Consider the following 51,205-nt stretch of genomic DNA (forward strand, 5'->3'; position numbering starts at 1 on the left):
GAGCTGCCCACACTAGAGATGGATGGCTTTGTGGCGCTCACCGAGCAGTATGAAAAGACAGTTACCTGGTACTAAGATGTCTGACACGAAAATATACCGTTATCTTGATTCGCAAAAAAAATATCCGCTAGACCCGGAAGGGTATCTCGTTAACCAGTCAGAGTGGGACGAATCTGTCGCTCATTTAATGGCTGAAGAAGAGGGTTTAACACTTACCGCTGAACACTGGGAAGTTATCAAAGTCGTGCGAGCATTTTATCAGCGTTACGAAATGGCTCCGGCGATGCGACCGCTTGTGAAAGCAACCAAAAACGCACTGGGTGAAGAGAAAGGGCGTTCTATTTACCTGATGCAGCTTTTCCCCGGCAGCCCGGCAAAGCGAATTGCCCGCCTGGCCGGTTTGCCGAAGCCTACCAACTGCCTATAATCCGTGTGAATGGCTCGCTGGTTTGCGAATAGCTTAGGCCACATCACCGCGCGTACAGACCGACAAAACAACGGCATCGTCTGGACTAGTGGATACCAGTGCATGGCCCATATCACTATCAAAATAGATGCTGTCGCCCTCAGCTAGCACTAATGGGGCGTAAAATTCGGTGTAGAGCATAATATCGCCATGCAGCACCATCAAAAACTCTTCGCCATCATGACGTACCCACTGGTGATACTCGTCAAAGCTGCGTGCCCGTACGATGGTTTTGAAGGGAATCATACGTTTTTGGGCGAGCTGATGGCCCAATAATTCGTGCTCGTACGTGGGCGTGGGGTGCAGTTGCCCTTTGCCTTTACGGGTTAGATCGCGCCTCCCCATGGTATAACGTTCCCGCTTGGGGGGCGTGAGCAATTGAGGCAAGTCGATGTTGAGCCCAGTAGTGAGTTTTTGCACCACGCTAAAGGTGGGGGAGACTTGGTCGTTCTCAATTTTAGACAGCGTTGAGCGGGCAAGCCCGGTGCGCTGGCTAACCTCTTCCAACGTCCACTGATTAGCGAGACGAATTTGTTTGAGCCGCTCGCCTAAACGCAACGGCTCAACAAAGGGTTTGCTTCCCGATGCAATACGCAGCGCGGCATGCTCTTCAGTCGTAGCGGTCATAGGTTGTCACATTGGCTGCGTTGTCTAACGGTGCGTGTCTATAGGCGCGCGTAAACAAGCATGATATCACAGCAAAGAAGTGGCTAAGAACGGCCGGCAGAAGCAAGAGTGCTGATGCATATCTAGGGTGCTTCAGCAAACGGCAGCCCTAAAAGCGCTTTTAGATGCGCCTCAACGCCACTCGCCAGCGACTTCGGGTTATAGCCGCCTTCAAGCACCGATACAATGCGATTATCGGCATACAGGGTGGCGATCTCCATGGCTAGATGGGTAATCCAGTAGAAGTCTTCATCCTCTAAACAGATATCCCCCATGGGGTCATCACGGTGAGCGTCGAAACCCGCGGAGAGCATCACCAAGTCAGGTTTAAAGGCGTGCAGGGCAGGTAGCCAGTGGTTTTCGATGATGCGCCGGAACTCTGGGCCATCGGTGCCCACTTCAAGCGGGGTATTCACAACGTTTTGCCACTCGCTGCGCAAATAACGCCAGGGGTAAAACGGATACTGGAAGCTGGTGCAGATCAGTATCTCAGGATCATTTTTAAAGATATCGATGGTGCCATTGCACTGATGAACATCAAAATCCAGTATAGCGATACGCTTGGCACCATATTTGGCTCGCGCATGGGCCGCCCCCACGGCGATATTATTGTAAAAACAGAATCCCATCGCGTCGCTGGCTTCCGCATGGTGGCCTGGTGGTCTAACCGCACAAAAGACGTTATCCGCCTGACGCTTAAATACCTGATCTACCCCACGAATAACCGCTCCCGCTGCAACCCGTGCGGCTTGTAAGCTGTCAGGATTCATCATGGTATCGCTATCTAGCGTAACGAGGCCTTCGGTGGGCAAGCACTTCTCTAGGGAGCGCAAATGGCGCAAGGGGTGTACTCTGGCAAGAGACTCCTCGCAGGCTGCCTTGGCATCGGCCTGCATGGTTTGCTGTAATAACCCAACAAGCGATAGGCGAGCGCGAATAGCCTCCAGACGCTGAGGGCTTTCAGGATGCTCCGGCCCCATGTGGTGCAATGAGCAGTCTGGGTGGGTAAGGTAGGCGGTAATCATTCCAACGCTCCATTATCATTGATGCCACCTTAATCGCCTTCAGGGCCTGGGCGACAGTGTCAATAAGTCGTACAGCCGCGATTCATGTCAGGGGAGACGCATTTTGAGTACGCGCTTTTTACACCATTTTTTCGAACCTCGCACACTAGCGGTGTTTGGCGCCTCTGAAAAACCCGCGTCGTTGGGCGGTCTAGTGCTGAGAAATATTCAGGAGGGTGGTTTTAAAGGGCCGCTCTGGGCAGTCAATCTAAAAGGCTACTCCCAAGTCTTCGGTGTGCCGTGCGTCAGCCGCGTAAGCGAGCTACCCGAAGTGCCCGACTTAGCCGTGGTCTGCTCGCCGATTGAAGGTGTGCCCAGCCTGATTAAAAAGCTTGGGCAATACGGTGTCAAAGCGGCCCTGGTGCTCTCGGGCGGCGCTTACCTGGATCGAGATAAAGGCAATCAGGGTTCCATTCGCGAACGAATGTTGAGTGCGGCACGCGTCTCGGGTATTCGTGTACTCGGCCCCGAGTGCATGGGGCTAATTGTACCGGGCAAAAAGCTTAACGCCTCTTACGCCAGTCAGCCGGTGAAAGCGGGCCGCGTCGCTTACCTGGGCCAGTCCGGCATGCTGGCCAATGCGATGATTGATTGGGCCGCCGGGCGTGATGTGGGCTTTTCGCACTTGATAACCGTTGGCGACAGTGTCGATGTGCTATTGCCAGACCTGATCGATTACGTTAATCAATTCTCGCCCGCTCAGGCCATTATGCTGCACCTTGAGCGAATCAGCGACGCCCAGCACTTTATGACCGCCGTGCGTGATGCATCACGTAATCGTCTGGTACTGGCAATAAAAAGCGGCCGCACCCCAGAATCGGATATATCCGGCATGTCACCCACGCCTGGGATTGCTAACCGTGACGTGGTGTTTGATGCCGCTTTTGCTCGGGCAGGGGTGGTGCGGGTAAATGATTCCGATGAGCTGCTTGATGCGCTGGAAACCCTGTCGCGCATGAAACCCCTGAAGGGCGATCGTCTGGCCATTGTCTCTAACGGTTTAGGGCCCGCCATGCTGGCGATCGATAAGCTGATTAGCGCGGGCGGTAAATTGGCTGAATTTAGCGACGAAACCCAGGCAGCGCTGCACCGTAGCGAGGTCGATATGAGCAAGCCGGGCGAGAACCCGGTGGATCTGGGCGGCAACGCCTCGCCCGAGCGGTTTGTCCAAGCGCTGGAGATTGTCGCTGCTGACGCCAACGTGGATGCTGTATTGGTGGTGCATGCACCCACCCGGATGGCGCCATCGCTGGTGACTGCCCAGGCGCTGATCGATAACCGCAAGAAATTTCGCCGCAACCTCCTCACCAGTTGGATGGGCTTAAAAGAGGCGCTTAATGCGCGCCATATCTGTAATTTAGCCGGGATTCCAACCTATATTTCACCCGAAAAGGCCGTTAAGGCGTTTATGCATATGGTGATTTATCAGCGCGTTCAAGCGCTGTTGCAAGAGATCCCCCCCAGCCTGCCATTTTCCACCAGTCCAGAAATACGCGCCCAGTGCCGTACACTGATTAAGCAGGCAAAAGAGCAGGGCAGGCAAACCTTGACCCACTCTGAAACCGCCCAAGTGCTCGAGGCCTACGGTATCCCCACGGCACCCAGCGTGTATTTGGCCAACCCCGATGAGGCGCTTGCTCGCGCTGCAGAGATACCTGGCACCAAGGCGCTGAAAGTGGTTCATGAAGGCAATTGTCGTCCTTATCGCTACCGCAAGCACCCGCATAAAATTTCAGCAGGCTTGCTACAGGACTTGGACACACCCGAACAGGTAGCGGAAGGCGTTCGCCAGCTAGGTGAAAAAGTCGCTGAAAAATTTCCCGAGTATGCGATCCGCGAGTACTGTTTACAGCCCATGCAGCGTGGCAAGCACTCGATGCAGATTTGCGCGGGCATTACCCGTGATCCGGTGTTCGGCCCACTTATCGTCTTTGGCATCGGTGGTTATAAGGTCAACGTGCTGGCTGACCGCCAGGTCGCGCTGCCGCCGCTCAATATGAGCCTGGCTGCCGATGTAGTAGGGAGAACCCACGCCGCCTCATTAATTCGTGAACACTCCGCCGACCCAGAGCGTGACATTCAGCATTTATGCCAAATGCTGGTCAAACTATCGCAAATGGCATCCGATCTGAGCGATCTACGGGGTCTGGAAGTAAATCCTCTGCTGCTGAATCGTGACGGTATGGTCGCCGTCGATTTCGCCCTGGATCTTGGTTCGCCATCGCGCTTTGCGATCATGCCGTACCCTGAAGAGCTGCGTGAATGGGTGACGCTGAAAAACGGCTGGCAGGTCGAGGTAAGGCCTATTCGTGCCGAAGATGCCCATTTGATTACCACCTTCCATCGCCAGCTCTCGGAAGAGAGCATCCGTTTCCGCTATTTCCATAATAAGTCCAATTTAACCCAGCGCGACCTGTCGATTCTGTCGCATATCAATTACGACCGTCAGATGGCGTTTATCGCGGAATATTTAGGCGATGAGGGCAGCAAAGAAATGCTTGGGGTGGTGCGGGTATGGAATGACCCGGACAATATTCGTACCGAGTTCTCGGTCATTATTCGTGATGACCTTCAAGGGCTGGGCATTGGCAGCCTGCTAATGAAGAAGATGATCGATTACTGCACGAACATCGGCACTCTGGAAATGGTCGGCAAAATTATGGTCGATAACCATCCAATGCGGGCGCTAATGAAACACTTAGGCTTTAAATGCCGCTATAACATGGAAGAGCAGGTGATTGATGCGGTGTTACGCCTCAACGAACCCGAAAGTGAATGGCAGCGGCACCGCCTTGAGAGCCTACCAGATTAGGCATTTGAAAAGCTTTAAAAACGATAAGACCTGCGTATAAAACGCAGGCCTAAATTGTGAACTTGTTGCTGACGTTATGGCGCCATGCGGAAACGGCCCCATTCACCGCCGTCACGACGCTCAAAGCGTAGGCGGTCATGGAGGCGGCTAGGCTGACCCTGCCAAAACTCGATCATTTCCGGCGTGACACGATAGCCACCCCAGTGGATCGGGCGGGGAATATCCTGGCCATCATAGGCTTGCTCAAAGCGCTTTTGGCGCTCTTCGATCCAGTTGCGGTCGGGAATCACCACACTTTGAGTCGCAATCCATGCGCCCAATTGGCTACCCCGTGGTCGGCTGGCAAAGTACTCATCAGACTCATCGGCTGAAACCTGCTCAACAGGCCCTTCAATACGTACCTGTCGTGAAAGCGAAGGCCACCAGAAGGTCATGGCCGCGAAGGGCACATTGCTCAGCTCGCTCCCCTTATGACTATGGTAATTGGTGTAAAAAACCATGCCGCGCTCATCAAATCCCTTTAACAGGACCACCCTAGCGTGAGGGCGGCCTTGGCTATCTACGGTGGCTAGTGTCATGGCGTTGCCATCTTTGCCCTCTTTTTCCAGGGCAAGGCTAAACCACTCATCGAATAGCACGAATGGATCGTCGGGTGTCTGGGACTCATCAAGCCTGCCGCCTTCATAATCACGCCTGATATCGGCTATGTTACGTGTCATCGAATACTTCTCCCTGGAGTTTCATCCATGTTCGCCGGTCTGTCTTTAAAGCTCAAGTGACCGACATCAATGGATGTTTAATGCGTTGACTCACTGCTTATATTTTCGGCGGTGTTGCGACTAACCGTTACGACTGACGATTGCGGCTAACTGTCTCGCATTCTATGAGAAAGACTCAATTAATGCGAAGCTATCTCACCACTGGGGGCTCATCACTGCTGAGAGAGGACATGTTATGCGCGACAAGGTAGCGATTGAGGTATGGGATGGCTGGCTTCGCCTGTTTCACTGGGGGTTAGTGGCGGCGGTGTTGATTTCATTTTATACCACCAAGACTAGCGGAGCGCCTTTCCTATTTCCAATTGAAGTGCATGCCCAAGCGGGCTACCTCATAATCGGATTACTCGTTTTCCGATGGCTGTGGGGCCTACTGGGGAGCGTGTATGCGAGATTTAAAACGTTTTTATATCCACCCGTTGAAACAGTTGCTTATTCCCAATTGCTGCTAAAGCGTCGGCCCGGCGCTTATGCCAGCCATAATCCGCTAGGCGGGTGGATGGTACTGCTGATGCTGCTTTCGCTTAGTTTCCAAGCAGTGAGCGGCCTGTTTTTAAGTGACGATATCTTTTTTCAGGCGCCGCTCTATGGCGTATTTGGCGATGGGGTAGGTGGCCAGCTTAGAACCCTGCATCAACTCAATAGTGATCTACTCATCATTCTAATCGGTCTGCACCTGGCTGGCTTGATCGCACATCGGCTGCTGGGTGAACCGCTAGTAGCAGCAATGCTGGTAGGTACCAAGCGCTTTCGCCAGCAGCCAGTCGATGCGCGTAACGAACCGTATAATGTTGCCACGCTGCGTTTACGTGCCATCGGCATTTTATTTATTGCTGCTGGCGTCGTCCTATGGCTGTGGTTTTAAAGCACTTGTTTTTATTGCCTCGTTTTCTGTTGACGCAACTGTCGACTGCGAAAGCGTGCATAGCCCATGCAGCCAGCAAAAAGCACCAGCGCGACAACCGCCTCTAGGATTCCGCGCAGACCTTGCCCAGGCAGGGTTATTAACATCACGCCTTGGGTGAAGTAAAGCAGGCTGACAAAAGCGAGCCATGCGTGCCCGCGTGCGCGTTTACCAATGATGGAGGGTAAAAACAGCACCAGGGGAAGCACGAACGCGACCACAGGTCGCCAATTAAATTCGTCGCCTTGAAGTACAAGTCCACGGTAAACAACCAGTAGCAGCAGTATGGCAAAGCTGGCTAATACCACCTGTCGGCTTCGAAGGGTCAGTTTATCAAGCCCATGTTGTGCCTCTACCTTCTCCAGCCACTGCCTCATAATGCCTCCTGACGCATGGCGTGCAGCGCTAGAGCGAGTCGTGCCAGTCGTTTGCCCTGAGCAACACACAGCGCGCGTTCGTGCTCATCGACAGAACGGTCACTACGCGTTCCTGCTAAGTGGCTTGCACCATAGGGCGTGCCACCTGTACGCGTTTCCAGCAAGGTGGTTTCACTATAAGGAACCCCTGCGTAGACCATGCCATGATGCAGTAGCGGTACCAGCATAGTGAGCAGGGTGCTCTCTTGCCCACCGTGGAGGCTGGAGGTCGAAGTGAAGGCACTGGCGGGTTTGTCGATCAAGGCACCGTTCATCCACAGGCTGCTGGTGGAGTCGATAAAATACTTAAGCGGAGCGGCCATGTTGCCAAACCGGGTGGGGCTACCCAGTGCTAACCCGCTGCAGTTGCGCAGGTCGTCTAGCTCAACATAAACAGCGCCCTCTGCAGGAATTTCTGGTTCAATGGCTTCACAGGTCGTTGAAACCGGCGCCACTGTGCGTAAACGCGCTTGAATACCCGGCACGCTTTCTACACCAGCCGCAACCTGCTGCGCCATGGTGGCGGTCGCGCCAGAGCGCGAGTAGTACAGAACCAAAACGTACGGTGTCATTTCACTCATCACTATTCCTGAATGGGTTCATAAAAGCTGTCCTGGCAATAGGGCTTTGCATGAGGGTTTTGCAAAATAGGGCACAGCATGGTGTCTATGGTATCAGAGCGAACGGGAAGTCCGCGTGCTGTACAAACGTATTTTGTTGCTCAGGTAAACGCAGGTAGACCCAGGCCCGGGTGCCATCGTCGAGGGTTATTGTCCTGCGCTCGTAACGAATCCCCAGTCGTTCGTAGCGATCAAGACGAGACAGCTCGTCGGCATCTACTCGTAACAGTAGCCCCTCAACGTTGCTCCCTGGCTGGGGTGAAAGGTCAAGGCCGTTACGTTGATAACCCTCTAAAACCGCATCTTTAGGTGCACCAAAACTTCCCATGACCACTAAGCGAACGGGGGCATAGCGTAGCGTGCCATAAACAAAGACCTGATGGGTGCGCTGTTCGATAGTAGGAAGGTCGTCAGGTCGGTCATAAAACCACGGGCTCAGCATGGTTAACCAGAGCCACCCGGCTAAGCTAAGGAGCCCCACACCGCTTAAAATCAAAAGGCGTTTTAGCCAAACCATTTTAATCACACCAGGGCGCCTCGCAATGTAGGATGAGAATATGAATGGGGCGATAAAAAAACGGACGCTTAGCTTGTCGCTACAGGCAGAGGATGACAAGTTCTATGTTATCGACTGTATGAATCTGCTTAAGCAAACTACCCAGGTTTGCTAGGCTATGTTGGTAAAGTCTGCATGTGAATAGGTGCTCATTAGAACCTGCCGTAGGAGCCTGCAATGAATCAGCCGCTTCGTGATGATCTGGATTTTCGTGCTCTCGTAGGTGATGTGAAACCGCTGCCGCCGAGAAACCGTGCTGACCCAGGCGCTAATCGCAAAAGCCCCTCAGAATCCCAGTTGGCGCGGCGGGAGTGGGCAGAGGAAGAAAGGGTGGCACGCAATTTTCTGTCCGACGACTTTGTCGATCTGCTGCCCCCCTTTGATCCCATGGAGTATCGCCGAGAGGGCATTCAGCAGGGCGTAGTCGATAAATTAAAGCACGGGGGCTATAGCGTTCAGTCGCAGCTCCACTTGCTTCGGCGTCCATTAACAGAGTGCCGCCGTATGCTGTTTCCTTTTATTCAAGAAGCCTACGCCCACGATTTACGCTCCGTTATGATCGTACATGGCCGCGGGCGAGAGATCGATAGCCCCGCCAACGTACTGCGTTCATACCTGGCCAAGTGGCTCTGCCAGTTTGAGGAAGTGCAGGCATACGTCTCCGCACAGCCTTCGGAAGGAGGGTTGGGCGCGACCTGGGTAATGCTACGTAAAAGCGATCGCGCCAAAGCCAATAACCGTGAGCGCCAGCAGAAACGGCGGGGGTGACGGTTTAATAATAGAGCCAGTCACAAATAAAAAGGGCAGCCGAAGCTGCCCTTTTGGGTTTATAACATTCACGCTCTGCGTCTACTTATTATCGGCTAAACGGCGCTCAAACAGCGCCTGTCGCTCTTCAACATCGGGTTGGTAGCGAACGCTGATAAAACTTAGCGCGCGCAGGGCATCCTCGGGATGCTGGTCATCGCGCAGCGCCATGGCAGTAAAACCACAACGGCGCATATACTCCAGCTGATCGACCAGGACATCACCCACCGCGCGCACTTCGCCGCTATAGCCGTAGCGCTCGCGCAGCAGGCGGGCGATGCTGTAGCCACGGCCATCGGTGAAGGCAGGGAAGTCAATAGCGATGGCTACGGCATTACCAAGCTGTTTGCCTAATTCGGCCGTCAGCTCGGTATCGCTGGTGAGTAGTGGTGCCAGCTCAGCGTCTTCCTGATTGGCCTGCCACAACGCCAGCGGCACAAACGCTGGGCGCTGTTCGGGCAGGGTGTCTGCATCGTAGGAAACACACCAAGCGTTTTCCGCCGCAAGCTCGCCATTGAAAATCAAGTGATCGACATGAACCGGTGTCTGTTCAACCGCTTCAGCTTGCGTCTCAGCTGTTTTATTAGGCATAGACACGCTCCTTAAAGGGTTTTAGGCCAATACGGCGGTAAGTATCCAAGAAGCGTTCGTCCTCATGGCGCTGCGACACATAGACTTCCAATACTTTTTCGACCACATCCGGCACGTCTGAGCGGAAAAAGGACGGGCCTAAAATCTTACCAAGCGAGGCATCGTCGGTGGAGTTGCCGCCAATCGATATCTGATAGAACTCTTCGCCTTTTTTATCCACGCCCAGGATGCCGATATGACCCACGTGGTGGTGGCCACAAGCATTCATGCAGCCGGAGATATTCAGATCCAGCGGGCCAAGGTCATACAAGAAGTCGAGGTCTTCAAAACGTTCCTGCAGCGCCTGGGCAATGGGAATGGAGACCGCATTAGCTAAGCTGCAGTAGTCGCCTCCAGGGCAGCAGATAATGTCGTTGAGCGTGCCCACGGTGGGGTTCGCCATACCCAACGCTTCAAGCTCTTCCCACAGCGCTTCCAGTTCATCGACCGGTACGTCAGAAAGCACCAGGTTCTGTTCGTGGGTAACACGCACTTCACCAAAGCTGTAGCGATCGGCTAAATCTGCGACCGCTTCCATTTGGTCAGCGGTGACATCCCCAGGCGCGTGCTCGCGGCGTTTCAGTGACAGCGTTACGGCCTTATAGCCGGGCACTTTGTGGTCGGTCACGTTGTTGGTGACAAAGCGCGCGAAGCTGCGGTTTTCAGCGCGCAAGCGGTCAAAATCTTCGTTAGCGCTCTCTGCAACCGGGCGACGATCAGGCTCGGGAAAGTGAACTTTGGCTGCATCGACGGCTGCTTGGTTAAGCGTTTGCGGGCCGTCTTTCAAATGCACCCACTCTTCCTCGACCCGGCGACGGAATTCCTCAATGCCCAGGGCTTTTACCAGGATTTTAATCCGCGCCTTGAACTTGTTATCCCGGCGACCAAACTGGTTGTATACCCGTACACAGGCTTCCAGGTAGGTGAGCAGATGCTGCCAGGGCAGATCTTCACGTACCACGTCTGCAATCATTGGAGTACGGCCAAGGCCGCCACCGGCTAGCACTTTAACACGCAGCTCGCCGTCGGCGTTGTGCCATAGGCGCAGGCCAATATCGTGTACTTGAATCGCCGCACGGTCTTGAGCAGCACCGCTGACCGCGATTTTAAACTTACGCGGCAGATAGGCGAATTCCGGGTGCAGAGTCGACCACTGGCGGATTAATTCGCACCAGGGGCGTGGATCTTCCACTTCATCGTTAGCGATGCCGGCAAACTGGTCGCTGGTGGTGTTACGAATGCAGTTACCACTGGTTTGAATCGCGTGCATTTGTACTTTGGCGAGATCTGCCAAAATATCCGGCACGTCTTCAAGGGCAGGCCAGTTGAGCTGTAAATTTTGCCGGGTGGTAAAGTGGCCGTAGCCGCGGTCATAGCGGCGGGTGATCTCAGCCAGGGCACGCAGCTGGCTACCCGCCAGCATGCCGTAAGGAATCGCAATACGCAGCATAGGCGCATGGCGTTGAATATAGAGGCCGTTCTGCAACCGTAAAGGGCGAAACTCCTCTTCTCCCAAACGCCCGGCGCGGTAGCGTTCCATTTGGTCGCGGAACTGAGCGACACGCTCGTCAACCAGGGTTTGGTCGTGAATATCATAACGGTACATGTGGCACGATCCTGCTAAAAAGCGAAATGGTCACGTTGAGACGGACGTTAATGTAGCGCCACCTTAACGCGGGCGTCATATTCTTCAAAAGAATATATAATTATCTTTTTATCTCTAAAAGCTATTTAGAACACCAATTACGGGTCAGGCAGACGGTTAGAAAGCAGGGGCCAGCCAGCGGCGTCGTTGCCATACCCATAAAAAGCCGACTGAGTTTATCAACCGGTAGAGCAGTTGCATAAGCCAGATACCTAATAAGCCCTGGTCTAAACCAATCCCGACCCACCAGGCCAGGGGTAAAAAAAGTAGCCACTGCATCCCCAGGGTCAACATCATCACCGTGCGTTGAGCGCCCGCGCCCATTAAGGCCTGGGCGAGCACTAAAGCTGCGGCATCCAGCACAATCATCACGCCGGTTATCTGCAACGGGAGTTTACCCAGCGCTACTAGCTCGCTACTGCTGAAAAATATCCCAAGTACCTGTTCGGGTATCACTAACATCGGCAGCGCCAGCACAAGTAGCAGTAGCCATGCGACCCGCAGCGCATCCAGACCCCAGCGGTGGGCTTCGTGCTGAGCATCTCGGCCTAATGCCTCACCCACTAAACTCATCGCCGCAACGCCAATCCCCACCCCCGGCAAAATTAGCAGCAGTGAAAGATTAATCAACACATGGCCAACCGCGACACTGGCCGTGCCTAGCTGGCTAAGTAACCAAATGAGTACCGCATAACCCGCTGCAAATAAAAACTGCTGCAAAGAGTGAGGAGCGGCAAGTACCAGGGTCGTGCGCAGGGTGGCTAAACAAGGCATGCGTGTCAAAAAATGTTGGGTAAATGGGCTTTTTATGCTCACCCAACACCAAACAATCAAGCCAATAAACAGCGATAGTGTTGTGCCAGCACCCGCACCGCTCGCGCCCATTTTGGGTAGCCCGGCGAATCCATAGATCAACCCCGCACTGGCCACCACATTAATCAAGTGAACCGCCACGATGATACGCAAGTAGAGATGCGTTTGCTGGCGACCGTTCCAGTAGCCACGAAAGCAGAGCGTTAGCGCAATGGCCATTAGTGACACCACCCGCCAACGAAAATAGTCAACGGCGACGCTTTGAACATCATCGGCTTGGCTAATCAAACCAATCAGCAGCGGTGCTTGCCACCAAGCCCAGACGGATAGCGGCAGGCCAACCACAAGCCCAATCACCAGCCCCGAGTTAAGCGGATGGGCAATATCCGCGTGGGCAGCCCCCTCGCGCTGGGCGGTTTGTGACTGCACGCTGGAGGAGAGGCCAAACACAAGAGCACTGAGCATAAACATGGCGTAACCGCCCACGCCAACACCCGCAAGCGCTACCTCACCTAAATGCCCCACCAGGACGGCATCGATCAAGTTAAGCATGCTCTGGGAGAGCATGCCCAACATGATCGGAAAAGCTAAGCGCATGACCTTGCCATGGCGACCGGGGACAAACAGCATTAATTAGCTCGGGTCGTAGGAGAGTACTGGTGAGAGCCAGCGCTCCATCTCCTCAAGGGGCATCTGTTTACGCTCGGCAATGGCCTCGACCTGATCCCGGGTAATCTTACCAGTGGAGAAGTATTTCGACTGGGGATGGGCAAAGTACCAGCCGGAAACCGCTGCCGCAGGCCACATGGCGAAGTTCTCGGTCAACGCCAAACCGGTATTTTCGGTGGCATCGAGCAACCGGAATAGCGTGGCTTTTTCGGTATGATCCGGGCAGGCAGGGTAGCCGGGGGCAGGGCGGATGCCCTGATACTTCTCAGCGATCAGGGCATCGTTGTCCAGCGTTTCTTCCGGTACATAGCCCCAAAACTCTTTGCGTACCCGTTCATGCATGCGCTCGGCAAAGGCCTCCGCAAGGCGATCCGTCAACGCCTGCACCATAATCGCATTGTAGTCGTCGCCTGCCGCCTCATAAGCTTTGGTGAGCTCATCGACACCGTGCCCTGTGGTGACCGCAAAGCCGCCAATCCAGTCGGCTTTGCCACTCTCTTTGGGGGCAATAAAATCGGCCAGACTGTAGCAGATACCGTCACGGCCTTTGGTGGTCTGTTGACGGATATGAAAGAGACGTTCGACGACTTCACTACGTGACTCATCGGCGTACACCTCGATGACATCATCATCCACGCTATTGGCGGGCCACAGGCCGATAACACCGCGGGCCTGAACGCGTTTCTCATCGACCAGCTTGCGCAGCATGATCTTGGCGTCTTCAAACAGGTTGCAAGCGGCTTCCCCCACGACCTTATCGTCGAGAATTTTGGGGTACTTGCCCGCTAGCTGCCAGCTCATAAAGAACGGCGTCCAGTCGATGCGTTCGATCAGTTCTTCCAGGTCGTAATCATCGAAGGTTTTCAGCCCCAGCATATTGGGCTTGGCAGGGGTGTGGACACTCCAGTCGGTGCGAAAACGCCGCTTGCGCGCCTGGGTGTAGTCAAGATCTGCCGCTTTTGGGCGGCGCTTGGCGTTACGTTCGCGAACCTTCTCGTACTCTTCACGGATTTCGGCGACGTAAGGTGTTTTTAAAGCAGGCGTCAATAATTTGCCCGCTACACCAACGGCCCGGGAGGCGTCGGTCACGTAAATCACCGGGTGCTCATACTGGGGCTCGATTTTGACGGCAGTGTGCGCTTTTGACGTGGTGGCACCGCCAATCAGCAGCGGTAGATCCATACCCCTGCGCTGCATCTCTTTGGCAACGTGCACCATTTCATCCAGAGAGGGGGTAATCAGCCCGGAAAGACCGATAATATCGGCGTTATGCTCCTTGGCTGCCTGAAGGATTTTGTCGGCAGGCACCATGACGCCAAGGTCAATCACCTCATAGTTATTACACTGCAAGACCACGCCGACGATATTTTTACCGATATCGTGGACATCGCCTTTGACCGTGGCCATGACGATCTTGCCTTTGGCTTTGGTCTCTTCGCTCTTTTCGGCTTCGATATAGGGAATCAAGTAGGCGACGGCCTGCTTCATCACCCGCGCGGACTTAACCACCTGAGGCAGAAACATTTTGCCGTCGCCAAACAGGTCGCCCACCACGTTCATGCCGTCCATCAGCGGGCCTTCGATCACCTCAATAGGGCGTTCGGCCTCGGCGCGGGCCTGTTCGGTGTCATCCTCGATATACACCGTAATGCCTTTAACCAGCGCGTGTTCGATACGCTTGTTAACCGGCCAGCTGCGCCACTCAAGATCCTCTTTTTTAGCGGCACCGCTGCCGTCGCCTTTATACTTATCGGCAATATCCAGCAAGCGCTCGGTGCCGTCGCTGCGGCGATTGAGCACCACATCCTCTACTGCGTCGCGTAGCTCGGCGGGGAGGTCGTCGTAAACAGCGAGCTGGCCCGCGTTGACGATACCCATGGAGAGTCCTGCGCGGATGGCGTGATAGAGAAAAGCCGAGTGGATCGCTTCGCGCACCGGGTTGTTGCCACGGAACGAGAACGAGACGTTAGACACCCCGCCAGAAATCATCGCGTGGGGCAGGTTTTCGCGAATCCACTGGGTCGCTTCGATAAAGTCGACCGCGTAGTTGTTGTGCTCCTCGATGCCGGTGGCGATGGCAAAGATATTGGGGTCAAAGATAATATCTTCCGCGGGAAAGCCGATTTCATCGACCAGTAGGCGATAGGCGCGCTGACAAATTTCGGTTTTGCGGGCAAAGGTGTCTGCCTGGCCTTCTTCGTCAAAGGCCATGACGACAATGGCAGCGCCAAAGCGGCGGCATTTGGTCGCCTGTTCGCGGAAGGCGGCTTCGCCCTCTTTAAGCGAGATGGAGTTCACCACCGCCTTGCCCTGGACGCACTTGAGGCCCGCTTCGATAATCTCCCACTTGGAGGAGTCAATCATAATCGGCACACGGGCGATATCTGGCTCGCCGGCGATCAAGTTAAGGAAGCGCTCCATGGCTTCCTTGGACTCGAGCATGCCCTCGTCCATATTGATATCGATGACCTGGGCGCCGTTTTCGACCTGCTCCAGGGCGACTTCCAAGGCGGTGGTGAAGTCCTCTTCCACAATCAAGCGCTTAAAGCGCGCAGAGCCGGTGACGTTGGTGCGCTCGCCGACGTTGACGAACAGCGAGTCAGCCTCAATGTTGAACGGCTCTAGGCCTGATAGACGGCAGGCGCGGCTGCGCTCAGGAATTACCCGCGGCGTCATATCGCGAACCGAATCAGCAATGGCGCGAATGTGCTCGGGCGTGGAGCCACAGCAGCCACCGATAATATTCACCAACCCGCTGGCAGCAAACTCGCTGACAATCTCCGACATCTCTTCCGGCGTTTGATCGTACTCACCAAACTCGTTGGGCAACCCCGCGTTGGGGTGAGCGGAGACAAAGGTGTCTGCCTTGGTAGAGAGCTCTTCCAGGTAGGGGCGTAACTCTTCGGCGCCCAGTGCACAGTTCAAGCCCACTGAGAGAGGCTGAGCGTGGCGCACCGAGTTCCAGAAGGCCTCTGTGGTTTGACCCGAAAGCGTACGGCCAGAGGCATCAGTGATGGTACCAGAGATCATCACTGGTAAACGCTCGCCGCGGGCATCGAACAGCTCTTCCAAGGCGTAGATGGCCGCTTTAGCATTGAGCGTATCGAAGATGGTTTCGATCATAATCAGATCGGCACCACCTGCAATTAGCGCTTCGGCGGCTTCGTAGTAGTTCTCACGCAGCTCATCAAAGGTGACGTTACGCTTGGCGGGATCATTCACATCCGGCGATAGTGAGGCGGTGCGCGAGGTGGGGCCTAATACGCCGGCCACGTAGCGGGGTACACCGGTTTCGGCGGCCACTGCATCACACACCTCACGGGCTAGGCGCGCTGATTCACGGTTGAGTTCAACCACCAGCGATTCCATGCCGTAATCAGACTGTGACAGCTGAGTGCTATTAAAGGTGTTGGTCTCAATAATGTCGGCACCGGCTTCCAGGTAGTCACGGTGAATCCGCGTGACCACTTCGGGGCAGGTTAGCGCGAGCAGATCATTATTGCCTTTGAGATCCGAGGGCCAGTCGCTAAACCGTTCGCCGCGAAAATCTTCCTCGCTCAACTGGGCATTCTGCAGCATGGTGCCCATGCCGCCATCCAGAATCAGGATACGTTGGGCAAGGCGTTGGGTGAGGGTCGCGATCAAAGCACTATCAGCCATGGCAGGGGGAGTTCTCCAGCGTCACAGTCGTCAAAGGGGATGTTGTTATCGTCGGAAAAGCAGCATCTGTCGTTATAAGGCGCATAATGATAACAAAAGGGATGGCAAAAGGCGCCCCTACGGAGGCTATACGCAAGATAAGGAAAGATAATTAATAGTCGCTCGTAAAAAGAGCTGTTTAAAATAGCCGACTAAAACAGTCGGGATTGTGTCAGCGCGCTGTTTTGCTTACCATAGACACAAATGACATGTGAAGTGGCGCCGCCACTACCACGGGAGGAAGACAGCCCTCATGACCACGACTAGCGAAAAAGAAACCAGTGTCGATACCCAAGGTATTGATATTACAAACAGTGCGCAAGAATACTTGGCAGAACTGCTGGAAAAGCAGAACGTTGAGGGTATTGCCGTACGCATTTTCATTACCCAGCCGGGCACACCCTACGCGGAAACCTGCCTGGCTTACTGCCGCCCCGGCGAAGAAGAACCCTCCGATGTGCTGCTTGAACTCGAGAAAATCAACGTCTTTCTCGATAAAAACAGCCTGGCGTTTTTGGAAGAGGCGGTGGTGGATTTCAACGCCGACCGCATGGGTGGCCAGCTAACCATCAAAGCGCCCAACGCCAAGATGCCCAAGGTAAATGCGGATAGCCCGCTGGAAGACCGTATCAATTACGTGCTTTACAGCGAGATTAATCCTGGGCTGGCGGCCCACGGCGGCGAAATCAAACTGGTGGAACTCACCGAACAACAGTACGCCGTCTTAGCCTTTGGCGGCGGCTGCCAGGGTTGTGCTGCGGTTGACTTAACTCTGAAAGATGGCGTTGAGAAAACCCTGATGGAGCGCATTCCAGAGCTTGCCGGTATTCGCGACGTTACCGATCACAGCGATACCACCAACGCTTACTACCGCTGAATAAGCGATAGTAAGGCTCAAAAAGCCCAGCTTGAATCGCTGGGCTTTTTTACTACGTCTCCAGGTTGATTACTGGCCTGGCTCACTGCCCTGTTTTGAAAGCGCATCGGGTAGCGCCGTTAGCTGTGTTTGCAGCGCTTCCATGCGGCTCCAAAGCTTCTCTTGCCACGCTTGCTGTAGCGCAGCTTCGCGCTCGGCATGCTGCTGGGCTTGGCGATCTAATGCTGCCTTCGCCTCATCTAGCTGCTCGGTTAACACTTGTTGCTGCTTCTCCAGCGATGTAATTTGCTGCGTCTGCTCACCAAGCTGTTGTTCGCGCTGGCTAGCCTCCAGCTGCAGAGTGTGCAGGGCCTGCTGCTTTGCCTTTAGCTCCTGACTCAATGCCTCAATACGCTGCTCAGACTGCTGCAGACGTTTTTGGAAAGTCTTCTCTTCCTGGGCGCGCGTCTGCTGAGCGCTATCCAGCATCGCCATCAGTCTTCCTTCAGCCGCCTCATGGCGCTGCTCCTCTTGTGCTAAACGCTGCTCCCACGCTACCTGTTGCTCGCTGAGGGCATTGCTATGCGCATCGCGCTGTGCATCTGCTTGGCTCTCTAGCTGTTTTTGTACCTGCTTCAGTTGAGTTACTTCTTCTTGGGATGCTTCGGCTTGTTGATGCCAGTGATGTTCGCTGGTTTGACTGGCGGCTAATTCCCGATTTAACGCTTCCAGGCGCTGCTCCATATGACGCAAGTGCTCGGCGAGGGAGCTTTCGCGCTGTTCGGCGTTAGCGGCCTGCTGTTTAGCGTCCTCCGCGAGCTGCTGGGCCTCTGCCACTTGGCGATTGGCATCTTCGCGATAATGGAGCAGCGCTTGATTCGCTACCTCCTGGGCCTCGCGCCATAGCTCGCTGGCCATGGTCACCACGACTTCCGGCACCCCCTTGGGCGGCGGCACGTCGCGATTCTGTTCCCGCTCACTGCGCCACAAGCGGAAGTGATCACTAATCGTCGTGAAGCTGCCGGTGCCCAGCACATCGCGAATACGCTGCACGCTGGGCGTGTCGCCCCGGGCCAACAGGGCATCAATGGCTTGTTGAACATCGCTGTACTGAATGCCGTTGCGGGCCATGAAATGATCCTTCCTTGAGAGCTTCTGTAACCACCATTGTCGGGACTTGTCGTATAAAAGGCAATAATTACGTATTATGTAATACGTAATTTTATTTATGATAATGTGCATAAATTCAAGATTACCCGTATTATCTTGAATTTATAGAACTACAGGAGCACACTTAAGGCCAGATAATGTAAACATCGGCTAAAAAGAAGAGAGTGGCGACGGGCATGGCGAACGAGGTTATAACACCCACTGGTCAACTTCAGATATTGAAAGAGTCGCCGAATGGCGGACGTATTAGCGCCCAAAATGATGCCCAGGCAGTGACCGCATGGCTTGACGAGTACGTGGATAGCCCACAAACCTGGAAAGCGTACCGTCGCGAAGCGGAGCGGCTGCTGCTCTGGCTCGCCAGCCAAGGGCACACGCTGGCCGATATCAACCGTGAAAACCTGCGCCGCTTTGAAGTTTTTCTCGCCGACCCACAACCAAGCGTGCAGTGGGTAGGGCCCTCCAAACCCCGCGCGCACCCGTCGTGGCGGCCATTTCGTGGCGGTTTATCGCCCGCCAGCCGACGTCAAAGCCTGGTGATACTGCAAGGGATGTTTGCCTGGCTGGTAGAAGCAGGCTGGGTTAACCACAATCCGTTTCGCTTGATGCGCGATAAATCGCGGCGCCTGAATAATCAAACGCCGCGTGTTGAGCGCTATTTGGAAAGTGATTTGTGGGCGTGGCTGTGGGAGTGGCTGAATAGCCCGTTGGAGGCTGGGGAGAGCAGTCGTGCCCGTTTTGAACATTCACGACGGCGCTTTATCTTTGGCTTTGCCTATTTGCTGGCACCGCGCATCAGCGAGATGGCCGATGCGCGGATGGGGGATTTCCAGCGCAGCGAAGGACGCTGGTGGTGGCATGTGGTGGGCAAGGGAAACAAGATGGCGCGCATTCCTTTGCCTGACGATATGCTTGATTGTTTGCGCCAGTGGCGCCATACGCTGGGATTGCCTGAATACCCTGAGCAGTTTGAAGCTGAAGCACCGGTGCTTCGCGCCCTGGATGGACAGCGTGGCCTGGGCCATAACCAGCTTTATCGGCTTATTCGCGCAACGTTTCAGCAGGCGGCACAAGCACTTGAAGATATTAACGGAGCATCCGAACATGTGATCGCGCTTAACCTGGCAACGCCGCACTGGTTACGGCACACATCGATCACCCATCAGGCTCAATCGGGTATTAGCCTGCGTCATCTGGCCGAAAGCGCTCGACACGCACGCCTCGACACCACCTCACGCTATCTCCATAGCGAAGACAACGAGTGGCATCTTGAACAGCAGCGACATCGATTGACTGTTTCCGACACAACCTCCCTCAAGACACCTTTGAGCCGTTATAATGGTCACAGTGAGTAATCCAATGACTCAAAATGTCAGTCGCCAAGACCAAGCCAGTTCCAATAGAGAAGGAAATAGCATGAGCACTTCCGGCGCCGAACAGGCCCAGCAAGAGCTAATCGAAGATTTCGAGATATTTGATAACTGGATGGATCGTTATCAGTACATTATCGATATGGGCAAGCAACTGCCTGACTTTCCAGAAGAGTGGAAGCTCGAAGAGTTTAAGATACAGGGCTGCCAGTCAAACGTGTGGATGCACCATGAGGAGGAGGGCGATAAGCTGGTGTTCAAAGCGACCTCCGATGCCGCCATCGTATCCGGCCTGATTGCCGTATTGCTGCGCATTTACAGCGAACGCACCGCCGCTGAGATTCGTGCTACCGAGCCACACTTTTTGGCGGATCTGGGATTGGATAAGCACCTTTCACCTACGCGCAGCAACGGCCTGCATGCCATGCTGGAGAAGATCTACGCGGTAGCGCAGCAGAAGTAGGAAAACAAGCTAGCGAGGGTGATGGTCACAGCAAGAGGGCGACGATGCCTTTTCGTCATCCTCGCGGCAAAGCTGTTCGCTGCGGCCACCGGGCACCGGATCCATACCGCCAGGATTGCCCGGGTGGCACTTAACGATCCGCTTAACGGCCATCCAGCCGCCCTTTATGGGCCCATGCACCTGAATCGCTTCAATCGTGTAGGACGAACAGCTCGGCCAGAAGCGGCAGCGCGGGCCTAAAAGGGGGCTGAGCGTATATTGATAGACTCTAACGCAGCCAATCATCACCTTCATCAATACCCAACGCGGGCCTGAGCGCAGGGCTGATATTAACCGAGTCATGGCTTGCATAGGCAGAACTAGGTTTTCTTGCCGTACAGGTCGTCAGGATCAATCAGCGGATTGCTGGTAATCGAGGCCTGCTCTCCATCCACGGCAATATAGAAACAGCTGCGCCGGCCGGTGTGGCAAGCAGGCCCCGTTTGTTCGACTTGCAACAATAGCGTATCGCCATCGCAATCCAACGCAGCAGAGACAAGCTGCTGCTGCTGGCCCGATGACTCACCCTTGCGCCATAGTTTTCCCCGCGAGCGCGAATAGTAGCAAACACGCTGGGTGGTTAACGTCTCTTCCAGCGCCTCACGGTTCATCCAGGCCATCATCAACACTTCGTTAGTATCGTGCTGTTGAGCAATGGCAGGGATCAAACCATCAGCATTAAAACGCACCGCGGCTAGCAAAGTGGCCACAGTGGGCAGACTATCTTCTGGGGCAGCACGCTCGAGTTGCTTAAACAGGGCATCCGGCGCGACGTGATCAAAACGGGACATAAATTTACTCGCTAGCTGTTCGGCAGTCCTGACAAAGCCCTTGAAGCTCAATGGTTTGGCGCTCAACGTTAAAGCCCTGGCGTTTTGCCAGCGCCGCCAGTTGATCGCTTATCTCGTCCAAGTGCAGCTCTTCGACATAGCCGCAGTGACGGCAAATCAGTAGTTGAAAACCATGCGCATGCTCTGGGCAAGCGCAGGCCACGTAGGAGTTCTGCGACTCAATGCGATGCACCAAGCCTTGATCAATCAAGAACTCAAGCGCCCGATAAACCGTCGGGGGGCGGGCAGCCGCATGCTCAGTAGAGAGCTTATCGAGCAGGTCATAGGCTTTTAGCCCGCCGCCATTTTCGGCGATCATCTCCAGCACGCGTCGGCGAATAGGGGTGAAGCGGACGCCGCGGATATGGCACTGAGACTCCGCCTGCTGTAGTAGTGTACTCGCTTGGGTCATGGGCAACTCGTTGAACGTTGTTAGCCTAGGCTCTCGTTAGTAGTCTACGCGCCGGTGGAAGCGGTGTCAGAGCTTTCTACCGATTCGCTGTCTACCAGCTCACTTTGTCGCGCAAAATGGTGCTGGGCAAAAGCTACCCGTTGTTTAGCGGGCACGCCATCGGGTTGACGTTCAATCAGATCGAGGCGACGGCGCAAACCTTCACCATTGGTCATTTGAATAGCCAAGCCAGGCCTGGCGTTGAGCTCAAGCAGCATCGGGCCGTATTTACGATCCAGCACCATATCGGTACCCAGGTAGCCTAGGCCGGTCATTTCATAACAACCCGCCGCTAAGTTAAGCAGTGTTTCCCACTGGGGAACGACCAAACTTGCCAGATCGTGCCCCGTGTCCGGATGGCTAAAGCAAGGTCGGTCAAACTGAACGGCGCGCAGTGCAGCCCCGGTGGCGATGTTCAAGCCAACGCCTACTGCCCCTTGGTGCAGGTTAGCTTTGCCGTCGGATGCTGCGGTGGAAAGGCGCATCATGGCCATCACCGGGTAGCCCTTGAAGACGATAACCCGGATATCTGGAACACCTTCATAGGTGTAATCCATCAGGCTTTCATCGAAATTAATCAGCGTTTCAATCACTGCCACATCAGGCGAGCCGCCTAATGAGTAGAGCCCCGACAGAATATTCGATACATGCCGCTCAACGTCGGTAAGAGAGAGCTTGGTACCACTAGGCTTAATAAAGGCGTTATCTTCGACCTTTTCAATCACCAGGATGCCCTTGCCGCCGCTTCCCTTGGCAGGCTTGATAACAAAGCCTGCGTGCCCCGTAAGCATGGCGCCAATGTGCTTAACGCCAAACTGAGTTGTTACGGTGCCAATCAGCTCGGGCGTGGTAATCCCATACTGTTGAGCCAATAGCTTGGTTTTAAGCTTGTCGTCGACGAGGGGATAGAGACGGCGACTATTATATCGGCCAATGTAGCGAATATTACGCCGATTCATGCCGATAATGCCTTTATCCCGCAAGCGCGTGGGCCACGTCCAGTTCTTCAGCCAACTCATGAGGGTTTCTCATCGTCAGTGATTGGCTTGAAGCGGCGCAGCTCCAGTAAACGGTAGCCGGTGTAATTGCCCAGCAGCAAGATCAACGCCATCAATATCAACTGAACGCCCAGGAAGTTGAAGGTGATATGACGTACCCAGGGGTTATTCATCGCCAGGTAGGCAAGGATAGCCGTGATCAAACTGCCGCCGCCTTGGATTAGCACCTGCTTAGGGCCTTCCTCTTCCCAAAGTATCGACATCCGCTCGATGGTCCAGGCCAGGATGATCATCGGGAAGAAGGTGATCGTTAAGCCAGCGCTGAGCCCCATGCGGTAGGCCAATACGGTGAAGATCGAGATAATCGCAATCACCGTTATGATCACCGCCGAGACCCTGGCCACCAGTAATAAATTCAAGTAGGAGAGATAGTTACGAATAATCAGACCGACGGCAACGATAAGCAGGAAGCCAATCAAACCCGTAGGAAGGGTGGTTTGAATGAAGGCGAGGGCGATCAGCACCGGCATAAAGGTACCGGACGTTTTGATGCCCACCAGCACACGCAAAAACACCACCATTAACGCACCAATGGGAATCAGCAAGATAGTTTGGAATAGCGCTTGCTCCTCCAGTGGCAGGCTGTGAATGGAGAAGTTCAGCAGCGTATCTTCAGAGTAGTGGTTGCGCACCGCCGCCGAAGCAGGCTGGTCATGGGTCATCATTGAGAAAGAAACCCGCGAGTTGGTGCCGCCCTGAACTTCTAATACCGCTCGACCACCGGTTTCCCATAGCAGCAGGTTGTCGGGCTTACCTTGCTCACCCGTCAGTGGATGGAAAATTGACCATTCTTCGCCTGACTCGTTAAACACCTGAATCCAACTGCTAAGCGTTTGGCGACGACGACCATCTTCCAGAAGCAGGCCGCTCACTTCACGCGCTAATACGCCTGCCTGGTTTAGCAACCGCACCACCAAGGCCGCCGGATTCTCTTGCGTCAGCAGCAGACGGGCATTTTCAGATTGACGCTCGCCGTTAATATCACGTATTAACTCACGGGCGAAGGTGGCGTTATTGGCACTGCGCGCCCAGGCTTGTTCGATAAGCTGATTAGCCGCAGTGTCATAGGGGCTTTCCCAAGGCGTTGTGACGGGGATTTCAGGGGGTGTCTGCACCGGCGAGCGAGCATCTTGAGATACCAGCATCTGAACCGAGTAGTATAATGTTTGGCTACCCACTGCTTCACGAATAGTCCAGCGGGCGGTGCGGCCTAAATCATCCGCCTGATAAGCAAGCCCATACCCTGATGATGCGGTGTTTTCAGTCAGTACACGGTAGCCTGCCTGATGGGAAGGCAACGCCAAGTCGACCTGGACGGGGCCGTCCTGAGCATTAAAGGTAATGCCCGCCTCAATCTCCCACACCTGGCGCTGTTCACCAGGCAACCATGGAATTTCAAACTGCACATGGCGGTGCACGCTGGTCGCTACGCCCGCGACTAGCAAAAGGCCGACAATAATATAGAACATTAACCGTGACATGGAGATTCCTTTCCTCGTGAAGCGTCAGAGCGGTTACTCTTCGCTATCGTCTTCGTCAACTGCTTCATCTTCAGCAGCTTGGTCCGCTGGTTCGCCACCAGGAAATTCGGGGCGCTCATGCAAGTAAGTATCGGCTACATCAATTACCGCAATATCCATCAAAAAACGCCGTCCTAGCAGCACTGGATAATCAAGATGAGAGCGGTCATTGAGGGTAAATTCGACATTTTCACGAATCGGCCCTAGAGTCATTAACAGAGAAATGACGGGGCGTGACTCTTCGCCAGAGGCTTGAACAATGCGCACTCGGCGCACGATAGGCGCTTCAACCCACTCATCGCGCTGCGACTCAACCGCCACGTCGTCGTCGTTCAGCGCCAACTTGAAGCGCACCCAATCTTCACCGTCACGCTCGAAGCGAGTGATCTCGGCAGCAGAAAGGGACGAGGTGTTGGCTCCTGAATCGACTCGCGCTTTGAGGTAGGTGCCAAGGCTTGGTAAGCCAACCCATTCGCTGCGGCCCAGTAACGTTTTAGTGGTCAAGCTCTCATCAATCTCACACTCTTCACGTATGATGACCGGCTCTTCACCGCGAGCTTCCAATTGCTGTACGTCTTGGCGGAGGTAACGCAATAAACTGCCCACTTCACGCATATCAGCGGTCAATGCCTGCTGGTGATCAAGCTGGCGTTGCTGCAAATTAATGCGGGTGTCACATTGTTGCGTTAGCTGGCTCTCTAACTCCAGGATACGAGAATTGAATGAGGCTTCGCTTAAAGGGGGCGGTTGATTCGTTTCCGGCTGGGTTGCTGCACAGCCTGCGATCGAAAGCGACAAGCCAGCGATAAGCCACAAAACACCTGGGCGCATAACGAGAGATATCCTTGGACAATAGGTTGGGGAATGATAAGGAGATGGGGGTCTAGTGTCCAACGCCATCATCGCTTTTGGAGCACCTATTTTATCTAATTTAACATAATATATATTAAGCGAACCAAAGAGGCTGCCATTTTGTGTTTGAGAGAAACTAAGAAGCCTCGGATTTACTATTGCGCTCATCCATTCAGATCAAAAAAGGCAGCCCGCATATTTAGCAGGCTGCCTTCTTATCTATCACGTAGTCTATCTCACGCTAGCACGATTTACTCTGGGGCTGCGTACGAGCCATCTTCCTGGTGAACTTCATTACCTGTGATCGGTGGAGTAAAGACGCAGGCAACCGTCATGCCCTTCTCTTTGCCACGCAGCAAGTGTTCATCATGCTGGTCGAGTAGATAAATGTCGCCTGCTTTGATCGGCCAGATTTTACCGTCAGCCAGGGTTTCAACTTCGCCTTCACCTTCGTAGCAAAACACTGCTTCGTAGTGATTTTTGTAATGGATATGTGTCTCGGTGCCTGGAAAAATGCGGGTAATATGGAACGAAAAACCTGCATTATCGTTGGCCAGAACAAGGCGCGTACTGTCCCAGTTACCATTTTCAGCGGTCACTAGGCGATCTGTTTTACGCGCTTCATCAAGATTACGAACGATCATAGGAGTACTCCGTTGCAAAACGACTGGCGACTACCAGCCGCTATATCCCTAACTAAAAACTGTGAGCTACTGCTTCAGCGTAACGCTTAATACTACCGCCAGGTTATTCGCTAGCAACAGCTTTAACGCACATTTCGAGAATATCCAAACCTTCCAGCAGGTCATCATCGCTAATGGTTAGCGGGCATAGGCACTTAACCACTTCACCATCCTGACCACTGGTTTCAATTACCAGACCATGCTCAAAGGCTTTACTGGTAATTTTATCGGCAATATCACCCGACACAACGTCAATACCGCGCATCAAGCCACGACCACGTTCAGTGGCAGGCATGCCGTGCTCCGTTAACAGCGCTGCTAACTTCTGGAAGCGCTCTTCTACAATACGCCCTTTGCGCTGAACATCACGCTCAAAGGTGTCATTAGTCCAGTATTTTTTCAACGCAGCGGTGGCGGTCACCATCGCCAGGCTGAAACCACGGAAAGTGCCGTTATATTGACCCGGTTTCCATTTATCCAGCTCTGGGCGCATCAACACATGGGCAAATGGCAGGCCAAAACCGGAGAGCGATTTCGAGTTGGTAATAATGTCAGGTGTAATACCCGCGTGTTCGAAGCTAAAGAACTTACCCGTACGGCCACAGCCTGCCTGAATATCATCGATAATCAGCAGAATGTCGTGGGCACGACAGATCCCTTCGAGACGCTTCAACCACTCCAAGCCTGCAACATTAATACCGCCCTCGCCTTGCACGGTTTCAATGATGACACCCGCTGGAATATCCAGACCACCAGATTTGTCGCTGAGCAGCTTTTCAAAATAATCCAGGGTATCGGTATGCTCACCCATGTAGCCATCGTAAGGCAGGAAGCTAGCGCCCTGGGTGGGTATGCCACCCGTGGCTTCACGGAATTTACGATTACCCGTGGTCGCCAAAGCCCCCATGGTGACGCCGTGGAAACCATTGGTGAAGGTGACAATGTTGTGACGGCCTTTAGCCACACGAGCCAAGCGGATAGCGGCCTCTACGGCATTGGTACCGGTTGGGCCAGGCAGATGCACTTTATAATCCAGCCCGCGTGGCTTGAAAATAACTTCTTCCAGCGTTTCAAGATAATCACGCTTGGCATTGGTCCACATATCCAAACCGTGAACAACACCGTCAGTCGACAGGTAATCAATCATCGCCTGTTTCATGTGCGGATTATTGTGGCCGTAGTTCAGCGTGCCCGCGCCGGCGAGGAAATCAATGTACTCACGGCCATTCTCATCGGTTAGACGCGCATTTTGCGCTTTGGTAAACACCACCGGAAACGAACGAGAATAAGTACGTACATTGGATTCCATGCGTTCAAGCGTCTGGGTCTGCATTAGCGACCTCCTTGGTTGATCATTTTAACTTTAGGCATTACTTGCCCGAAGCAACATGAGCGGGAAAAACGGTAAGTCCGATACGTGTATCTAGCAAAACGACGTATTAGATGCGATCTGTTTGGAACGGGCCGATACGAACCAGGTTTTCCGGGTCATGCTCTCCTCCGAGCTGTTCGGTAGAGAAGTATTCGCGGCTATTGAGCGGCGCATGCCAGCGTGCCGCCAAGCGACGGAATAAGCCCCAAGAGGCTAGATTGTCAGGGGTGATGGTGGTTTCAAGGTGATGCACATCATCAAGCTCAGGGCGGGACATAATAGCCTCGACCAAGCGTCGCGCTAGCCCTGTACCACGTGCTTTTTCACCGACAGCCACTTGCCATAAAAAGTAGGTGTCTGGAGCATTATCCTTAACATAGCCAGAAACAAAACCAACGATTTCGCCCTCTTCATTGGTAGCCACTGCGCAGGTATCACGAAACTGAGTCGCCAGTAGCAAGTAAGCGTAGGCTGAATTCACATCCAGCGGAGGGCAAGCTTTGACCAGCTCGTAAACTCCCCAGCCATCATCCGCATTGGGTTTGCGAATAAACAGCGGCATCTCCGCATGACCCACAACAGCATCAGCCACCGTTGGCCTGGCAAGGTCAGCAGAGGGGGTAAAAGGTTGTGTCGGCGTACTCATAGTTATGCTTCGCTGTAGCGAATTTGATGTTCATTATAACAGCTGATTATGAGCAATTCAAAAATCATATTATTCTACACCTCGCTTTCCATAATTTTTTGTTATGATCGAGTAGCATAACCACTGCTCACCGCTATCTCTTTTAGAATAGTGCAAGTAGCCTACAAAAAAAGGCGCGCCCATGGGCACGCCTTCACTTTTAATATGCTTACCTGCGTGTCAGCGTACGCAGCGTGACGAACTCCTCGGCCCCCGTTGGGTGGATGCCTACGGTGCGGTCAAAGTCCTGCTTGGTAAGGCCAGCTCTTACCGCGATAGCAATTCCCTGAATAATTTCACCCGCGTCATCTCCGACCATATGGGCCCCTACGACTACATCGGTAGCATCGTCCACGACCAGCTTCATTAAGGTGCGCTCTTGGCTACCCGATAGGGTGTGCTTCATGGCGCGAAAATCGGTGCTATACACACGAATATGGGTGAATTTTTCCCGCGCGGCCTCCTCGGAAAGACCCACGGTACCGATGTTGGGATGGCAAAAAACGGCGGTAGGGATCGTAGTGTAGTCCAACGGCTTGGGAACCGTATCGGCAAAGTGGGCGTCGACAAGCTGCATCGCCTCAGCCAGTGCTACCGGTGTTAATTCCGGCCCAGCCGTCAGGTCGCCCAAGGCTAAAATTGAAGGCAGCGCTGTTTCAAACCGCTCGTTTACGGGGATTTTACCCGCCTCATCCAGGCATAGGCCCAACGCTTCAAGCCCTAGCTCACGGATATTCGCCTTGCGCCCTGTGGCTGCGAGCACCACATCGACTTCAAGCACGTTGCCGTTGGTAAGGTGAACATTGTAGCCGTCTTGGCTGCGCTCAATACGCTCGATGTTAGTGTTGAAATGGAGGTTGACTCCCTTTCTTTCCATTTCCGCGCAGGTGAACTCGCGAACCTGTTGATCAAAGCCTTTTAAAAACAGCTCGCCACGGTAGATGAGGTGCGTCTCGCTGCCCAGACCATTAAAGATACTCGAAAATTCCACCGCAATATAGCCACCGCCAAGCACTAAAAAGCGCTTAGGAAAAGTATCTAGATCAAAAATCTGATTGGAATCCAGTGCGTGTTCACTGCCAGGAAAATCGGGTACCCAGGGCCATCCACCAGTAGCCAGAACGATTTTTTGTGCAGTCACCGATATATCGCCATGCTCGCCGCTTAAGGTCACCGTGTGTGCATCGGCCAAGCGTGCTCGTGCATTGAAGAGCGTTACTCCAGCGCCTTCCAGCATGCGCTGATAAATGCCATTCAGACGTTTGATTTCACTGATTTTGTTGTCGCGCAGTGTGGCCCAATCGAAGCTGGCGGGGCCAGGCAGCTGCCAGCCAAAACCTGCCGCATCATCAAAACTGTCATGGAAATGGGCAGCGTAGGAGTAAAGCTTCTTGGGCACACAGCCAACGTTGACACAGGTTCCGCCCAGGTAGCGATCTTCGGCAATGGCCACTTTGGCGCCGGTAGCCGCGGCCATACGCGCGGTGCGTACACCACCAGAGCCTGCGCCAATAACCAGAAGGTCATATTCGTATTCAGAAACGTCTGCCATGATTTGCTCCTGGGGAGTTAGAATTCGTATGAATCAATATCGGGTTGCCCATTGGTCAAGTGCAGTGGTTGACCTGACTACCCGGGAAGGTTAAAACCTTCTGCTGCTATTTTGTACTGGCCTAGGTTATACAAGGCCTAATTCCACCCTGAGTAGGGCTTTGATAACCCGCTTATCTACCAGCGACTTAACGCCCTTTAACTTTTCTGGAGACGCTATGTCTGACCCTATTGCGACGCTACTCGACAATAATCGCGCCTGGGCTGAGCGTATGTGCGAAGAAGACCCCGACTACTTTAAGCGCCTTTCGAACCAGCAGAACCCCGATTATTTATGGATTGGCTGCTCCGACAGCCGAGTACCGGCGAATCAAATTATTGCACTCCCGCCTGGGGAAGTTTTCGTACACCGCAACGTCGCCAACTTGCTACACCACACCGATATGAACGCCCTCTCGGTGGTTCAGTTCGCGGTGGATGTTCTTAAAGTCAGCCATATCATGATTGTCGGTCACTATGGCTGCGGGGGCATTAAGGCCGCCATGATGGGAGGCGAATGTGGCGTGGTGGATTACTGGCTGCACTCAGTGCGCGAACAGTACAACCATCACAGGAATTCGCTTGACCACCTCCCACTGGAAGATCAAATCGATCGCATGTGCGAGCTCAACGTGAAAGCCCAGGTAAACAGTTTGTGCCGCACCAAAATTTTGCAGCGCGCTTGGCAGCGAGGTCAGCAGATTTCGGTACATGGCTGGGTCTACGGATTAAGCGATGGCCGCGTTAAAGATCTTAACTGCACCGTAAGTGGTTTAGAACAAGTGGAAACACTTTACCGTATTGACCGCATCCAGCAAGGCGATTAAGCACTCCCCCAATGCCTACCGCTACGCTTAGTCGTAGCGGTAGGCACGATGGCAGCTCTTACAGCTCGCGCCCACTTCTGAAAGCGCTCGGGCAGTGTTTCGAGTATCCTCTTGCTCGGCTACATCAATTAAATTAGCGATTTTATCCTCCAGATCGCTAAAACCGGCGGCGAACTCACCCCACTCTTCCCATATGGATGCCCGCGCTTCAGAACCACTGCCGTGGGTGCCCTCAATAAACGCAGGTAGCAAACGATCAGCGCTGGCACGCTCTTGCAGCTTAAGTAACCGCGGCATTGCAGCCTCAAGATCTTGATTATTGATTAGATCAAAGCGCAGCTGACGCACCAGACTTTCAATATCTTTAAGCTCTTCTCGGCGCCAAACCACGGCTTCGCGCTCACTTGCGAATGGCGTGTCGCTGACGGCTTGGGGCATGGCCAGGGCGCTCGTTTCCTCGCCTGCCCAAGCCAGCGGCGTGCAGAGCATTAATGCTAAAGCGCTGGCTGCCGTGCCGCGGGGGGAAGCCCACTTCAGATAATGGCGTTGCTGCATAATGGCTTCCTGTCGATGATTCGGTAGTCAAAGGTTTAGTGCGCACGTTTTAACCTATCGGGCAGGTGACACCCGTACCTTTCAAGCCGCAGTAGCCATGAGGGTTTTTATCCAGGTACTGCTGATGGTAAGCCTCTGCGTAATAAAATGTTTCTAGCGGCTTAATCTCAGTAGTGATTGCCCCTCTGCCCGCTTTGTCGAGCGCCTGTTGGTACGCTGCCGCACTCTGCTCGGCTACCGTTTGCTGCGCTTGGCTGGTGGTAAAAATGGCGGAGCGATACTGCGAGCCAATATCGTTCCCCTGGCGATTGCCCTGGGTCGGGTCGTGCCCTTCCCAGAAAACCTGCAACAACGTTTCCAGCTCGACTTGCTGTGGGTCATAAATCACCCGTACCACTTCGGTGTGGCCAGTACGCCCCGTACATGTCTCGTCGTAGGTGGGGTTAGGTGTCTCACCACCAGCATACCCCGCCGCAGTGACATAGACTCCTGGCAACTGCCAAAACAGGCGTTCAACGCCCCAGAAACACCCCATGCCTAGCACGATCTCCTCGTGGCCTTCGGGAAACGGAGGATGTATCGAGTGCCCATTAATGGTATGCACCTGACTGGTTTCTATGGGCGTATCGCGTCCAGGCAGTACACGGCCTGAACCTGAGCTAGCGTTTGAAAATAGTGACATATCACCCTCACTTATTGCTGCTGAATGATTTCAGGATTACCGGAACGGGTAAAGGTGTAGATTAAGTCCACCGCTTGGTTGGTACCCGAGACGGCCTGTACATAAAGGTTACGCCACAGCGTGTAGCGTAGTGTTAGTTCGGCAATTGGCGAGAAAATTCCCACACCGTAACTAATTCTAAGATCATCGGTGAGTTGGCCACTGACAGCGACTTGGCTATCATCGCCAGCCCCAGTGGTGTCCAGAGTTAAGTCATCAATGCCGAAGGCTTCACCAATGGAACCAACCGCCCCACCGGTGCGCCCTAACGACATGCCTATCAGCGCGGTAGTCAGTGCGCTATCCACACCGCCCCCAGAAGCATCAGGTGCGCGACCCCGTAACAGGTAAGAGAGCGCACGGGATTCATCCATCGCCGGTTCAGAAAAGATCAGTACGTTCGGAGATTCGGCACTACCTGTTACCCGCAAGCCCGCAATAACGTCATCTTCGGTAATGTCAGGGTTGCGAATGGCCTCGAAGTCGAGCGTAGGTAGACCGGGTGGCCCACTAAACAGCAGTTCACCGCGGCGGATAACCAGGTCTTGGCCGAAAGCCTGGAAACGACCATCGACCAAATTAACGTCGCCGAATAACTGTAACGCGCCGCTGCTTTGGCGAATTTCCAGCGCGCCTCCCAAGCCAGATTCCAAGCCGTAGGCTGAAATTTGCATATCGCTACCCAACGTTAAGGTCACCAGTACGTCAATGGCCATACCGGTGGCGGCAAGCTCGTCCGCGGCACTTGGATCATCCTCATTGGCAGCCGCTCGCTGAGCCTCAATTTCGGCCTGGCGATCATCGCGCTCGGTAATAATCACTTCATCGCCACTTGGGGTGACTGCTGATGAGGGCATATCGCCAATTTCAAGCCGTGCCCAGGGTAAATTCACATCCCCCCTCACTTGCAGCCTTTCCGGCGTGACCCGGATACGGATATCAGGCGCTACTTCAAGACGTCCAAACTGGGGCAGAACGACCAGGATAGGCTCCTGCACAGCATTCAGATCGACGCCAATCCGCCAATCATCACCGCTTGGCCAATATGCATCACCGGTGATTTCCAAACGCCCTCGCTCAGCGGCCAGGTAGCCATCAATATCCCCCTGTTCACCGTCGAAAGAGACCACCAGTTCGCCACCCTGAATATCGACAGGAATATCCGGACCACTTACCCCTATACCGCGCAGTCCAAGCTGGCCTTGTAAGTCAGGCGCGGCGGTGGTGCCAGTAATTTGGACGTTGCCCGTTAAATCGCCCTCCAGTCGCTCCATTCCTACCAACATAGGTCGATAGGGTTGCAGCGAAACATCTTCTGCACGCAGCTCGCCAGTTAACGCGCCGGCCCCCAAGGGATCATTAACCGCTAGGTCCAAGTTGATATCGCCTGCTTCGGCAAGCGAAAGTGACACATTGGCATTCGCCTGGGCTTGGTTGGCCTCGATCTGAGCGTCGAAACTGACTTCTGGCAGTTGCACAGGCTGGCCATAATCATTAACGGCGGTAATGGCGAGTTCGCTAAGAATTTGTAGATCTGCCTGCCACTGGGCACCCCCTTGACGCCAGTTGGCAACAAGATCCGCGGTTGTATCCCCCTCTAACTGCCACTCTTCAGGCAAAAAGGGCTCCAGCATTTCCATTGGCACTTCACGTACCGAAAGCACGGCGTTGCCCTGTTGCGCAGAGGCAGTGATCTCCTCTTCAGAACAGACTAGCCCACCTTGCTCCCGGCGCAGGCAGAACGGCGATAGGCGCGCCTGACCATTGGCTAGGTCATAGCGCAGGTCTAGAGGCGCTTCAAGACGAATATCCCCCGCCTCAGAATCAACTTCCAGTGGCGTTACGCGGGCTTGGTAAAGCTGGTCTTGCTGGTCAAAGCGGCTTTCCAGGGCAATCAGCGCACGGCTTAAAACGCTGTTGTCTGTGCCCTGGGCGGTCAGTTCAAGCTGATGCTCAGAGAGGCGCCCGGCCAAATTGGCCTCTATGTTTGCAAGGGCCTGCCCCCCAGCATTGACGTTTTGTAGTGCGAGCTGTACGTCGAGGGAAGGATCATCAATGCCCTGTACATCAGCATCTAGGACAAGCCGTTCAATACGATTCTGACCAAAACGCACGCCATCACCCTGTAAATTGGCGAGTAATTGCGGTTGATTAAAACTACCGCTGGCCTCTAGCGTACCGACGATAGTGCCCGCCAAGTCTGGCGATAGTGTCTGCAACTGGCGTAGTGCAATGTCCGCGTTTAACGACATGGCCTGTTCGCTAATTTGCCCCTCTGCTGTTAAGCGATTCTCCCCCTGGGTAAACAGCAACTCGTCAATCTCCAGCTCCAGGTTGCTGTTAGCATCAAAGGCCGCTTGCAGGGTTAGCGGGTAGTCGCGCAGTTCACCGTCAATCGCTAAGTTGGGTACGCTAACTGCCCACTGATCCTCTTGCTGCCTCAGCGTAAGCTCGATGTCGCCGTTTAAATTACCCTCAAGCTGATCCACGAAGTGGGCAGGGTTAAACTGATCCAGACGAATAGTGGTGTTGACCTGTAGCGGTGCAACCCAACTGATGTTCCCTTCGCTGCGCAGGGAGCTTTCGTCGACTGCGAGGGTGAGCGGTTGCCAGCTAAACTGCTCGAGATCGCCCTCTCCGGTAACGTTAATTTGAGTGCGCGGCAGGCTCGGGCCCTCAACCGCCAGAGCCAATTGAGCACTATAATCGCTCAGGCTGCCGGTGACCTGTAGATCCAGGTCATCGACTATATAGGCTTGGGCTGTCTCTTCTTCAGTGCTGTCATCGACGCTTTCATTGCTACTCTCATCTGCGCTGACAGGCAGCGGCCACTGAACTTGGTCACTTTGTAGCTGCAGTTGAAACGGCAGCGTCGGGGCGAGTGCATCGACTTGCCCCCTCAAGGACGCATTGACCGCGCCAGAGGCATCCAACTGCGCTTCAAGCGCATCCAGTGGACCAGACAGCGTTAAGGTTAAAGCTTCGCCACTTAGCTCAGGGTATATCTCAGGTAAAAATAGTTCGACGCCCAAGCGAGCTTCGAGTGGGTAGTTGCCGGTTAGAGTGGCGTTCGCGGTTAATTCCGCCTCAGCATCCGGGGTAACAACGGAAAGCTCAGTTACTTCGACGTTATCACCTTCGGTTAACAGCCCAAGCCGCAGTCGCTCGACGCGGTACTCGGTAGCCCCTTCCAATCGAAAATCGTTGAGCGTGAATTCAGGTATCTGGATATCAACCGGTAGCGTGATCTCTGGTAGTTCCAGGCGTTCGCGTTCTTCAAGCTGCTGCTCTGGAGATTCCACCGACGCCACGGCTTCTTGGGGTGGTTGGTTGATCAAGATAGCGGCATCGATGGCTTCAGCATAAAGCGGCGTTTCAATGCCCTGGGTTAGCAGAACACCTGGGGAAGGTGGCAAATAGACACGAGGCTGCTCCAAATGGGTTGGCGAGAGGCGTACTGTGTTTCCTTCAGCGGTGGCTGCCAAGCTTAACGAGCGCCACGCTACTTCGGTACCATCGGCAAGCCTGAGGTTAACATCGTCCAGCAACAAAGAACGTAGTTCGATGGGGAAAGGAAAACGAATAGTCAGCGGGCTCTCTTCCTCTTCGGGAGGTGGCGCTTGCTCACTGGATGGGCCTAGCTGGATGTCGGCGCCCACCACACGCAGTGTGTCGATGCATAGGCGCCCTGACAGAACACAGTCATCTGCCCACTGGAGTTCGAACTCATCCACGGTTATACGGGTTTCGCCTAGCTGTAGCTGGAAATCTTCGAGCTGGAAATGGTCGAGCAAGCCGCCTTCATGATGCGTGTAGGAGAAAAAATCACGCTGCTCCCCCTGCGAGAGCAGCACCCCAGTGCCCCAGGGGGATAACGCCACCCCGACAATCAGCGCCACAATACCGAACAGCCAAATAGGCAACACGATTACAAGACGCACAAGGCTCCAGAACAGTAGCCAGGCACGATACTTTGGAGACAACATACGGCGTTTATCAGACGCAGCTGGTTCAACCTGAGACAAGTCTCTCTCCTAGAATTCCGGTCCGATAGAAAAGTGCAAACGCCAATCGTCTTCGTGGTCAAAAGGGTGGGCGATGTCAAAACGAATTGGCCCCACCGGCGAGACCCAACGTACCCCGACCCCGGCGCCCGTTTTCAAATCATTAGGCCCCCAGTTATCAAACGCATCGCCGTTATCTATAAACGTGGCCCCCCACCAATCCCCCGTCACGCGACGCTGATACTCCAGGGTCGAGGTGAGCATTTGCTGCCCACCTCGCAGTCGGCCCTCGTCGTTGCGGGGAGATAAGCTCTCATAGGAGTAACCACGCACACTGCGGTCGCCACCCGCGAAAAAGCGCAGCGATGGCGGTATTTTGGCAAAATCATCGGTTTCAATGGCGCCTAAGCTAATACGTGCCAAGAAGCGGTTATCGTTGCCAATCATGCGGATCCACTCCGTATCCCCCGTGATACGAGCGAATGTCGCATCCGAACCCCAAACGGTATCCGAATACTCTAACGAGAGCTGCTGGCGATCACCCCATAACGGAAAGCGCTGAGGGCGTGTCCGCGTACGCGACCACTGAATACCTGGATAAAACAGCCATACTTGATCCGCTTCGCCGCCCTGTTCAAAGTCTTCATAAGTAGTGCGGAAATAGATCGTTTGCACCCAATCGTTATCAAACTCCCAACGCCGGGCTAGCTCGACAGTGCCTTCTAACGACTTGGTGTCGCTGTCATCGACATTACGAACCCCGTACTGAAGCCGATAGCTGTCGCGAAGCGGGTCTTCCAGTGGCACATTATATACCCCGGTAAAACGCTGCTCTGGGGCAGATAAATAGAGGTCGTGATCAAGGCTATGACCAAAGCGGTTAATCCATGGTTGATCCCAACCAAAGCGCAGCCGTGGCCCTACATCGGTGGCGTAACCAATACCCACTTCAAACTGATGGCGATCAGCAGGTTCAACACTGACATCGATAGGCAATTGGGTATCACTGGGCTTATTAAGACTTAGCGCGCTGGCCAAAGCAGCACTGGTGACTCTCGGGCGCTCCGGCTGAGAGGCGGTGGCTTCACTCCACCAGGGGGCACCACCGCCAGGAGGAGAAATAACCAACTCTTGGGCGGTCTCAAGGCGCGGACGCACCGAGACCGAGCTAAACCAGCCGGTTTCCGCAAGCGACCGATTATAGTCTGCCAGGGTCTGCGCCAAATAGGGGTCGCCCGGCTCGAAGGGCTGCATGCGACGCAATCGATCAAGCTCAATATGGCTTCCGGTAATGGAGGATTCACCAAATTGGTAGCGTGGGCCACTGTCAAAATCCATATACAGGCGCGCACTTTGCAGATACGGACGCACTTCCATGCGTCGATCGGTAAACCCCCAGTCAAAGTAACCGCGCTCAATAGCCAGCCCCGAAAACTGGCTGCTTAATCGATCCCAGGGGGCGTGCCGCAACACATCCCCTTCTTCCAAGGGAAAGTCCTCTACGGCCTGTTGGAAAGGTGGGTCTTCACTCGCATCGCCTTCCACATTGATTGACAGAATTTCAATTTCAACCTGAGGGCCGGGCTCGATTTCCAGCCACGCACGTTTATCAGTGGCGCGCTCAAGGGTTATCTCGGGTTCGTAATAGCCGTAAACACGCATTGCTTCCTCGGTGCGTCGGCGGATCTCACCCTCTAAACGCACCTCGGTATATTGTGCCGCATCGATATTCTTTAAGTAGGCTTGGATGTTGCCTTCGACCTCATCGGTAACACCCGTGACAGTCGCTTCTAATGCCCATGCGCTAGGTGATACGCATAACAGCGGTAGCACAACAGTAACGGTGCGCTTTGTGGCTGATGTCCATCGCCGTTGTCTTCCCATACATTTTTATCCCAACCTAAATCAGCGGCTTCATCGCCTAAGCATTTCAACGCATTAGCATGTTAAAGATTAAGCAATCACACTCATACTTCCGTCGCGCCTTATTAACGCAACATCTCTAGCTGGGCACTGAAAGCAAGCTGCGCCTGGCGTACTTGGCGCACATCGCTTTCCAGCGAATTCAGCCGTTGAGACCACTCCTGCTCCAATGCTTCCAGGGCTGCTTGATCTGCGGGTGCTTCTATCTCTGCAACGGATGTTTCCAGCTCATTAAAGCGTGCCTCGAACGCTGCTCTTTGTGCTGATAGCTGCTCTTCCCAAGCGCTACTGACACTGTTGAGCTGACTATCCAGGCCATTGATGCGCCGTTCGGTCAATTGCTCCAGATGGGAGACTTCCTCAACAAGATTTTGACGACCCGAGGAACCCGTTTGTTCCAAGGCGTCAAGAGATTCCCTCACCGCCATTAATTGACTGTCGCGCAGTTCGGCTTGCTCTCTAAGTTGAGACAACTGCCGCAACAGTGTATTGATGGAATCACTAGAGACAGTATCCTCGCTAGAAGTGAGAAAACCGTACAACTCTTCCCGAGTAGCGGCCAACGACACTGACAGCTGCTCCTGCTCTTGGAAAAGCGTCGACATCTGAGCTTGTACAAAGGTTATCGTATCTTGTACATCCGTGTCATCCGAATCCAACCGAGCGTGCACATTGGAGACTTCCCCACTTACCCGGTGCAGCTCACCCAGCAGTCGTTCACGTTCATACCAAAGTCCAGCCGCCGCCGCGCCCATAAGCGCAATGATCAGTAGCAAACATAGCCATAGTGGCCATAGCGTGGGCCCCTTTCGGTGACGCAAGTGTTGCGCCGTCAAGCTTTGATCCACATCGGGCACAATACGAGAGGATGCGGTAGCGTCTGGCATGACATTTCCTCAAAGAGTCTTCGGGTCGGCACGGCGGCCAATACCTCGGTACATTAATCCACAGCTGGCAACGAACTCAGGGTCGTAAATATTGCGTCCGTCTAGTACGAGCTTAGCGTTTAAAAGCGAGCCGAGTCGGTGCCAGTCCGGGTTCCAATACGTTTTCCATTCAGTCACCAGCATCAGTACATCGGCCCCCTCACAGGCTTGGTAAGGGTCATGCGTATAGGTGCGCAGGTCGTCACGTTCGCCCACCAAGGCATGAAGAGCTGGCACTGCTGCTGGGTCGTGGAGCTGAACTTTAATTCCTTGCGCCCAAAGAGCCTCAAGCAGCGTTAATACCGGGGCGTGGTCAATACGCGCTGTGCCGGGCTTAAACGCCGCACCCCATATCGCCACGGTTTTACCCGCCAGCTCACCTGCAAAGTGAGCCCACAGTTTGCGAAACAGGGTCTCTTTCTTCTGCTCGTTAATATCCATTACCTGCTCAAGCAGTGCTGAATAGCGACCACTTTGCAGTTGCACATCGGCCAAGCGCATCAAATCCCGGGAGAAATTCGGCCCGCCAAACCCACATCCGGGGTAGAGATACTCAAACCCGATCCGTGAGTCAGCGCCCATTCCCTGGCGGACATGTTCAACATCCACCCCCAGGGTATCAGCCAAGCCAGCAATTTCATTCATATAACTGATACGGGTAGCCAGCATGCCGTTAATTGCCAGCTTGGTGAGCTCTGCAGCGCGGCGCGGCATACACTGAAATACTTCGCTGCGGCGATTAAAGGCGCGTAATAGTTCCCTGGTCACCTGCTCACCAGTGGCATCATCGCAACCTAGCAGCCGCCTAGTGGGGCGGGTAAACGACTCCCACGCCCGCCCCTCTTCCAACGTATCTGGGAGTGCCACGCTGGTGTGCTGCATGCCCATCAGTGCATGCAGGCGCTCGGTCTCGCCGACCGGAAACGTTGAATTATTGATAAGCACTATGCCCTGCTGATCGACCAATAGCGGGTCTTCAACCAACGCACTGGCTGAACTACGCTGCGCAGGAGATAACGCCAGCCAGATCACTTCAGGCGTGCGCGCCTCTTTAAGCTGCTCAATGACCTCCAGTGTCCCATCCGCCAAACCCTGCTCCAGATGAGCCATCAGCTGAGGTTCGCTGCGCAGCCAGTCCACTCGGGAAAGTGCTGACCAGGGGGCGTCAGCGTGCGGCAACCACTGCACCTGATGCCCGACCCAGGCCAACGCAGCGGCGGCCGTCGCTGCGCTCAATTCGCTACCGTAAAGCAACACCCGCATGGGTTACTCTCCTTGTTGGTAACGTGATAACAGGGCTTGGAAACCCTCACCAAACTCGGGGTGACGACGCGCGTAGGCAAGTGTGGCTTCAAGATAACCCAGCGGCTGGCCACAATCGTAGGTCGTGCCCTGCATACGGTATGCCTGCACCCCCGACTGTTCGCGCAGGGTCTCCAGCGCATCAGTGAGCTGAATTTCGCCACCGGCACCGGGCTTGGTGGCTTCTAAAATGGAGAAAATATGGCCTGGTAGCGCGTAGCGACCAATCACGGCTAGGTTTGAAGGCGCTGCATCGCGCTTTGGCTTTTCCACCATTCCCACAAGATCTGCCGATTGGTTAGGTGCAGGCACATCGCCAGCGGGTGCCACGATGCCATACTTCTCAACTTGCTCCCAAGCCACCTCTTCCACCATTAGCTGCGCCGTTTGCTGTTGATCATAAGCTGCCAACATGCCGGCCAAGTCGGTCGTTTGGTTGGCGCTGTTGTCGACCAGCACATCGGGAAGCAGCACTGCAAAAGGTTCGTCGTCGCCGATGATCGGGCGAGCGCATAGCACCGCATGGCCTAACCCCAGCGGTACACCCTGACGAATACTGATAATGCTGACATCATCAGGCACCAAATTGCGCAACATCGCCAAAAGCTCGTGTTTACCTTTCGCTTCCAGGCTGGCTTCTAGCTCGGCGTGGGTGTCAAAGTGGTTTTCAATAGCGCTTTTATTACTACTGGTGACCAGCACAATCTCACGAATACCCGCGGCAATGGCTTCTTCGACCACATATTGAATAACCGGCCTATCGACAATCGTAATCATCTCCTTGGGAATAGCCTTCGAAGCCGGTAAGCAGCGGGTGCCAAACCCAGCAACAGGAAGTACGGCCTTGCGAATCATAAAGAGGTCCTTTTCATGCGTTCCGACACAGGAGTGGTTAGAATGTCCATAATACTGAAGGCGTGGATGGATGCCACCTCGCCAATGGACGATAACCAGTGCAAATGGATAATAACCAGTAACTAAGCGTCAACTCTTCGCTTAATGCGTAACGACAATGGGAGTCACAACATGCAAGCGACACCACAGGATAGCACTGCTGGTCACTATCAAGGCAATGTCGATGCAGCAGAAGTCGCCAAATTTGAAGCGCTTGCTAGCCGCTGGTGGGATCCGCAGGGTGAATTTAAACCACTCCACGAGATTAACCCTTTGCGGCTCGATTTTATTGATGCGCGTGCGGGCTTGGCAGGAAAAAAAGTGCTGGATGTGGGCTGTGGCGGCGGCATTTTGAGCGAATCAATGGCCAACCGCGGGGCTAAAGTAACTGGTATTGATCTCGGTGAAGCACCTTTAGCGGTGGCTAGGCTGCACGCGGAAGATCGCGGTGTCGAGATCGATTATCAGCACATCAGTGTGGAAGCCATGGCGGCTCAAAAGCCCGGTTTTTACGATGCAGTGACCTGCATGGAGATGCTTGAGCACGTACCCGACCCCGCCTCCGTCATTCGTGCCTGCAGCGCCCTGGTTCGCCCTGGCGGCTATGTGTTTTTCTCTACGCTGAATCGCACCGCCAAGTCCTATGCGTTTGCCATTCTAGGCGCCGAGTACGTGCTTAGACTGCTCCCCCGGGGTACGCATAACTACGCGAAATTTATTCGCCCTTCAGAAATGGCCGCCTGGTCTCGCGACTGTGGCTTAGAAGTGCGTGAGCAGACGGGGCTTACCTACAATCCGCTAACCCGGCACTATCGTTTGGTAAGCCATGATGTTTCGGTCAACTACATGATGTACTGCCGTAAGGTGAGCGATTAAATGCCGATGCAAGCGCCCCAAGCGATTCTCTTCGATCTAGACGGCACCCTGGTCGATACCGCTCCAGATTTAGCCCACGCAACCAATGCGCTACGTATTCACCACGACTTAGAGCCACTTCCCTTTGAAGTGATCCGCCGCCAGGTCTCTAACGGCGGTAGTGCGCTGGTGACGCTGGCGCTAGGGTTAGAAGCGACAGCGGATGGACATACTCAAGCACGCCAGTTTTTGCTGGATGCCTACGAGCAGGCGGTCGCGGTGCACAGCCAGGTCTTCTCGCCGCTCGATGTATGGCTGAAAGAGTGGCATGGCAACCAACGACCCTGGGGGATTGTGACCAATAAACCGCGTCGCTATACGCTACCGTTATTGGACGCATTGGCGCTTCAGCCGGGCGCCCTACTATGTGCAGATGACCTGAGTGTAAAAAAGCCAGCCCCTGAGCCGCTCTGGGAAGCTGCCCGGCGGCTAGGCGTTGAGCCGGGTCAGTGCTGGTACATCGGCGACCATGCACGGGATATCGAGGCCGCCGTCGCTGCGGGGATGACGGCCGTGGCCGTTGGCTACGGCTATATCAGCGCAGAGGATGACTATCAACAGTGGCCTGCTGACTTATGGTTTGGAGAGTGTCACGCGCTGGTCGATGCCCTTAACGGTTTCAGACGCTAGCGACAATTTCAAGCGTAAGTACCGGCGGGCATCGACGTGCTGATAAGGGGTTTAAAAGTAAGCGCTATACCCGTGGCGGCTGGGCATCAAGCTTTTGACCGTTGGTGCCTGCACTGTCTGGCCCCATAAGCCATAAGTAGGTAGGCATGATGTCTTCCGGGGTGCGTAGTGTGAAGGGATCCTCACCGGGGAACGCGGTACGCCGCATTTGAGTCCGTGTGGCACCCGGATTGAGTGAATTAACGCGTACCGTGGACTGGTTATCCAATTCGTCGGCCAACACCTCGACAAACCCTTCGGTGGCAAACTTAGAGACCGAGTACGCTCCCCAATAGGCGCGGCCTTTACGGCCAACGCTGGAGGAGGTGAATATCACCGATGCATCGTCAGACGCCTGCAGTAGCGGCAATAGTGCCTGGGTCATCCAGATGGGCCCATTGATATTCACCTGCATCACCTGCTGCCAGAGCTCAGGATTATACTGCTCGAAAGGCGTGATGCGACCCAACAACCCAGCGTTATGCAACACCCCGTCCAAACGGCCAAACTCTTTATCCAGCGTTTCCGCCATATCATGAAAATCTTTTAGCGTAGCGCCTTCAAAGTTGAGCGGAAAAATCGCTGGCTGGGGGCCACCGGCCGCTTCGATTTCATCGTAAACGCGCTCTAACTTGGCAATAGTGCGCCCCAATAGAATCACGGTGGCTCCGTGTTGGGCATAGCTCAACGCTGCCGCACGGCCAATCCCGTCCCCTGCGCCGGTTACCAACACGATGCGATTTTCCAATAGGTTGGGCGCTGGTTGATAGTCGATCTTGCAGCTCATGCTGATTCCTTGAAGCAAAAGATATTAACTTGCTGATTGGCGTAAAAAGTCATTGGCAAGGCCCGCGGCACTGCTTTGCGGGTAGTCATCGCGCACTTGCTCGAGTAGCTCACGGCTGCGCTCTGCTTCGCCTTTACGTGCTTTCACTAAGCCTAGCTTATAGATCGCATCCGGCACTTTACTGCTGCCGCTGTACTCCTCGATCACACGGCTAAATGCCTGGTCGGCGGCATCCAGCTCGCCTTCTGCAGCATATAGCTCGCCCAGCCAGTAGTGACCATTAGCCGTTAGACTAGTATCAGGATGGTCGCTAACAAAAGCCTCAAAGGCCGCAATCGCCTCATCAAAACGGCGCGCTTGAACATGCGCAAAAGCCGCTTGGTAATCGGCCTGGGCGTCCTCACTGACATTGCGGCTCGAAGGCGCGTTAACAACTTCTTCAGCGGCCTCAGGCTCGACTGCTGGTGTTGACTGCTCAATCTGAGTTGGACCGCTGCTCATCAGGCGGTCTTCAATATCGAGATACTGCTGCTGGGATTGACGGCGCAGCTGTTCCAACTGGTGGCGTAACTCTTCAATTTGACCACGCAGCTGCTGGATCTCCTGCTGGTGCTCCTGCACCTGGTTAAACAATACCAGGTTACCGCTGGACGCTTCCTGGCGCTGCGTTTGCTGGTAAAAGCTGCTGTTGGAAGAGTTGGAAAGATCTTGAACGAGCGGCTGTTGAGCGGTGGCCGTTAGGGGCAATACGGACAGCGGGAGCACTATGGCTCCCGCACCGCACAGCCTCTCAACGTAACGCTTGAGACTGTGATTCATGATGACTCCGTAGACGTAAACGGCGTGCGATAAGCCGCACGCCGAATTCATCAGTGGTTAAGCATTCAATCGTTAAATGCTCAGTAGTTAAATACAACACGGCGGTTCTGAGCGTAAGCGCTCTCGTCTTGGCCATTGACAGCCGGACGCTCTTCACCATAGCTAACCACGCTCATTTGTGAAGGAGAGACGCCCTGAATATTCAAGAAGCGTTCTACCGCATTCGCACGACGCTCCCCTAGCGCCATGTTGTATTCACGGGTACCGCGTTCATCAGTATGCCCGTGGAGTACCACTTGAGCGTTCGGGTTAGCACGCAGATAGCGCGCATGAGCCATTACCACGGATTCGTACTCGCTCTTAATTGTATCGCGGTCGTAATCGAAATAGATGGTGCGTACTTCTGGGATGCGTGAATCAGCCTGCTGACCAGCGCCTGAACCAGAGGTGGAACCATACTGACTACCCGTGCCTGTACCCGAGGTGCTAGACCCAGTCGCGCTGCCATCCTGGCTACCGTACGAGTCACCGTCTTGGGTTCCGCCGGTGCTGGAACAGCCAGCGATTACCACGATAGATAGCGCTGCTGCTAATGAGCGAGCCAACGGTTTAAGTTGCATAATCAGACTCCTTGCCTGAAAACTGAAATTTTGATGTTAATCAATTTAAGAAGGGTGACCAAGCTGGATCACGAACATCGCCTTGTGCTGACGGCAGCCTGAATGAAGAGCGACCATCGGCAGAAACAGCACTTAGTACCCCACTGTTACCCTGCTGGGTAGCGAAGATTACCATGGTCCCGTTCGGCGCAACACTAGGAGATTCATCTCTTGTTGATTCACTCAATACCACTAAGCGGTCACCGCTTAGGTCTTGCCTTGCTACTTGATAACCACGGCTAGAGCGATGGATCAAGAATATTTGCTCGCCATCCGGCGAGAAGCGGCCACGCGCATTATAATTACCGGTAAATGTCAGGCGCTGGGACTCTCCGCCACCCAGTGTATATTGATAGAGCTGGGGGCCGCCGCTACGATCAGAGGTAAACAACAGGCTGCGTCCATCCGGCGCCCAAGCGGGCTCCGTATCAATACTGTTGTTATTGGTAATGCGCTCTACTGAACGGTTGGCAACATCCATAATGTAAATTTCAGGCTGGCCATCTTTAGACAGTGACATGGCGATACGCCGCCCATCCGGTGACCATGCTGGCGCGCCGTTAATGCCATCGAAGGAGGTCGCCTGCACGCGCTGGCCCGTCGCCACATCCTGGATATAGATCGCCGGACGCTCAGTCTCAAAGGAGACATAGGCGAGCTTGGTGCCGTCGGGCGACCACGCCGGTGACATGATCGGTTCATCAGAGGTCAACACCTGCTCACTACGGCGACCATCGGCGTCTGCAACGTACAGACCAAACTGCATATCGTCACCGATACCTTGGGCCGTGACATAAGCAATTTTGGTGGAGAACGCGCCGCGGATATCAGTAATCTCTTCAAAAATTTGATCGCTGATATAGTGTGCAGCACCGCGCAGGTCATTTCCCCTCACTGTCACGGTTTCACCGATCATTCGACGCTGACCACTGATATCCATCAGTTCAAACTGTAGTTCAAAGCCACCGTCAGTTTGTTCTGCCTGGCCGACGACCAGATAGCGCACGTCCAGCGAACGCCAGGTACCGAACTGCACATCGTCAGATTGGCTAGGCTGCTCAAACATAGCGCTGCGCGCCAAGGGGGCAAAATAGCCACTGCGTTCAAGGTCATCTTGAACAATCTGTGCTACATCTTCGGGAAGGCCGTCTGAACCGGCGAATGGCACGACACCAATCGGCAGCGCTTGATCGCTGCCCCGCGTGATCTCAATGGTTAAGTTAGCACTTGCCACACTGCTAAAAGTGAACAGCAAGCACAATAACCAAAATTTCTTTAACACTTGAGTTTGCATCAACGGACTCCCCCTGGGGAAAAGTTCAAAGTGATATTGCGTCGGATTTCACGCTGTTGATCTTCTGATAATTGTAGTAGCTCAGAAAACGGTGCCGCTTGCTCAACCGCCTGAATAATGGATTGATCAAAGGCACTATCGCCACTCGATGATGTTACGTTTACTAATAATACCTCCCCCGAAGGCCCCAGACGCACATTGACAGAAGCCCGCATACTATCACTTGATCCACCAGGAATTATCCAGGCTTGTTCAATAGCTCGTTTCATTATGTTGCTGAAATTATTTGCAGCCTGCTCAGCCTGCTGGGCATTGGCAGCTGCTTCGGCCTCACCGTCCAGTTGGCGCTGCATAGCCGCCTCGGCAGCTTCTGCGGCTTGGCGTTGGCGCTCAGCTTCTGCTTCACGACGCTGCTGCTCTTCGGCTTCACGCTGACGCTGTGCTTCGGCCTCTCGCTCTCGCTGAGCCTCCTCTTGCTCACGCAATCGCTGTTCTTCAGCTTCGCGTTGGCGTTCAGCCTCCTCCGCTTCACGGCGCTGCTGCTCTTCAGCTTCGCGCTGACGCTCGGCTTCTTCCGCTTCACGGCGCTGCTGTTCTTCGGCTTCGCGCTGGCGTTCTGCTTCTGCCTCTTCGCGTTGCTGCTGCTCGGCGGCTTCCTGCTGGCGTTGTGCCTCTTCCACTTCACGCTGGCGCTTTGCGGCAGCTTCCGCTTCGGCTTCACGTTCAGCCGCTTCAGCAGCCTGCCGTTCGGCCTGCTCAGCCGCTTCTTCAGCTCTACGTTGGGCCTCAGCTTCCGCAGCCGCACGTGCTTCTTCTAGCGCCTGCGCCTCGGCTTCCGCCGCCTGTTGGGCGGCTTCTTCTGCGGCTTGCTGCTCGGCTGCGGCCTGCTGTTCACTAGCTGAAGGCTCTTCCGGTGCATCAGGCTCGGTGGGGGCTTCAGCAGGCGCATTCATCGCCGCCTGCTCTTCCGTTGCTTGCTGCGCCTGGTCAGTAAAGGTTTCGGTGCTTACCAGCGTTGCCTGTACGATCGAGGAGCTGTCAGGTTCTGCGTCTCGATTAGGCAGGCTGATCAAGCTAAACGCTACAATCGCTACGTGCACACCTATCGCCAGAACAGTCGGCCACTTATAGCCGACGTCTTGAGGATCGCGCGGGGATTTCAGTGCCATGTGCTGCGCCTTGCCCTTACCCATCTTTTGACGGCTCAGATAGCAGCCCCACATTAGCCACGCCAGCGCCTTGCAGAGTGCTCATCAAGACGACAATCTGACCGTAGGCCACATTACGGTCGCCGCGTACCATTACCGGTGTGCCTGGGCGACGCTCTATAATCGTTGTCACTCGTGAGGACATCTCATCCAGCGACACCGACGTGGAGTCTTCCCCAAGCGTGATGAAGTACCCACCGTCGCTATCAACCGAGATAATGATCGGATCATTATCCTCCTGGATATCAATGGGCTGAGAGGTGACTTGCGGCAACTCAACTTGTACGCCCTGGGTCAACATGGGCGCGGTGATCATAAAGACCACCAGCAGTACCAGCATGATGTCAATGAAAGGGACGACGTTAATCTCCGCCATTGGCTTGCTTTTGCCGCTACGATTGAATGGTCCTTGCATGGCTCTCTCCCTTAGCTGGCGCTCGGTTTGCCGTCACGACCTTGCAAATTGCGGTGCAGGATAGCGTGAAACTCTTCGGCAAAGTCTTCATATTTGCCCAGCAGGCGAGAAGACGAGTTGGATAGGCGGTTATAGAAAATCACCGCTGGAATCGCCGCAAATAGACCCATGGCTGTGGCAATGAGCGCTTCAGCAATCCAGGGAGCCACCGTAGCAAGGGTCGCTTGCTGAGTCAGTGATAGTGCCTGAAACGACCCCATGATGCCCCATACAGTGCCGAACAAGCCGATATAGGGGCTAGCTGAGGCTACCGTGGCAAGAAACACTAAATGCTGGGTTAAGCGATCCTCTTCCCGAGACCACGCTACGCGCATGCTACGCTGAACGCCTTCCAGCACGGTATCCGGGTCACGGGTTTTAGGCATCAAACGGTTAAATTCACGAAAACCAGCTTGAAAAATATGCTCGGCGCCGTGGCGCGGGTCATCGGCAGGAATCTCACGATAGAGTTCGTTTAAGTCGACACCTGACCAAAAAGACTCCTCAAATTGGTTGTACTCTTTCTTGGCGCGGCCCAGCGCAATACTGCGCTGAAAAATCACTACCCAAGAGAGGATCGACCCCACCAGTAGCAGCAGCATTACCAGTTGCACTACAGTACTGGCATTCATTATCAAATGGGGAATGGACATGGTGTTATCGTTCACAGGTGCCCTCATCAATCTATTAGGGTCGGGATTGCCGACGCAGTGAGTGACCTCTTGGTTAAGAGGCCTGGGTCAAAACTTTAAGCGATGCTGGCCATGCTTTTGGCCGTAAACGTTCGGTGCTCAAGCAGGCTATCTCGACTGTGGCAGAGCATAGGAGTTCCTCATTACGCCAAACCTGCTGTTCAAATGTCATCCGACAGCGCCCAACGTTGGTAACGTGAGCACTAATTTCCAACGCGTCATCCAAGTAAGCCGGTTTCGCGTAGTGACAGGCCAAGCGGTATACCACTAGCTGTGTACCTTCGTCTAGCAGCGTTTGCTGATTCAGGCCCAACTGGCGGAGCCATTCACTACGCGCACGCTCCATAAACTTCAAGTAGTTAACGTAGTAGACAATGCCGCCTGCGTCAGTATCTTCCATATAAACGCGCAGCGGCAGTCGATAACCTTCTCTTGTGCAGCTACTCACGGACGGCGCTCTCCCTCCATATCGGTTGCCTGTTCGTGGGGCACGCGCTCAAAGTGCAGCCACGCCTGGCGGGTGGCCACCCGGCCGCGGGGAGTGCGCATCATCAAGCCCTGCTGAATAAGATAGGGCTCAATAACGTCTTCGATCGTGTCACGTTCTTCACTGATCGCCGCGGCGAGTGAGTCAATACCCACCGGCCCACCGTCAAATTTATCGATCATGGCCAGCAGTAGCCGCCGATCCATATGATCCAAGCCGTGGTGATCCACATTAAGCATATTGAGAGCCGCATCAGCCATGGCGACATCGACGACGCCGTTACCTTTCATTTCGGCGTAATCTCGCACCCGGCGTAGCAGTCGGTTGGCAATTCGCGGCGTGCCCCTTGAACGCCTGGCCACTTCAATGGCGCCATCATGGCTGGTTTCAACTCCTAACAAGCGCGCTGAACGCGAGACAATTTCTGTTAGCTCTTCCAGGTTATAAAACTCAAGCCGCTGCACGATACCAAATCGGTCACGCAGCGGGGAGGTCAATAATCCTGCCCGGGTCGTGGCGCCCACCAGGGTGAAGCGGGGAAGATCCAGTTTAATCGAACGTGCCGCAGGCCCTTCGCCAATCATAATATCGAGCTGAAAATCTTCCATGGCCGGGTAGAGCACTTCTTCGACCACCGGTGACAGGCGATGAATTTCATCGATAAAAAGTACATCGCCAGGCTCTAAATTAGTCAGCATGGCGGCTAGATCGCCTGCCCGCTCGAGTACCGGCCCGGAAGTCGACTTCATACCGACGCCCATCTCGGTGGCAATAATATGCGCAAGGGTCGTTTTACCTAACCCTGGGGGGCCAAATACCAGAGTGTGATCCAGGCTCTCTTCACGCAGCCGCGCGGCGCCGATAAAGATTTCCAGTTGTTCACGCACACGCGGCTGGCCAATATAGTCATCCAGCCGCTTGGGGCGAATCGCGTAATCAATGCGCCCCTCCCCCTGTTCAGGCTCAGCGGCGATCAGCCGATCGTGTTCTAACATAGGTGCTCTTCTTTATGGCGATTCAAAAGGTCTATTCACAAAGGTCTATCCACTACCCACAATTTCGTACTCACACCGCTGCCTGCTTAGCCACCCATGCGCTGGGTGAGCGCGGCTTTAATCAGCGCTTCGGTAGACTGATTGGGGTCGATATCGGCGAGCATTTTCGACGCCTCAGTCAGTTTATACCCCAAGCTAACTAACGCGGCTTCCGCATCGGCAAGACTATCGCGGGTAGAAGCACGGCCATTGGTGGCTTCAAGGGGCAGTAGCGCGTCGCTGCCATCTTCCCACTCGGGAAAACGGTCGCGCATTTCAATAATCAGCCGCTCTGCGGTTTTCTTACCCACTCCTGGCAGGGTTGTCAGCGCTTTGCTGTCGTCATCACGGACGCAGCGCATAAAGGCGTCTTCGTCCATACCCGACAGGATGGCGAGTGCAAGCTTGGGCCCTACGCCATTGACCTTGATCAAGGCGCGGAACAGAGCACGTTCATGCTCACGGCCGAAGCCATAGAGTAAGTGGGCATCATCACGAATGGTTAAATGGGTGAATAATGAGACGCTCTCGTTAATCGCAGGAAGTGCGACCAGCGTATTCATTGAGGTTTCCAGTTCGTAACCTACGCCATGAACGTCGATTACAATCCAGGGAGGTTGCTTTGCCACTAGCTGACCACTCAGACGTCCAATCATAAATACGCTCGCACCGGAATGAAAAAAATAGAGTGAAAAACAGGTGATTACTATAAAGCGACTCTGTACAGGTGACCAGTAGTTCAGCCAGCGGTACAGCGGGAATTAAAGCCGCCAGCGTCCAGTTGAGCGACGGCGGCCCCGAGATGGCGCAGCGGGCAAGCCATGGCTGCTAAACACAGAGCCGTTATAAGCATGGGCTAACGCAATGGCTAACGCGTCGGCTGCATCGGCCTGGGGAGTATCAGAGAGCTGCAGAATGGCGGTCACCATATGCTGCACCTGCTCTTTGTCCGCGCCGCCCTGGCCGGTCACCGCCTGCTTGATCTGCCGCGCGGCGTACTCGGCAAGGCTCAAGCCATGATTGGCCATACACACCATTGCCGCCCCCCGAGCCTGGCCAAGCTTCAGCGCTGAATCGGGATTTTTGGCCATAAATACCCGTTCAATGGCCACCTGGGAGGGTCGATGCAGGCCGACGACTTCGCTAAGACCGGCGTAAATTTGCGCCAAGCGCTGCTCCAAGGCCCCTTCTGCCGTGCGGATACAGCCACTCGCTACGTAGCAGGGTTTAACGCCAATAATATCGATCACCCCGTAACCGGTTACCCGGGAGCCAGGGTCTATGCCCAAAATGCGAATGGGTACGACGGGCTTTTGCTCTTCCATGGCGTCGATACTCGTGTGACTAGAACAATCGAGTAGGAAGGGGAGTCGCCTCCCCTGTCCTCTCACACCACCGGGCATACGGTTCCGTACCACGGCGGTTCATGCAGAACGTTTAAGCCATCTTACCGTATCCAGTACCGAGATCAGTCCCTGGTCATAAAACCATTTCCTCGGCAGGGCCTGATTCATGTGCGAAGCCCCGGCATTCCACCAGGGGCCTCGACCGTT

Annotated in this window: 50 protein-coding genes (1 of these 50 running past the window's edge); 11 read left to right on the forward strand and 39 right to left on the reverse strand. The window is 54.4% G+C overall.

What is annotated here, in order from left to right:
• On the forward strand, window positions 1-75 hold the end of the coding sequence (gene tusB, locus HALA3H3_RS20685; protein WP_022523450.1) for a sulfurtransferase complex subunit TusB. The gene continues 216 nt to the left of window position 1, outside the view; only the last 75 of its 291 coding nucleotides appear in the window; its start codon lies beyond the left edge, outside the window; it ends in the stop codon at window positions 73-75.
• 1 nt (window position 76) lies between these two features.
• Window positions 77-427 (forward strand): TusE/DsrC/DsvC family sulfur relay protein, encoded by a 351-nt coding sequence (locus HALA3H3_RS20690; protein WP_022523451.1) that lies wholly within the window; start codon window positions 77-79, stop codon window positions 425-427.
• A gap of 33 nt (window positions 428-460) precedes the next feature.
• Here the strand turns inward: HALA3H3_RS20690 and HALA3H3_RS20695 are convergent, their stop codons facing one another.
• Together HALA3H3_RS20695 and HALA3H3_RS20700 are read right to left on the reverse strand one after the other, a co-directional pair.
• A complete protein-coding gene (locus HALA3H3_RS20695; RefSeq protein WP_009287864.1) occupies window positions 461-1,093 on the reverse strand; it encodes a helix-turn-helix domain-containing protein in 633 nt (210 codons plus the stop codon).
• Between the two features lie 122 nt (window positions 1,094-1,215).
• Window positions 1,216-2,157, reverse strand: a complete 942-nt coding sequence (locus HALA3H3_RS20700; RefSeq protein ID WP_022523452.1) for a histone deacetylase family protein — start codon at window positions 2,155-2,157, stop codon at window positions 1,216-1,218.
• A gap of 103 nt (window positions 2,158-2,260) precedes the next feature.
• Between HALA3H3_RS20700 and HALA3H3_RS20705 the strand changes: the two genes are divergently transcribed.
• Window positions 2,261-5,008 carry a bifunctional acetate--CoA ligase family protein/GNAT family N-acetyltransferase gene (locus HALA3H3_RS20705; RefSeq protein WP_022523453.1) on the forward strand — a complete coding sequence of 916 codons (2,748 nt, stop codon included), beginning with the start codon at window positions 2,261-2,263 and terminating at the stop codon, window positions 5,006-5,008.
• Window positions 5,009-5,082: 74 nt separating this feature from the next.
• Here the strand turns inward: HALA3H3_RS20705 and pdxH are convergent, their stop codons facing one another.
• Window positions 5,083-5,727 (reverse strand): pyridoxamine 5'-phosphate oxidase, encoded by a 645-nt coding sequence (pdxH, locus tag HALA3H3_RS20710; RefSeq protein ID WP_009287866.1) that lies wholly within the window; start codon window positions 5,725-5,727, stop codon window positions 5,083-5,085.
• A 235-nt stretch (window positions 5,728-5,962) separates the two neighbouring features.
• Here pdxH and HALA3H3_RS20715 point away from each other — a divergent pair, with 235 nt between their 5' ends.
• Window positions 5,963-6,649, forward strand: coding sequence for a cytochrome b/b6 domain-containing protein (locus HALA3H3_RS20715; protein ID WP_022523454.1), 687 nt, complete (start codon window positions 5,963-5,965; stop codon window positions 6,647-6,649).
• 11 nt (window positions 6,650-6,660) lie between these two features.
• Here the strand turns inward: HALA3H3_RS20715 and HALA3H3_RS20720 are convergent, their stop codons facing one another.
• The 3 genes from HALA3H3_RS20720 to HALA3H3_RS20730 form a co-directional block, all read right to left on the reverse strand.
• A complete protein-coding gene (locus HALA3H3_RS20720) occupies window positions 6,661-7,065 on the reverse strand; it encodes a DUF2069 domain-containing protein (RefSeq protein ID WP_022523455.1) in 405 nt (134 codons plus the stop codon).
• On the reverse strand, window positions 7,062-7,685 hold the full coding sequence (gene wrbA / locus HALA3H3_RS20725) for an NAD(P)H:quinone oxidoreductase (protein WP_022523456.1): 624 nt from the start codon (window positions 7,683-7,685) through the stop codon (window positions 7,062-7,064). Before wrbA ends, HALA3H3_RS20720 begins: the two co-directional genes overlap by 4 nt.
• A gap of 85 nt (window positions 7,686-7,770) precedes the next feature.
• Window positions 7,771-8,241, reverse strand: a complete 471-nt coding sequence (locus HALA3H3_RS20730; RefSeq protein WP_035537470.1) for a gamma-glutamylcyclotransferase family protein — start codon at window positions 8,239-8,241, stop codon at window positions 7,771-7,773.
• A gap of 216 nt (window positions 8,242-8,457) precedes the next feature.
• Here HALA3H3_RS20730 and smrA point away from each other — a divergent pair, with 216 nt between their 5' ends.
• Window positions 8,458-9,048 carry a DNA endonuclease SmrA gene (smrA, locus tag HALA3H3_RS20735; RefSeq protein WP_022523458.1) on the forward strand — a complete coding sequence of 197 codons (591 nt, stop codon included), beginning with the start codon at window positions 8,458-8,460 and terminating at the stop codon, window positions 9,046-9,048.
• Between the two features lie 81 nt (window positions 9,049-9,129).
• Here smrA and HALA3H3_RS20740 read toward each other — a convergent pair whose 3' ends face one another.
• The 4 genes from HALA3H3_RS20740 to metH form a co-directional block, all read right to left on the reverse strand.
• On the reverse strand, window positions 9,130-9,678 hold the full coding sequence (locus HALA3H3_RS20740; protein ID WP_022523459.1) for a DUF934 domain-containing protein: 549 nt from the start codon (window positions 9,676-9,678) through the stop codon (window positions 9,130-9,132).
• Window positions 9,671-11,323 carry a nitrite/sulfite reductase gene (locus tag HALA3H3_RS20745; protein ID WP_022523460.1) on the reverse strand — a complete coding sequence of 551 codons (1,653 nt, stop codon included), beginning with the start codon at window positions 11,321-11,323 and terminating at the stop codon, window positions 9,671-9,673. The genes HALA3H3_RS20740 and HALA3H3_RS20745 overlap by 8 nt, the downstream gene beginning before the upstream one ends.
• Window positions 11,324-11,479: 156 nt before the next feature.
• Entirely contained in the window at window positions 11,480-12,805 is a 1,326-nt protein-coding gene (locus HALA3H3_RS20750; RefSeq protein WP_022523461.1) for an MATE family efflux transporter, read from the reverse strand.
• A gap of 3 nt (window positions 12,806-12,808) precedes the next feature.
• Window positions 12,809-16,504 (reverse strand): methionine synthase, encoded by a 3,696-nt coding sequence (gene metH / locus HALA3H3_RS20755; RefSeq protein ID WP_022523462.1) that lies wholly within the window; start codon window positions 16,502-16,504, stop codon window positions 12,809-12,811.
• Window positions 16,505-16,796: 292 nt separating this feature from the next.
• Between metH and nfuA the strand changes: the two genes are divergently transcribed.
• Window positions 16,797-17,420, forward strand: coding sequence for a Fe-S biogenesis protein NfuA (nfuA, locus tag HALA3H3_RS20760; RefSeq protein WP_022523463.1), 624 nt, complete (start codon window positions 16,797-16,799; stop codon window positions 17,418-17,420).
• 69 nt (window positions 17,421-17,489) lie between these two features.
• Here the strand turns inward: nfuA and HALA3H3_RS20765 are convergent, their stop codons facing one another.
• Window positions 17,490-18,530 carry a DNA-binding protein gene (locus HALA3H3_RS20765; protein ID WP_022523464.1) on the reverse strand — a complete coding sequence of 347 codons (1,041 nt, stop codon included), beginning with the start codon at window positions 18,528-18,530 and terminating at the stop codon, window positions 17,490-17,492.
• Between the two features lie 215 nt (window positions 18,531-18,745).
• Between HALA3H3_RS20765 and HALA3H3_RS20770 the strand changes: the two genes are divergently transcribed.
• A complete protein-coding gene (locus HALA3H3_RS20770; protein WP_022523465.1) occupies window positions 18,746-19,924 on the forward strand; it encodes a tyrosine-type recombinase/integrase in 1,179 nt (392 codons plus the stop codon).
• A 61-nt stretch (window positions 19,925-19,985) separates the two neighbouring features.
• Window positions 19,986-20,402, forward strand: a complete 417-nt coding sequence (locus HALA3H3_RS20775; protein WP_022523466.1) for a SufE family protein — start codon at window positions 19,986-19,988, stop codon at window positions 20,400-20,402.
• Window positions 20,403-20,411: 9 nt separating this feature from the next.
• Here HALA3H3_RS20775 and yidD read toward each other — a convergent pair whose 3' ends face one another.
• From yidD to gorA, 10 genes are all read right to left on the reverse strand, one after another.
• Window positions 20,412-20,744 carry a membrane protein insertion efficiency factor YidD gene (yidD, locus tag HALA3H3_RS20780; RefSeq protein ID WP_053857244.1) on the reverse strand — a complete coding sequence of 111 codons (333 nt, stop codon included), beginning with the start codon at window positions 20,742-20,744 and terminating at the stop codon, window positions 20,412-20,414.
• A 17-nt stretch (window positions 20,745-20,761) separates the two neighbouring features.
• Entirely contained in the window at window positions 20,762-21,232 is a 471-nt protein-coding gene (gene hisI, locus HALA3H3_RS20785) for a phosphoribosyl-AMP cyclohydrolase (RefSeq protein WP_022523467.1), read from the reverse strand.
• Between the two features lie 4 nt (window positions 21,233-21,236).
• Window positions 21,237-21,683 carry a transcriptional repressor gene (locus HALA3H3_RS20790; protein ID WP_007114248.1) on the reverse strand — a complete coding sequence of 149 codons (447 nt, stop codon included), beginning with the start codon at window positions 21,681-21,683 and terminating at the stop codon, window positions 21,237-21,239.
• 44 nt (window positions 21,684-21,727) lie between these two features.
• Complete coding sequence (locus HALA3H3_RS20795) at window positions 21,728-22,741, reverse strand: alpha-L-glutamate ligase-like protein (protein ID WP_022523468.1); 1,014 nt, start codon at window positions 22,739-22,741, stop codon at window positions 21,728-21,730.
• On the reverse strand, window positions 22,738-24,261 hold the full coding sequence (locus HALA3H3_RS20800) for an inactive transglutaminase family protein (RefSeq protein WP_009286710.1): 1,524 nt from the start codon (window positions 24,259-24,261) through the stop codon (window positions 22,738-22,740). Before HALA3H3_RS20800 ends, HALA3H3_RS20795 begins: the two co-directional genes overlap by 4 nt.
• 33 nt (window positions 24,262-24,294) lie before the next feature.
• Complete coding sequence (locus HALA3H3_RS20805; RefSeq protein WP_022523469.1) at window positions 24,295-25,131, reverse strand: ATP-dependent zinc protease family protein; 837 nt, start codon at window positions 25,129-25,131, stop codon at window positions 24,295-24,297.
• Window positions 25,132-25,403: 272 nt separating this feature from the next.
• The gene (locus HALA3H3_RS20810; protein WP_022523470.1) at window positions 25,404-25,796 is read right to left on the reverse strand and encodes an ectoine synthase; all 393 of its coding nucleotides are present in this window, start codon (window positions 25,794-25,796) and stop codon (window positions 25,404-25,406) included.
• 103 nt (window positions 25,797-25,899) lie between these two features.
• Complete coding sequence (gene ectB, locus HALA3H3_RS20815) at window positions 25,900-27,168, reverse strand: diaminobutyrate--2-oxoglutarate transaminase (protein WP_022523471.1); 1,269 nt, start codon at window positions 27,166-27,168, stop codon at window positions 25,900-25,902.
• A 106-nt stretch (window positions 27,169-27,274) separates the two neighbouring features.
• Complete coding sequence (ectA, locus tag HALA3H3_RS20820) at window positions 27,275-27,853, reverse strand: diaminobutyrate acetyltransferase (RefSeq protein WP_009286706.1); 579 nt, start codon at window positions 27,851-27,853, stop codon at window positions 27,275-27,277.
• Window positions 27,854-28,061: 208 nt separating this feature from the next.
• Entirely contained in the window at window positions 28,062-29,444 is a 1,383-nt protein-coding gene (gorA, locus tag HALA3H3_RS20825) for a glutathione-disulfide reductase (protein WP_009286705.1), read from the reverse strand.
• Between the two features lie 217 nt (window positions 29,445-29,661).
• Between gorA and can the strand changes: the two genes are divergently transcribed.
• Window positions 29,662-30,309: a carbonate dehydratase gene (gene can / locus HALA3H3_RS20830; RefSeq protein ID WP_022523472.1), complete on the forward strand. Its 648-nt coding sequence runs from the start codon at window positions 29,662-29,664 to the stop codon at window positions 30,307-30,309.
• A gap of 27 nt (window positions 30,310-30,336) precedes the next feature.
• On the opposite strand, the gene HALA3H3_RS20835 is transcribed toward can, so the two are convergent.
• From HALA3H3_RS20835 to galU, 7 genes are all read right to left on the reverse strand, one after another.
• The gene (locus HALA3H3_RS20835; protein WP_022523473.1) at window positions 30,337-30,864 is read right to left on the reverse strand and encodes a cytochrome c; all 528 of its coding nucleotides are present in this window, start codon (window positions 30,862-30,864) and stop codon (window positions 30,337-30,339) included.
• A 49-nt stretch (window positions 30,865-30,913) separates the two neighbouring features.
• Window positions 30,914-31,546: a peptide-methionine (S)-S-oxide reductase MsrA gene (msrA, locus tag HALA3H3_RS20840; RefSeq protein ID WP_022523474.1), complete on the reverse strand. Its 633-nt coding sequence runs from the start codon at window positions 31,544-31,546 to the stop codon at window positions 30,914-30,916.
• 11 nt (window positions 31,547-31,557) lie between these two features.
• Window positions 31,558-35,610: an autotransporter assembly complex protein TamB gene (tamB, locus tag HALA3H3_RS20845; protein WP_022523475.1), complete on the reverse strand. Its 4,053-nt coding sequence runs from the start codon at window positions 35,608-35,610 to the stop codon at window positions 31,558-31,560.
• Between the two features lie 9 nt (window positions 35,611-35,619).
• The gene (gene tamA, locus HALA3H3_RS20850) at window positions 35,620-37,473 is read right to left on the reverse strand and encodes an autotransporter assembly complex protein TamA (RefSeq protein WP_022523476.1); all 1,854 of its coding nucleotides are present in this window, start codon (window positions 37,471-37,473) and stop codon (window positions 35,620-35,622) included.
• Between the two features lie 104 nt (window positions 37,474-37,577).
• Window positions 37,578-38,399 carry a hypothetical protein gene (locus HALA3H3_RS20855; protein ID WP_022523478.1) on the reverse strand — a complete coding sequence of 274 codons (822 nt, stop codon included), beginning with the start codon at window positions 38,397-38,399 and terminating at the stop codon, window positions 37,578-37,580.
• Window positions 38,400-38,408: 9 nt separating this feature from the next.
• Window positions 38,409-39,701, reverse strand: a complete 1,293-nt coding sequence (locus HALA3H3_RS20860) for a nucleotide sugar dehydrogenase (RefSeq protein ID WP_022523479.1) — start codon at window positions 39,699-39,701, stop codon at window positions 38,409-38,411.
• 3 nt (window positions 39,702-39,704) lie between these two features.
• The gene (gene galU, locus HALA3H3_RS20865) at window positions 39,705-40,595 is read right to left on the reverse strand and encodes a UTP--glucose-1-phosphate uridylyltransferase GalU (RefSeq protein ID WP_022523480.1); all 891 of its coding nucleotides are present in this window, start codon (window positions 40,593-40,595) and stop codon (window positions 39,705-39,707) included.
• 171 nt (window positions 40,596-40,766) lie between these two features.
• Between galU and ubiG the strand changes: the two genes are divergently transcribed.
• The gene (gene ubiG / locus HALA3H3_RS20870; RefSeq protein WP_022523481.1) at window positions 40,767-41,510 is read left to right on the forward strand and encodes a bifunctional 2-polyprenyl-6-hydroxyphenol methylase/3-demethylubiquinol 3-O-methyltransferase UbiG; all 744 of its coding nucleotides are present in this window, start codon (window positions 40,767-40,769) and stop codon (window positions 41,508-41,510) included.
• Window positions 41,511-42,179 (forward strand): HAD-IA family hydrolase, encoded by a 669-nt coding sequence (locus tag HALA3H3_RS20875; RefSeq protein ID WP_022523482.1) that lies wholly within the window; start codon window positions 41,511-41,513, stop codon window positions 42,177-42,179.
• Window positions 42,180-42,243: 64 nt separating this feature from the next.
• On the opposite strand, the gene HALA3H3_RS20880 is transcribed toward HALA3H3_RS20875, so the two are convergent.
• The 11 genes from HALA3H3_RS20880 to ruvC all read right to left on the reverse strand — a co-directional run bounded on the left by HALA3H3_RS20880 (window position 42,244) and on the right by ruvC (window position 50,977).
• On the reverse strand, window positions 42,244-43,005 hold the full coding sequence (locus HALA3H3_RS20880) for a YciK family oxidoreductase (RefSeq protein WP_022523483.1): 762 nt from the start codon (window positions 43,003-43,005) through the stop codon (window positions 42,244-42,246).
• A 24-nt stretch (window positions 43,006-43,029) separates the two neighbouring features.
• Window positions 43,030-43,824 carry a tol-pal system protein YbgF gene (ybgF, locus tag HALA3H3_RS20885; protein WP_022523484.1) on the reverse strand — a complete coding sequence of 265 codons (795 nt, stop codon included), beginning with the start codon at window positions 43,822-43,824 and terminating at the stop codon, window positions 43,030-43,032.
• Window positions 43,825-43,904: 80 nt separating this feature from the next.
• Entirely contained in the window at window positions 43,905-44,444 is a 540-nt protein-coding gene (pal, locus tag HALA3H3_RS20890) for a peptidoglycan-associated lipoprotein Pal (protein WP_022523485.1), read from the reverse strand.
• Between the two features lie 40 nt (window positions 44,445-44,484).
• A complete protein-coding gene (tolB, locus tag HALA3H3_RS20895; RefSeq protein ID WP_022523486.1) occupies window positions 44,485-45,777 on the reverse strand; it encodes a Tol-Pal system beta propeller repeat protein TolB in 1,293 nt (430 codons plus the stop codon).
• A complete protein-coding gene (gene tolA / locus HALA3H3_RS20900; RefSeq protein WP_230805427.1) occupies window positions 45,777-46,946 on the reverse strand; it encodes a cell envelope integrity protein TolA in 1,170 nt (389 codons plus the stop codon). Before tolA ends, tolB begins: the two co-directional genes overlap by 1 nt.
• A 16-nt stretch (window positions 46,947-46,962) precedes the next feature.
• A complete protein-coding gene (gene tolR, locus HALA3H3_RS20905) occupies window positions 46,963-47,400 on the reverse strand; it encodes a protein TolR (protein ID WP_022523488.1) in 438 nt (145 codons plus the stop codon).
• 11 nt (window positions 47,401-47,411) lie between these two features.
• Complete coding sequence (gene tolQ / locus HALA3H3_RS20910; protein WP_007114222.1) at window positions 47,412-48,107, reverse strand: protein TolQ; 696 nt, start codon at window positions 48,105-48,107, stop codon at window positions 47,412-47,414.
• Window positions 48,108-48,165: 58 nt separating this feature from the next.
• Window positions 48,166-48,579 (reverse strand): tol-pal system-associated acyl-CoA thioesterase, encoded by a 414-nt coding sequence (gene ybgC, locus HALA3H3_RS20915; protein ID WP_009286692.1) that lies wholly within the window; start codon window positions 48,577-48,579, stop codon window positions 48,166-48,168.
• On the reverse strand, window positions 48,576-49,613 hold the full coding sequence (gene ruvB / locus HALA3H3_RS20920; RefSeq protein ID WP_022523489.1) for a Holliday junction branch migration DNA helicase RuvB: 1,038 nt from the start codon (window positions 49,611-49,613) through the stop codon (window positions 48,576-48,578). The genes ybgC and ruvB overlap by 4 nt, the downstream gene beginning before the upstream one ends.
• Before the next feature lie 86 nt (window positions 49,614-49,699).
• Entirely contained in the window at window positions 49,700-50,308 is a 609-nt protein-coding gene (gene ruvA / locus HALA3H3_RS20925) for a Holliday junction branch migration protein RuvA (RefSeq protein ID WP_009286690.1), read from the reverse strand.
• Window positions 50,309-50,413: 105 nt separating this feature from the next.
• A complete protein-coding gene (ruvC, locus tag HALA3H3_RS20930; RefSeq protein ID WP_022523490.1) occupies window positions 50,414-50,977 on the reverse strand; it encodes a crossover junction endodeoxyribonuclease RuvC in 564 nt (187 codons plus the stop codon).
• Between the last annotated feature and the right edge of the window lie 228 nt (window positions 50,978-51,205).

Source organism: Halomonas sp. A3H3 (assembly GCF_000982975.1).
Taxonomy (GTDB): Bacteria; Pseudomonadota; Gammaproteobacteria; order Pseudomonadales; family Halomonadaceae; genus Vreelandella; species Vreelandella titanicae.

What these genes read in the sequence shown, in the direction of transcription:
- ubiG (WP_022523481.1), top strand. Translation starts at nt 40,767, where the DNA reads ATGCAAGCGACACCACAGGATAGCACTGCTGGTCACTATCAAGGCAAT.
- HALA3H3_RS20720 (WP_022523455.1), bottom strand. Translation starts at nt 7,065, where the DNA reads ATGAGGCAGTGGCTGGAGAAGGTAGAGGCACAACATGGGCTTGATAAA.
- HALA3H3_RS20875 (WP_022523482.1), top strand. Translation starts at nt 41,511, where the DNA reads ATGCCGATGCAAGCGCCCCAAGCGATTCTCTTCGATCTAGACGGCACC.
- HALA3H3_RS20770 (WP_022523465.1), top strand. Translation starts at nt 18,746, where the DNA reads ATGGCGAACGAGGTTATAACACCCACTGGTCAACTTCAGATATTGAAA.
- HALA3H3_RS20835 (WP_022523473.1), bottom strand. Translation starts at nt 30,864, where the DNA reads ATGCAGCAACGCCATTATCTGAAGTGGGCTTCCCCCCGCGGCACGGCA.
- wrbA (WP_022523456.1), bottom strand. Translation starts at nt 7,685, where the DNA reads ATGAGTGAAATGACACCGTACGTTTTGGTTCTGTACTACTCGCGCTCT.
- HALA3H3_RS20790 (WP_007114248.1), bottom strand. Translation starts at nt 21,683, where the DNA reads ATGACCCAAGCGAGTACACTACTACAGCAGGCGGAGTCTCAGTGCCAT.
- ectA (WP_009286706.1), bottom strand. Translation starts at nt 27,853, where the DNA reads ATGAGTACGCCGACACAACCTTTTACCCCCTCTGCTGACCTTGCCAGG.
- msrA (WP_022523474.1), bottom strand. Translation starts at nt 31,546, where the DNA reads ATGTCACTATTTTCAAACGCTAGCTCAGGTTCAGGCCGTGTACTGCCT.
- HALA3H3_RS20695 (WP_009287864.1), bottom strand. Translation starts at nt 1,093, where the DNA reads ATGACCGCTACGACTGAAGAGCATGCCGCGCTGCGTATTGCATCGGGA.
- gorA (WP_009286705.1), bottom strand. Translation starts at nt 29,444, where the DNA reads ATGGCAGACGTTTCTGAATACGAATATGACCTTCTGGTTATTGGCGCA.
- can (WP_022523472.1), top strand. Translation starts at nt 29,662, where the DNA reads ATGTCTGACCCTATTGCGACGCTACTCGACAATAATCGCGCCTGGGCT.
- HALA3H3_RS20805 (WP_022523469.1), bottom strand. Translation starts at nt 25,131, where the DNA reads ATGCGCCCAGGTGTTTTGTGGCTTATCGCTGGCTTGTCGCTTTCGATC.
- HALA3H3_RS20880 (WP_022523483.1), bottom strand. Translation starts at nt 43,005, where the DNA reads ATGAGCTGCAAGATCGACTATCAACCAGCGCCCAACCTATTGGAAAAT.
- metH (WP_022523462.1), bottom strand. Translation starts at nt 16,504, where the DNA reads ATGGCTGATAGTGCTTTGATCGCGACCCTCACCCAACGCCTTGCCCAA.
- ruvA (WP_009286690.1), bottom strand. Translation starts at nt 50,308, where the DNA reads ATGATTGGACGTCTGAGTGGTCAGCTAGTGGCAAAGCAACCTCCCTGG.
- HALA3H3_RS20775 (WP_022523466.1), top strand. Translation starts at nt 19,986, where the DNA reads ATGAGCACTTCCGGCGCCGAACAGGCCCAGCAAGAGCTAATCGAAGAT.
- ruvB (WP_022523489.1), bottom strand. Translation starts at nt 49,613, where the DNA reads ATGTTAGAACACGATCGGCTGATCGCCGCTGAGCCTGAACAGGGGGAG.
- HALA3H3_RS20860 (WP_022523479.1), bottom strand. Translation starts at nt 39,701, where the DNA reads ATGCGGGTGTTGCTTTACGGTAGCGAATTGAGCGCAGCGACGGCCGCC.
- pdxH (WP_009287866.1), bottom strand. Translation starts at nt 5,727, where the DNA reads ATGACACGTAACATAGCCGATATCAGGCGTGATTATGAAGGCGGCAGG.
- HALA3H3_RS20855 (WP_022523478.1), bottom strand. Translation starts at nt 38,399, where the DNA reads ATGCCAGACGCTACCGCATCCTCTCGTATTGTGCCCGATGTGGATCAA.
- HALA3H3_RS20810 (WP_022523470.1), bottom strand. Translation starts at nt 25,796, where the DNA reads ATGATCGTTCGTAATCTTGATGAAGCGCGTAAAACAGATCGCCTAGTG.
- tolA (WP_230805427.1), bottom strand. Translation starts at nt 46,946, where the DNA reads ATGGCACTGAAATCCCCGCGCGATCCTCAAGACGTCGGCTATAAGTGG.
- HALA3H3_RS20800 (WP_009286710.1), bottom strand. Translation starts at nt 24,261, where the DNA reads ATGTCACGGTTAATGTTCTATATTATTGTCGGCCTTTTGCTAGTCGCG.
- tolR (WP_022523488.1), bottom strand. Translation starts at nt 47,400, where the DNA reads ATGCAAGGACCATTCAATCGTAGCGGCAAAAGCAAGCCAATGGCGGAG.
- nfuA (WP_022523463.1), top strand. Translation starts at nt 16,797, where the DNA reads ATGACCACGACTAGCGAAAAAGAAACCAGTGTCGATACCCAAGGTATT.
- hisI (WP_022523467.1), bottom strand. Translation starts at nt 21,232, where the DNA reads ATGTCCCGTTTTGATCACGTCGCGCCGGATGCCCTGTTTAAGCAACTC.
- HALA3H3_RS20750 (WP_022523461.1), bottom strand. Translation starts at nt 12,805, where the DNA reads ATGCTGTTTGTCCCCGGTCGCCATGGCAAGGTCATGCGCTTAGCTTTT.
- HALA3H3_RS20730 (WP_035537470.1), bottom strand. Translation starts at nt 8,241, where the DNA reads ATGGTTTGGCTAAAACGCCTTTTGATTTTAAGCGGTGTGGGGCTCCTT.
- yidD (WP_053857244.1), bottom strand. Translation starts at nt 20,744, where the DNA reads ATGACTCGGTTAATATCAGCCCTGCGCTCAGGCCCGCGTTGGGTATTG.
- galU (WP_022523480.1), bottom strand. Translation starts at nt 40,595, where the DNA reads ATGATTCGCAAGGCCGTACTTCCTGTTGCTGGGTTTGGCACCCGCTGC.
- tolB (WP_022523486.1), bottom strand. Translation starts at nt 45,777, where the DNA reads ATGCAAACTCAAGTGTTAAAGAAATTTTGGTTATTGTGCTTGCTGTTC.
- HALA3H3_RS20700 (WP_022523452.1), bottom strand. Translation starts at nt 2,157, where the DNA reads ATGATTACCGCCTACCTTACCCACCCAGACTGCTCATTGCACCACATG.
- ybgF (WP_022523484.1), bottom strand. Translation starts at nt 43,824, where the DNA reads ATGAATCACAGTCTCAAGCGTTACGTTGAGAGGCTGTGCGGTGCGGGA.
- smrA (WP_022523458.1), top strand. Translation starts at nt 8,458, where the DNA reads ATGAATCAGCCGCTTCGTGATGATCTGGATTTTCGTGCTCTCGTAGGT.
- HALA3H3_RS20745 (WP_022523460.1), bottom strand. Translation starts at nt 11,323, where the DNA reads ATGTACCGTTATGATATTCACGACCAAACCCTGGTTGACGAGCGTGTC.
- HALA3H3_RS20740 (WP_022523459.1), bottom strand. Translation starts at nt 9,678, where the DNA reads ATGCCTAATAAAACAGCTGAGACGCAAGCTGAAGCGGTTGAACAGACA.
- tamA (WP_022523476.1), bottom strand. Translation starts at nt 37,473, where the DNA reads ATGGGAAGACAACGGCGATGGACATCAGCCACAAAGCGCACCGTTACT.
- HALA3H3_RS20715 (WP_022523454.1), top strand. Translation starts at nt 5,963, where the DNA reads ATGCGCGACAAGGTAGCGATTGAGGTATGGGATGGCTGGCTTCGCCTG.
- ectB (WP_022523471.1), bottom strand. Translation starts at nt 27,168, where the DNA reads ATGCAGACCCAGACGCTTGAACGCATGGAATCCAATGTACGTACTTAT.
- HALA3H3_RS20690 (WP_022523451.1), top strand. Translation starts at nt 77, where the DNA reads ATGTCTGACACGAAAATATACCGTTATCTTGATTCGCAAAAAAAATAT.
- HALA3H3_RS20795 (WP_022523468.1), bottom strand. Translation starts at nt 22,741, where the DNA reads ATGAGTTGGCTGAAGAACTGGACGTGGCCCACGCGCTTGCGGGATAAA.
- ruvC (WP_022523490.1), bottom strand. Translation starts at nt 50,977, where the DNA reads ATGGAAGAGCAAAAGCCCGTCGTACCCATTCGCATTTTGGGCATAGAC.
- HALA3H3_RS20765 (WP_022523464.1), bottom strand. Translation starts at nt 18,530, where the DNA reads ATGGCCCGCAACGGCATTCAGTACAGCGATGTTCAACAAGCCATTGAT.
- pal (WP_022523485.1), bottom strand. Translation starts at nt 44,444, where the DNA reads ATGCAACTTAAACCGTTGGCTCGCTCATTAGCAGCAGCGCTATCTATC.